The following is a 57671-nucleotide window of genomic DNA, read 5'->3' on the forward strand; positions in this document are numbered from 1 at the left end:
TGCGCCGGGAGCACGGTGATGCATCGGAGCCATACCGTTGAACAGGTGAGTGGCACTGAGCGGTGCATGCGCCGAGTGTGCGATCGAACGTGTCGCAATCGGGTTGGACGCATCGGTGTGTCCGATACTCACGACGGCACCGTGACGCTCCAGCAATGAGGCAAGTTCGTCGAAGTGTGCTGTCTCCGGAGCGATCGTCATCGAGCGAATGTGCCCACGGCCGGCTTCGAGCAGCGACTCGAGCAGAGCCGGGTCGCCGTCGAGAATGCTGTCGGGATCCTGGGCGCCACAACGAAGTACCGAAAGGAATGGACCTTCCAGGTGAATTCCGGCCAGCGTGCCCTCGTCCACCAGTCCTGCCAGGAGCTCGATGCGACTGCGCAGGATCTGCGGCGGCGCGGAGACGAGCGAGCCGATCACCGAGGTCGTGCCGTTCGTCCGATGGTGATCGGCAGCCACGGTTGATCCGAACTCGTCTGCCTCGGGGAAACCGAATCCGCCGGCGCCGTGGCAGTGAACGTCCACCAAACCCGGAATGATCGTTGTTCCCGCAGCTGCCCGTTCGGGTAACGGGTCGGTTCGCTGCGACGCGGGTCCGGCCCACACCACACGATCACCGGCGATCTCGACAACCCCGTCCGACAGCAATCGACCACCGGTCACCAATTGTCCACGCAGAATTTGTCCACGAAGTATCACGACATCACCTGCGGTACAACGGGAACTTCGGTATCCGCGATCGACAACTCACGGAGCACGGCGTCCGCGAGCACGTAGTGCCCTTGTTCGTTCGGATGGAACGCGTCAGCCAGGAGAGCCGGCGGTGGGCCCTCGGGAGAATGGGCCGTCCACTGAGCGTAGTGGTCGACGAACACCACACGCGTCGAGGCGGCAACCTGTCGCACGACCTCGACGTACTGAAGCAATCCCGCTCTGGTGGGCGCATTCTCGACGTCGATCGGTGGCGGCGTCTGCAGGATCGGCACCGCACCGATCGCTCGCGTCCGGAAAATCATGTCCGAGAGGTCGTCTCGAAACCGCTCCAGTCCTTCTTCGCCATTCAATGCGTCATTCGTACCGAGCATGATCAACACCACCGAGGGTTCGAACACTTCGATGCGGTGTGCGAAACCTGCACGCACATCGGAGGATCGATTGCCGCTCACCCCGGTGTTGACAAGGACGTGGTTGAACAAGGAAAGTTCACCACGGACGCGCTCGGCGCAGTGTTCGACGTAACTTCGATGACCGTCGGTGTGCGTCAATCCCTGAGTGATGCTGTCGCCGGTGAAGACCCACCGGATCGGCGTCGACGAGTCTACGAGCAAAGTCTCCAGTCGAATCCGTTCAGCAGTCTTGGACTTCAAAGCCTTCGACGTCGGGGTCACACCCTCTGCCTTTCGGCGCCCGATACTGCGGCTGCAAATTTCGACGTGATGAACGCCGGATCCGTGATTGCGGTTCCCACAACCACCGAGTCCGCACCCAGGGCGATGGCGCGTGCCGCATCCTCCGGGCTGTGGTATCGCCCCTCGGCGATGAGGACTACATCTGGAAGTGCCTGCCGCAGTTCCGAGATCAGCTCCAGGTCCGGACCTGCCAGATGTCGGCTGCTCTCCGTATATCCCGCCAGTGTGCTGGAGATGATGTCGGCGCCCGCCGCGGCGGCAGCGATGCCGTCCTCGAGGGTTCCGCAGTCGGCCATGACGAGGCCGCCGCGATCATGGACCGCGTCGACGGTGTCGGCAAAGGTCAACCCGTCCGGACGAGGTCGCAGCGTGGCGTCGACAGCCACGATCTGCGCACCCGAATCCACGACTTCGAGGGCTGATTCCCTTGTCGGCGTGATGAACACGCCCTCCGAGCCGATCTTCGTCAAACCGATCACCGGTACCTTCACTGCCGACACGACTGCGGCGACATCCGGGGTTCCGCCCACACCGCCGCAGCGGATCGCCACTGCACCGCCGTCGACCGCGGCGCGGGCCATCCTCTCGATGGTCCCGGTGTCGCGCAAGGCATGGCCGTGTCCGGCCTGACAGGACACGATCAGCTTCCCGCTGATGATCGTGAGCAGTTCTTCGACAGTCACGGTGTTACCTCGATTCGTGTTGCGGCGGCCAGGAGCGCAGCTCCGACGAGCGGCGCATCGGTGCCCAAACGGGCAGGAAGAATGGCGGTTTCGGCAATGGGACCCATCGCTTCCACCCGGAAAGCGGACGTCAGCGGCGACAAGAGGTCGGCTCCGATCTGGGCTGCGCCGCCGCCGATGACGATCACCTCGGGATCGAATGCGGTGGCGACGCCGGCCAGGACTCGGCCGAGCAGAGTACCGGCGTCGGTGACCACGGCACGGGCGATCGGGTCGCCGGAGCGCATGAGTGCCACCACCTTCTGCAACGGTTGAGTGGGCACACCCGCCCGCGCTGCGTACTCGGCCGCCATCGCCGGGCCAGAGGCGACTGCCTCGAGGTGATCGGTTCTACCGCAACCGCAACCTATCGCCCCGGAGACCGGAACCAGCAGATGCGCGAGCTCGCCGGCTGTTCCGTGGGCGCCGTGATACAGCTGTCCGCCCACGGTCAACGCGCCACCGATTCCAGTACCGATCGAGACGAACAGTGCAGAGCTTCGACCGCGACCGGCGCCGATCATGTTCTCGCCGTGGGCCATCGCGCGCACGTCGTTGTCCACCGTCACCGGTAGACCCGAGTGCGCCTCGAGTTCCCCGCGAACCTCGGCGCCACTCCATCCGGACAGAATGTCGGAGGCGAAGACGACGCGGCCACGCACCCGATCGATGATTCCCGGTGCACCGACTCCGATTCCGGCTACCGTGTGATCCGCCCTCAAACGGTCGACCAACGCGGTGGCGGTCTCGAGAACAGCCTCCCTACCGGCCGTCGGTGTTGCCGCACGAACGGTGTCGATCACGTCTCCGTCGGACGTCACCACCGCGGCAGCCACTTTGGTGCCGCCGATGTCGATGCCGATCCATCGCTTCTGCCCAGATGTCATGTCAGAGGAGCCCGGCCTGTTCCAGAACGACCTTGATCGTTGCGGTCTCGGACTCGTCGAGCGAGAGCATCGGGGCGCACATCGTGTTGCCGGTGATGACGCCGCGCAGGGCCAGAGCCGTCTTGAATGCGCCCAGACCCGCGGCACCGGCACTGACGCGACCCGGTGTCGGTGCCTCGACGATGGAGAACAGATCGGTGAGTCGATCCTGCTCGGCCTTCGCCGCCGCCCAGTCTCCTGCCTGCGCAGCGCGCCACAGTCGCACGTAACCGTGGGGGTCCACGTTGGCCAGGCCGGGCACAGCGCCCGAAGCACCCATCAGCAGGCATCCGTCGACGACTACCTCGTGCCCGGTGAAGACGGCGAAGTTTTCGAGCCCGGCCGACTGACGGAGCAACATACGGAAACTGACGTCGTCGCCGCTCGAATCCTTCACGCCGGCGATGACTCCCTCGCGACCGAGCTCGACCAGCATTGCCGCGCTGAGCTTGCTGTGGACACGAACCGGGACGTCGTAGGCGAACAACGGAAGATCCACTGCAGCGTGGATGGAGCGGAAATGCGTTGCCGTCTCGGCTGCGTCGGTGATCGCGTAGAACGGCGCCGTCGCGACGATGGCATCCGCACCCGCTTCGCGCGCCTGCTCGGCGACGGCGATGACCCGGTTGGTGGTCATGTCGTTCACTCCGACGAGGACCGGTACCTGGCCGCCGACGTGACCGATGGCCGTCTGCACCACCTGGGCGCGCTGAGCGTCGGTGAGGTAACCGACCTCACCCGAGGAACCGAGGACGAACAAGCCGTCGACTCCGGCTTCGATCTGCAGTGAGAGCAGGCGTTCGAGCGACGTGGTGTCGACCTCGCCCTCGAGCGTCAGTGGTGTGACGATCGGCGGGACGATTCCGCTGAAGGTGGTGGTTTCCGTGCTCATGAGGTCTCCATATGTTGGTTGTCGGATTGAGTTGTGGGTGCGGCTGTCAGGGAGAGACGGAGACCGGCTGACCGCTCGAGGCGGACAGATAGGCAGCATCGATCACGCGCATCGACGCGCGGGCGTCTGCCACGGTGTAGTCGGGTTCGGTCCGTGTGGGAAGTCGATCGAGCACGTGAGAGAGAAAGCTCGACACCGCGTTGTCCGAACCGAAGCCGCCGATGGGTAGTGCGGTCACGTCTCCCGAGGATGCGAAGTGGGTCACCGCGGGTTTGTCGTCGTCGGAACTCGCGTATCCGTGGGAGCCGAGGACCCGAACCGTCGCGGTATTCGCGCCGAAACCCGGTGCTGCGGGGATTCTTCCGACGGTCACCGTCGCGGTGACGCCGTTTTCCAGGGCGAGCGAGATCAACGCCGTGTCTTCGACTCCGAACTGCTGGTGGGCCCCGCCGTAGAGTGTGCTCGTCTCGGCGTACACCTCGGTGACGTCCAGGCCGGTGAGGTATCTGAGGTAGTCGGCGGCGTAACCGGCGAAGTTCACTACTTCTCCCCCGCCGGACAACGCGGGATCCACCACCAGTTCGGGACGCTCGACGGACGTCGCGAAATGTGTTCCGCTTGCCAGGAACTCGATGTCCACGTGGCGCGGCAGTCCGAGGTTTCCGGCATCGATCCAGCGGCGCAGTCGCCGGAGCGCAGGTGAATGAGTGCGGTTCACCACCGTACAGATTCGCCCGTTCGACCGTGCCGCTTCCTCGACCGCCGCGGCCTCCGACTCGTCGATACCCACCGGCTTGTCCACCAGGACGTCGAGTCCCGCGTTCAGTGCGGCAATCGCAAGCCGTGCATGCCTGGTCGGCTCACTGCAGATGATCGCCAGGTCTATCCGTTCGGGGTCGAGCATCTCGCCGAGTTCGTCGATCCACTCGATGTCTGCGGCCTTTGCCATCGCGATTCCGTCCTCACGAATCCAATCGGGGACCGAGGATTCGTCGGAGGCCCCGACCAAGCTCACTCGAGGATCGGAGCGCAACAGGTCCGCATAGGAGCCGGCATGCCTTACGCCGCTGACAAATCCGACGCGGATCGAACCGGTGCCGGTCATTGGTGTTCTCCGATCGAAATCGCGCGGCCGGTGTCGAGTGACTGTTGTGCAGCGATGGCAGTCGCGAGAGCTGCACGTACCTGCCAGTTCTCGACTATCGGGGTCGCGGAACCGTCGAGAGTGGCGATCCAGTGGCGCATCTGATGCGCCATCGCATCTTCGATCGACGACGGCGGCGCGTTTGTCGTATCCGTCATCAGGCCCGGGTCGTCGCCGGTGTCGTGCGCGAGCGTGCCGGATGTCCCCGACACCACGATCCGGCGTACCATCTTTCCCGATTGTGGTAGAGCGTAAGCCAATTCGATGAGCGCCAGCGATCCGTCCTCGAAGCGAACGGTCAGATGGAAGCTGTCGTGCACGGGCATCCCCGCCGCGAAGGTGGGGAAACTACGAGCGAACACACGGATCGGACGACGACCGATCAGCCACGTCACCAGATCGAGAGCGTGGGTTCCGTTGTGAACGGGGTGACCACCCGAGCGTTCCTTGTCGTGTTGCCAGCCTCGCCAGCCCCCTGGCCAGACGTGGCCGGTGTACCAACTGAGGTGGATCAACCGGGGGTCGCCGATGACGCCTTGTGCAACCGAGTTTCCGATCGAGGAGATCGACGGCTGGAATCGTACGGTCTGTCCGACCATCAGTGAGGCGCCGCCACCTTCGGTGGCCTCGACCATCGCGTCGAAGTCCGCGACTGTCAGCGCGGCCGGCTTCTCCACGTGCACATGCTTTCCCGCGCGGCCTGCGGCTATCGTCACGGGCGCGTGGTCCGGAGTGGCCCCGACGACGTTGACCGCGTGCACGCTCGGGTCTGCGAGAATCTTCGCCAGATCGGTACTGGCCTTCGCGCCCGGCGCCAATGCCGCAACCGATGCGGCCCGGTCCAAGTCACTGCCGAATACGTAGGCGACTTCGACCGACGGGATGCGCGCCAAGGCGCTGACGTGGTCCCGCGCGATTGCGCCGCTGCCGATGACGGCTACACGCACGGTCACTTCGCACTTACCGACAGCGCTGCCGGTTCCGCGCCACCGAGTCGCACCTGTTCGGCGACGACGAGTGCGCGTTCACGTGCGTATGTCAACGGTGAGCCGGAGTCAGCCTTGCCGTCGAGAACTGCTGCCATCTCGTCGATTTCGTGGCGAATCGCAGCCTGCATCCACAGCGGGGATCCTCCGTTACCCGAGTTGTACTTCTGCGTCCTGCTCGCAGAGTCGATCAACGATTGATTCTCGGCGTCGACGTCGAAGATCGGCCACGACTCTTCGACCCGTCCCCCGCGCAGTCGGCTGACCCGGCCGGTGTGGAAGTCCGCGTGGACCGAGCCTTCGGCGGCATCGACCGTCAGCTCCCACGAAGAAGTGTGTGAACGCGTCGAGATGGTGTGTCTGCCGATCGCGCCGCCGGCGAACGACACCACTGTGTTGCGGAAGCCGTCGTCCGCGGTGGCGATGCTCGACACGGCAGTCACCTCGCCGCCGAGCCAGCACATCAGGTCCAGTTCGTGAATCTCGTGAGTCAGTTCTCCACCCGTTCGGCTCTTGTCGAGCTTCCACCACTGTGGATCTGCGCCGTCGGTGTCGATCCAGCGCGAGCGAGACGTTTCGATCGCAGCGACCTCGCCGAGCTCCCCCGACGTCAGCAGGTCCGCCAGACGTCGTACACCCGGCATCATCCGCATGATGTGCCCGACCATCAACGGCGAACCGCTCGCGTCGGCGCTCGCGATCATGTTCTGCGCATCGACCAGTTCGACGGCAAGTGGCTTCTCGACAAAAACTGCCTTGCCGTGTTCGAGTGCCGCGATGGCAGGTTCGGCGTGCGCGTGATTGGGCGTCGCGACGACAACGAGGGCCAACTCCGGGTCAGCGGCCACCGCGTCGTGATCGTCTGTCGGGGTTGCCGAGAACTCTGCGGCGACATCCTTGGCCCGCTCGAAGTCACGGTCGCACAGCATCGCCAGTTCGAAACGTGGATGGGCAGCCAGCTCGCGAGCGAGGGAACTACCGAAGAATCCGCAACCGACCACACCGACTTTGTATCGGGTCATGAAGTCTCCAAAGATTGGATGAGGGATGTCCTATGTTATACGGCCAGCGTCATCGGTCGTCAATTCGACGTCGGTAACGCAGTCTTCATCTATGCAGGTGAGCGCACTATTTTTGGTTCAAAACCGGCGAAACGTCCAAGTTCAGCGCCGCCAGTTCCGAAGATTCTCTAGACGCTTTCTGATCCACAATGTAAGTTACGCAACATCGGACGTCGAACATAGGACATCCCCTATCCACTCCCTTGATGTCCCGCTCCCCGCCTTGGAGGCCGCCTTGAAGAACGAACGACCGCTGAGCTCCGCGTTCACACGCCGAGACCTGTTCCGGTACACCGGGCTACTGGGAGCTGCAGCAGGTATCACCGCGACTCTCGCGGCCTGTGGCGGCGGCCCGTCGTCGACCTCGGTTGTCGGCGGTTCCCCGAGCACCGGCGATCTGACCACCGCCATCGGATACGGCAACGACCAGAGCTTCGACCCGATGCAGACTGCATCCGGTTTCCTCATGGCAGCGGTCAACCACGTCTACGAGGGACTGCTCGAAAACGATCCAGGCACCGGTGAGACGTATGCGGCGCTCGCACAGGCCGTCCCGACCGACGCCACCGCCTCGAGCTGGACCATGAAAATCCGCGAGGGCGCAACCTGGCACGACGGCACTCCGGTCACCTCGGACGACGTCGTCTTCACCTTCGATCGCATCCTCGATCCACAGCAGAACGTACTGATCCGCTCCTTCTTCTCCTCCTGGTTGCAGTCCGTCACCAAGGTCGACGACCAAACGGTGACCCTGAACTTCAACTACCCGTTCAGCGCTGCCGCACAGCGTCTCTCGATCGCCAAGATCATGCCCAAGCACGTCTTCGACGGCCACTGGGACGAGGCCAAGTCCGGAACGCTGGTCGTCGGTTCCGGTCCGTACAAGCTCAAGAGCCACACCCCCAAGAGCAACACAGCTTTCGAGGCGTTCGAGGCGTACAACGGGCCGCGTCCGGCCAACTTCGCGACCATGAACTGGCTCTCCATCGTCGACACCTCCTCACGCATCGCGCGCGTCTCGGGCAACAATGCCGGTGCACAACTCGCCGACAACATCCCCGTCGCCAACGTCCCTACCCTCACCTCCGGTGGGCGCACCGTCGAGGGCAACCCGGGCATGAACCTCATGTACCTGCTCTTCGACACCACTCAGGCACCGTTCGACGACGTTCGTGTTCGCCAGGCGATGTTCTATGCGATCAACACCCCGAAGATGATCGAGATCGCCCTCGGCGGCAAGGCAGCACCGGCCACGAGCTACCTGTACGAGCGCAACCCCGACTACGCGCGAGCGTCCACCGTCTACTCGTACGATCCGGACAAGGCCCGCTCGCTTCTCGCTGCCGCCGGTGTAAGTGGCCTCGACCTGACGCTGCTCTCCACCAACGTCAGCTGGTTGGCCGACTGCTTGCCGACCATCAAAGAGTCTTGGGATGCAGTCGGATTCAACACGACGCTCGAACCGCAGGACACCAGCGCCATGGTGAGCAAGCTCAACAGCGGCCAGAAGTTCCAGATCGCTGCGGGTACGTCCAACCCACAGGCGTTCGGCAGCGACGTCGACCTCCTCGTGCGCTACACGTACAGCAAGGGCGGCCTGTGGACGAAGACCTACGCCAAGTGGGACGACACCCCCGAGGCACAGAAGATCTACGCCACCATGGACGAGGCCACCCGCGAGACAGACCCGGCAAAGCGCAGCACCCTTGTGCAGTCGTACCTGAACCAGATCGCCGAAAACGCTGTCTACTATCCGGTTCTCCATCAGGAACTCCTGACTGCGTGGGATCCGAAGAAGATCGCCGACGTCACTCCGCTGCCGTACCCCGGCGTCAACCTGCTTCAGGCGAAGCCGGCCTGATACCCGCCCGCTCGGCCGTTTCCCACAACTGAGAGATTCCCCGATGGCAAGAGTCCTCCCCATGCTGATCAGGCGATTACTGATACTGATCCCCCTGATCCTCGGCATCATCGCGTTCGTCTTCATCGTGATGCAGTTCGCGCCCACCGATCCCGCAACGGCGGCGTTCAACGGCGGCAACCCGACTGCGGAACAGTTGCAGCAGTTCAAGGAAGAGAACGGACTGCTCGATCCGCTTCCGCTGCAATACGTTCACTTCGTGACCGATCTGGTCAGCGGCAATATGGGTGACAGTCTGATTTCCGGTACCCCGGTGTTGGACTCGATCTCCACCGCTCTGCCACTGACCATTCAGCTCACGGTTCTCGGACTGGTGATCGCCATCGTGCTCTCGCTGATCTTCGGTGTCACCAGCGCACTGTTCCGCGATCGTTGGCCGGATCAGGTCATCCGAGTGATCTCCCTCGGTGGTGTGGCAGCACCGTCATTCTGGTTGGCACTGCTGATGATTCAGTATCTGGCCGTCCAACTCGGATGGTTCCCCACCGGTGGCTACGTCAATCCGAGCGACTCCGTCACCGACTGGCTCTGGTACATGGCGCTCCCGGCGCTGTCCCTGTCACTGCCCGTCGCGGCACAACTCACGCGCATCATCCGCACGTCGATGGTCGAGGAGTTGGACAAGGACTACGTCCGTACCGCGATCGGCAGCGGCCTGCCCTATCACGTGGTGATCGGGCGAAATGTCTTGCGTAACGCACTGATCAACCCGCTCACCGTCCTGGGTCTACGGGTCGGATACCTCCTCGGTGGCGCTGTGGTCATCGAGCAGATCTTCGGTCTTCCCGGAATGGGTCAGCTCATGATCAACGGCGTCACCAACGGTGACCCCGCAGTAGTTCAGGGTGTTGTCATCGTCATCGCGGTCGGCTTCGTCGTCGTCAACCTCGCCGTCGACATCCTCTACCTGCTCGTCAATCCACGACTTCGGAGCGCAGCATGATGAGAAGAAAACTCACCGAGAAGCTTTCGCGACCCGGCATCACCTTTTCTCGCTTCCCTCTCTCGGCCTGGCTGTCGATGGCGGTTCTCGCGATCATCGTGCTCGCCTGCCTCTTCGCGCCACTGATCACGCAGTACACCCCGCTCGAACAGGCGGTGGGTACCGCGGGCCCCAGCGCCGATCACTGGTTCGGTCAGGACAGTCTCGGCCGAGATCTGTTCAGCCGCTTGCTCTACGGCGGACGTTGGTCGTTGACCATCGGTCTCGGGTCCACCTTCCTCGCATTGTGCGCCGGTGCTCTCATCGGGTCGGTCGCCGCAACGAGCCGAAAAGGCGTCGACGAGACCATCATGCGAGTGCTCGACGTGGTCATGGCGTTCCCGGGCATCGCGCTCGCTGCCGTACTCGTCGCAGCCTTCGGTGGTTCGATTCCGGTTCTGATCGTCACTATCGCGTTCCTCTACACACCGATGGTGGCCCGCGTCGTTCGCGCGAACGTTCTCGCTCAGTACGGTGAGGACTACGTCGCGGCCGAAAAGGTCATCGGCGCAAGAACTTCACACATCGTCGTCAAGCACGTCGTAGCCAACTGTGCTGCGCCGGTTCTCGTCTTCTGCACTGTCATGGTCGCGGACGCCATCGTGCTGGAGGCCAGCCTGTCGTTCATCGGAGCAGGTGTCCGTCCCCCGGATCCGTCGTGGGGATCGGTGATCGCCGACGGCAAGAACATGGTCCTTCTCGGTGGTTGGTGGGCAACGGTGTTCCCCGGTCTGCTGATTCTTCTGACGGTGCTCTCCCTCAACGTGCTCGCCGAGGGCCTGACGGACGCGATGGCCGATCCGAGTCTGAAGAAAACCAAGAAGACGCCCTCCGCACTGGAAGCAGCGCAGACTGCCGCAGCGGAGGAGACCTCCAACGAGCTCATTCTGGAGGACGAAGCCGCATCGGTCGCCAACACTCCGGAGTTGATCGACGACTTCGCCGACCCGAGCGTCGTGAAAGATGTCCTGAAGCCGGCGGCCGAGCCGACTCCTCTCGAAACTCACCTGAAGATCCTGGCGGAAACCGAGCGGTCTCGGTCCGATCGTCTTGTGTACGAGGGCGATGCAGCGCCCCTCCTCGAGGTCCGCAATCTCACGATCCGGTTCCCCGAACGCTACGGAGACACGGCGATCGTCGACAACGTGAGCTTCACCGTCCGCCCGAACGAGACGATGGCACTGGTCGGCGAGTCCGGTTGCGGAAAGTCGCTCACTTCGCTGGCGATCATGGGTCTACTGCCCAAGACAGCAGTGGTGACCGGCGAGATCCTGTTCGACGGCGTCAATGTCCTCGAACTGAACAACCGGGAGCGAAACAAGCTGCGCGGACACGACATGGCGATGATCTACCAGGATGCGCTGAGTTCTTTGAACCCGGCGATGCTGATCCGCGCGCAGTTCAAGCAGCTCACCAAGCGCGGCGGTACCCGCACAGCCGAGGAACTGCTCGAACTCGTCGGACTCGATCCGGTGCGCACTCTCTCCAGCTACCCACACGAGCTTTCCGGTGGTCAGCGTCAGCGCGTTCTGATCGCCATGTCGCTCACCCGCAGTCCGCGGTTGATCGTCGCGGACGAGCCCACCACCGCTCTCGACGTCACCGTCCAGGCGCAGGTCGTGGACTTGCTCAACGATCTTCGGGAAAAGCTCGGCTTTGCCATGGTTTTCGTGAGCCACGATCTTGCACTCGTTGCTTCACTCGCTCACAAGATCACGGTGATGTACGCCGGTCAGGTCGTCGAGTCTGCGCCCACCAGCGATCTACTCGTCGATCCGCGTCACGAATACACTCAGGGCCTCCTCGGCGCCGTTCTCTCCATCGAGGACGAGGCTCCGCGGCTCCACCAGATCCAGGGAACCGTACCGTCGCCCGGCAGCTTCGCCACCGGTGACCGTTTTGCCGAACGTTCCCTGCGTCCGGATTCCGATCCAAACCGAAAGCCCGAGATGGTTCGGATCGGCGAGACCGAGCATTTCTTCGCGAACCAGTCCGCGACTCCCGCACACGCAGAATCGGAATTGGAGAGCGTGCGATGACTACAGCTGAAGCACCCATCCTGGAACTGAAGAACATTCACGTCGTCCACAAGACCCGTTCGGGATCACTGTTCAAACCCGGCACGGTTCACGCGGTCAACGATGTCAGTATCGTCGTACGACGAGGGGCGACGATCGGCATCGTGGGCGAGTCGGGTTGCGGCAAGTCCACTCTGGCCAAAGTCATGGTCGGATTGCAGAAACCGACGTCGGGCGACGTGGTATTTCGCGGCCGAAGCGCTCTGACCCGGTCGGCGGGCGTGCGCAAGGAGTTCGGGCGGGCGATCTCGATCGTCTTCCAGGACCCGGCTACCGCGCTCAATCCGCGAATGACGGTGGCCGACATCCTCACCGATCCGCTCGACGTCCACGGCATCGGCAACCGCGCGAGCCGAACCGCCCGAGTTCGCGAGCTGGTCGGTTTGGTCGGACTCCCCCAATCTGCGCTCGAAGTCATCCCGAGCCAGATCTCCGGCGGTCAGCGTCAACGTGTCGCGATCGCGCGTGCGCTCGCGCTCGAGCCTGACGTCATCGTGGCCGACGAACCGACGTCGGCTCTCGATGTCTCGGTGCGAGCGCAGATCCTGAACCTGCTCAGCGACATCAAGGCTCGGTTGGGGCTCGGCATGGTGTTCATCTCGCACGACATCCAGACGGTGCGGTACGTCTCCGACACGATCGTCGTCATGAACGCCGGGCGGATCGTCGAGCAGGGGACGGCCCAGGAAGTATTCGACAACCCGTCGGATGCGTACACGGCCAAACTGCTGGGCGCGGCGCCCAGTCTCCTGCAACGCACCGTTGACGTGGGTTGACCAATGGAGCGGATGACCGGACATAGGATGAAGGACGTTCGTATCAGAAAAGGGGAATCGATGTCTGTCCGGAGTGGCACACAGGGCGCTCGTTTCAGCGCGCAAAACCGCATGCGCGCACTTCAGACGGACATCATGAACTTGATCCTCGAACGCAGACTCTCCCCCGGCGACCCGATGCCCACCGAGGCCGAACTGTCCGAGGAATTGGGTATCGGCCGGAACACCCTCCGCGAGGCACTCAAGGTTCTGCAGGCCTTGGGCGTCGTCGAGATCCGTCACGGTTTCGGAATGTTCGTCGCCCCGAGCAACTTCGACGCTCTCGCCGACGGCCTGACCTTCCGTGGCCGGTTGTCGTTGCAGGGCACCGGGCACGAGGCGATGGAACTGGTCGACATTCGTCAGGCACTCGAGACCGGACTGATCGGTGCGGCGATGGCCGAGATGACGTCGGCCGACCACGCCGACCTCGACGAACTCGTCACCGGCATGGAGGTCCGTGCCGCCGCCGGGAAGAACTTCTCCGACATCGACGCGACCTTCCATTCCCGCCTGTACTCCCCGCTCGACAACCAGGTCCTCGCTCAGTTGATGGACGTCTTCTGGCAGGTGTACAGCGAGATCCAGCAGGCTATCGGGCATTCGGATACACCACTGATCGACATCGCGTCGAAGCATCGTGCGATTCTCGACGCGATCCGTACGGGTGATGCCGTCGAGGCGGCGCACACTCTCGATGTGCACTTCGGTGGCCTGCGCGAGCGGATCGCCGGCCTTCATGCTTCCGAAGCGCAGTAGTTTCGAAACGCGTGATTTTGCTCCGCTGTCTCACCATCGCGCCCGTTCTTCCGGCAAAATTACGGGTATGAAGAACCCGAACCTGACGCCTTCGCGCGTTCTCGCAGTTGTCCTCGCTGCCGCCCTGGTCATTTTCGTGATCGCACGTCGCCGTGACGACGGCGCCCTCAGCCGCGGAGAATGGTTGTCGGACAGCGTCGGACCGGACGACCTCGCCGGCTGAAACGACGTATGCCCTCGGCCGAAACTCGGCCGAGGGCATACGTACGTGTCATCTACTACTTCATCGAATCCAGTCGGGTTCGCGCGTCCTCGAACCCCGACACCAGCTCTGCCATGACCTCGGCGACCGGTCGGATCTCGTTCATCCGTCCCACGATCTGACCGACGGGCATTGCCACAACTTCCGGGTTCTCCGATGCAGCGATTCTCTGATGAGCGTCGCTGACCAGTAGGTTCTGCAGCGGCATCGGCAAGGGCGCCGGTGCTCCCGGGTTCGACCAGGCTTCCGTCCACTTGGTCTTGAGCAACCGAGCGGGCTTACCCGAGTAGATGCGCGAACGTACGGTGTCGGCCGACGTCGCGCCCAACAGTGCACGCTGAATAGCGGACGGGCCTTCGCCCGACGCACTGCCGAGTTTGTATTCGGACGTGGTGAGCCAGTACGAGCCCATCCACACTCCGGACGCACCGAGTGCAAGTGCAGCAGCCACCTGACGGCCGCTGCCGATACCGCCGGCAGCCAGTACGGCCGCCGAATCGCCCAGTGCATCAACGATTTCCGGAACGAGAACCATCGACGCAATTTCGCCGGTGTGACCGCCGGCCTCGTAGCCCTGCGCGATCACGATGTCGACACCGTTCTCGACGTGACGACGTGCATGCTCGACGGCGCCGGCCAGTGCTGCTACCGGAACGCCTTTCTCGTGTGCCTGATCGATAACGTCCTTCGGCGGCGATCCCAGTGCATTCGCAATCAACGCGATCCGGTGTCCCAGAGCAACATCGACGTGAGACCGCGCTACCGAGTGAAGCCATCCCAGTACGCCGGTCGCATGCTCGACGTCGTCGGAAAGCGGCGGCACACCGAGCTCGTCGAGCGTGCGGTTGACGAAGGCGCGGTGTTCCTCCGGAATCAGCTTGTCGAGATCGACGGCGCCGCCCTCGGTCGGCACCTTTGCCGGCATGACGATGTCGACGCCGTACGGCTTACCGTCTGTGTTCTCGTCCATCCACGTCAGTGCGGCTTCGAGCTCTTCCGGATCGTTGAACCGGACACAACCGAGCACGCCCAGACCGCCCGCGCGGCTGATCGCGGCCGCGACGTGCTCGGAAGGAGTGAATCCGAAGATCGGGTATTCGATGCCGAACTTGTCGGCGAGATCCGAACGCATCAGGCTTCCACGCTTTCGTTTGCGGACGCCACAGGAGCGCCGTTTCCGTTGTGATCGTCAGCCTCGCGCGATTCCGTTTCGGCCTTCGCCCAGCGGTAGTCGGGCTTGCCGGCCGGATTGCGCTTGATCTGGTCGACGAACCACACACTGCGCGGAACCTTGTATCCGGCAATCTCTTTGCGCGCTGCGGTGGCGATGTCGTGCAACGTCGGCGACGTGCCTTCACGTACCTGAACCACTGCGGCAACCCGCTGACCGAAGCGCTCGTCGGGGATACCGACCACCAGCACGTCGAAGATGTCCGGGTGCGCCTTCAACGCGCCCTCGACCTCTTCCGGGTAAACCTTCTCGCCGCCGCTGTTGATGGACACCGAACCGCGGCCGAGCATCGTGACCGTGCCGTCGGCTTCGACCTGCGCATAGTCGCCGGGGATCGAGTAGCGAACGCCATTGATGGTGCGGAAGGTTTCGGCCGTCTTGACCTCGTCCTTGTAGTAGCCGAGCGGGATGTTGCCCTTGCGCGCGAGCATGCCGCGCTTGCCCGATCCGGGTTCGACCTCGTTGCCGTCGTCGTCGAGAACCGTTGTGGAGGCGTCGATCTTGACCGTCGGACCGCCAGTGTGCTTCTGACCCTTGCTCAGCACGGCCAGTCCGCCGAAGCCGGTCTCGGATGCTCCGATGGAGTCGGTCAACAGGCGGTTGGGCAACAGTTCGAGGAACTGCTCCTGGATGCTCGGCGAGAAGAGCGCAGCACTGCTGGCCATCACGTAGAGCGTCGAAAGATCGTACGGCTCACCCGTCTTCGGATTGCCGGCGATCAGTGCGTCGAGCATCGGACGGCCCATCGCGTCACCCGTGATGAAGATCAGGTTGACCTTGTGCTTGTCGATGTTCTGCCACACCTCGTGGGCGTCGAATTCCGGGTGCATCAAACAGGTTCCGCCGCCGAAGAGGCTGTGGAACACCGCAGACTGCGAACCACCGTGAATCATCGGGGGAATCGGGTAGCGGATCATGCTCGGGTTGGCTGCGCCGACCTTCGCCATCTCGTACTCGTCCTCGACCGGAACTCCGGTGACGAAGTTGATGCCGCCGCCGAGAACACGCCACCAGTCCTCGTGGCGCCACATGACGCCCTTGGGACTTCCGGTGGTGCCGCCGGTATAGAGCATGAAGATGTCGTCGTTGCTGCGCTCTTCGAAATCACGCTCACCCGAACTCTGCGCGAGTGCGTCCTCGTAGCCGATGCCGAAAGCACTGAAGTCCAGATCGGTGCCGTCCTCGACCACGATGACGGACTTGACCTTGGGAGTGTTCGGCAGGACGTTCGCGACCTTGTCCGAGTAGCGGCGCTCGTGAATGAGCGCAACCATGTCGGAGTTGTCGAAGATGTACTGCAACTCGTTCTCGACGTACCGGTAGTTGATGTTGACCATCACGGCCCGGATTTTGAAAACGGCGACCATGGCCTCGATCGCCTCGATGACGTTCCGGCAGTAGATGCCGACCTTGTCACCCGGCTGAACGCCATGTTCACGCAGGTAGTGACCGAGGCGGTTTGCTCGGTCCTCCAACTGCGCATAAGTCATCTCGCGGTTGTCCGAGACCAGCGCAACGCGGTCCGGAACGAGGTCGATTGCGTGCTCTACGAAGTCTGCGATGTTAAGGGCCACGAGTTCAAAGTAGAACGTGTTACCGTTTCTGGCAAGACCCAATTTGAGAGCCAGCTCACAGACCCGCCAGGAGCCATCAGTGTCCACTTCGACGACCGAAAAATCAGACATTTCGGAAACCGCGCCGCATTGCCTCGTGGAGAAGCGTGGCCACGTTCTCATCGTGACCATGAATCGCCCCGAGCGTAAGAACGCCATCACCGGCGAAATGATGGCGATCATGGTCGACGCCTGGGATCAGGTCGACAACGACCCCGAAATCCGCGTCGCGATCCTCACCGGAGCTGGCGGCGACTTCTGCGCCGGCGCCGACCTCAAGAACATGTCCGCCAAGCCTCCGGGAGATTCCTTCGCGGGCGGCGGCGTCGACATGTCCAAGATCGAAGGTCTACTCAAGGGTCGCCGGTTGACCAAGCCGCTGATCGCTGCGGTCGAGGGTGCAGCCATCGCCGGCGGAACCGAAATCCTGCAGGGCACCGACATCCGCGTCGCGGGCGAGAGCGCCAAGTTCGGCGTCTCCGAAGCCAAGTGGGGGCTCTTCCCGCTCGGCGGTTCCGCGGTGCGTCTCGTTCGACAGATTCCGTACACGATCGCAGCCGACATCCTGCTCACCGGTCGTCACATCAAGGCTCCGGAGGCCAAGGAGATCGGGCTCATCGGCCACGTCGTCCCGGACGGTCAGGCCCTCGACAAGGCGCTGGAGCTCGCGGACCTGATCAGTGCAAACGGCCCCCTCGCTGTGCAGGCGATTCTCAAGACCATCCGCGACACCGAGGGCATGCACGAGGAAGAGGCCTTCCAGATCGACGCGCAGCTGGGCATGAAGGTGTTCATGAGCGCGGACGCCAAGGAGGGCCCGCGAGCCTTCGGTGAGAAGCGGGCGCCCCAGTTCAAGGGTGTCTGAGTCAGGGTTGCCTGTCCCCACCCCTGCCTGAGCCACCCCCCTTCCCGTCCCCTCTCGGTCCCACCCACCCCCTTTTCGAGCGAACGTGCCTTTCGGCGCCTTCAGTGCGCCGAAAGGTACGTTCGCTCAGCCTGTTTCGTCCATTTTCACCCACCTCGACCTCGCGAACACCTGTGGCCGGGGACGTGACTGCGCCAATCTGTAGTGCGCACGCAGGTCCTCGATCACACGATCAGGGTCCGTTCGCAGTGCACTGGGCACCGTCGGCAACACGATGATTCCCGCATTCTGCATTCGCGTCCGGCGTTCCACCGTGCGCTTGTAGTCCGTCGGCGCGGCATGCCATTCCAAGGAGTCGATGTCCCACGCGAAGGCAACCGAATCGATCCATCCGTCCGGAATTGCGATGAAGTCTCCGTCGGCATCCCGGATCTCATGGTTGAACAACATTTCCGGCAGCCCGCTCCGCTGCCACAGTTTTCGCGCGTGAACCTCCGGAACCGAGTGGACGTTCGCGTTCACTTCGCGCAACACGACCCGAGGTAGCGCGGACCCCCGACTGCTGCCCGCCTCGAGTTCCTTCGCAAGTTCGCGCACCGAGACGTCGCCACGCTGAACGACCTCGGCAATGAGTGCCCGTGTGGGATCGAGGGCCCTGCACCGCCTCGCAGCGTCGAGTAGTGCCCTCGGCAGCGGCGCACAGCGCAGACCGTTGCGAATCTCCGGCTCAGGCAGTCGAACAGTGCGCTCCACCGTGACGAACCCAACCGATTGAACACGACGGTCGATGGGGATGAGCACCTGCACATCCCCAGAATGCATCCGATATCCGAACTCCGACATGGCAGATCGACCGGTCAGTAGAGACTCGTCACCGCTCAACATGAGCGCAGCGATCGATCGTTGACGTGGCGTCGGTTGACCATTTCGGAGCAGGATCACTCCTGGCAATATGCGCTGCCAGGGTCCACCCACTCGACACCGGGTGTGCACGGCGGAGTTGGAGACGCCCAATCGCGCCAACTCGGCCGTTCGGATCACTCCGCTTCGACTGACGCGGTAGATCGCGTCCAGATCATCGCCCCACATTCCACGCCGCATGGTCGCAGCATGACTCGAGTAGCACCGCGGGCCCCGGCGGCGACCTGGGGTTTTGGCGGCCCTGTGGATAACTTTCGGCGAGCGAAAGGCGCGTTGAGCGCCTCAGATGCGCTGAACGTGCCGTTCGCTCGGAAAAAGGGGGGTCCCGCTCGAAAAAAGGGGGGTGCCCCGCTCAACCACCCACCGCGGCCGCGAGCTCTCGCACATGGTCGGCGTCGCGGCAGGTCACCAGCAGCATCGTGACTCCGGCTTCCTCCCAACGCTTCACGTCCGCGCGCACCTCGTCGACGTTGCCGATGATCATGGTCTCGGTGACCATCTCGTCGGGGACGACGGCAGCAGCTTCGTCCTTGCGGCCCGACATGAAGAGGCGACCGATCTCGTCGACCTCCTTCTCGTAGCCCATCCGCTTGTAGACCTGTGCGTGAAAGTTCAACTCCGGGGCGCCCATTCCGCCGACGTAGAGGGCGGTCATCGGCTTGAGAGCGGCGATGGCCGCGGCACGATCGTCGGTCACGATGACCTGGCACGTGGCGGCCACCTCGAAGTCTTCGCGGCTACGACGGGCCCCGGCGCGAGCGAAGCCTTCGTCGAGCCACTTGTTGTACATCGGCGCCAGGCGCGGGGTGTAGTAGATCGCCAGCCACCCGTCGGCGATTTCACCGGCGAGCGCGACGTTCTTCGGCCCTTCGGCGCCGAGCCAGATCGGGATGTCCGCACGCAGCGGGTGCGTAATGGGCTTGAGCGGCTTGCCAAGTCCCGAACTGCCCGGTCCCGCATACGGCAGAGGGTAGTGGGGGCCGGGGCTGGTGACGGGCGCTTCACGGGCGAGGACCTGGCGCACGATCGAGACGTATTCGCGGGTGCGCGCGAGCGGCTTCTCGAATGGCTGGCCGTACCAACCTTCGACGACCTGCGGTCCGGATACGCCGAGCCCGAGGATCGTTCGCCCACCGTTGAGGTGATCGAGAGTGAGCGCGTGCATGGCACAGCTGGTCGGTGTTCGCGCCGAAATCTGTACGACGGACGTGCCGAGACGGACGTTCTCGGTCCGAGATCCCCACCAGGCGAGCGGGGTGAATGCGTCCGAGCCCCACGACTCTGCCGCGAAGACCGCGTCGAATCCCGCGCCTTCCGCGGCCTCGATCAGTTCCGGGGCGTTTGCCGGCGGCTGTGCGCCCCAGTATCCGAGTTGCAACCCAAGCTTCATCGCAGGCCTCCACATTGCCGGTGATCAGAAGTGACTCTTGCCACAATCTCTAGAACCTGTTCTACTCGATCTTGTGACCATCGGAAAGAGCGGGGTGGCCGACAAGCCCCTGAGCGCACCATTGAATCTCCATTTCGACTACACCAGATCGACGGGACCGACCATCGGCGCGTTCGTGACTGCCCTGCGTGATCGCAAGGTGATCGGCGCACGTGGGTCGAACGGTCGTGTCTTCGTGCCGCCACCGGAATTCGATCCGGATACGGCCGAACCACTGACCGACTTCGTCGGAGTCTCCGACGGCGGAACGGTCGTGAGTTGGACGTGGATGCCCGAACCCATCGAGGGTCAACCCCTGACGAAGCCTTTCGCGTGGGCCCTGATCAAGCTCGACGGCGCGGACACGTCCATGCTCCACGCGGTCGACGTCGACTCCCCCGACGACATCAGCACCGGCCTGCGGGTTCGTGCTCGCTGGGCGTCGGAGCGGATCGGGCAGATCAAGGACATCGAGTGCTTCGAACCAGGTGAGAGCGAAAATGGAATCGCGACAGTCGATTCCAGCGCCGATCCTGTCACCATGATCACGACGCCTGTCGACCTGCACTTCATGCATTCCGCTTCGGCCGAGGAGAGCTTCTACCTCCGCGGTCTCGCAGAAGGCAAACTGATCGGTGGTCGCAGCGGACCCGAAGACAAGATCTACATCCCACCGCGCGGCGCGAATCCCACCAACGGGAAGCCGACGAGCGAGCAGATCGAACTGCCCGACAAGGGAATTGTCACCACCTTCTGCATCGTCAACGTCCCGTTCCTCGGGCAGCGAATCAAACCGCCCTACGTGGCCGCCTACGTGCTTCTCGACGGAGCCGACATTCCGTTCCTGCACTTGATCCTCGAATGTGATGCCGCGGACGTACGCATGGGCATGCGCGTCGAAGCCAAGTGGAAGCCTCGCGAAGAGTGGGGTTACACCCTCGAGAACATCGAATACTTCCGGCCGACAGGTGAACCCGACGCCGAGTACTCCACCTTCCAACACCACCTGTGAGGCTCCTGAAATGACTTCTGCAGACATCGCAGTCGTGGGCTTTGCTCAGGCACCCCACGTCCGCGAAACCAACGGCACCACCAACGGCGTCGAGATGCTCGTCCCGTGCTTCCAGCAGCTCTACAGCGATCTGGGAATTACCAAGTCCGACATCGGCTTCTGGTGCTCCGGATCTTCCGATTACCTGGCCGGACGAGCGTTCTCCTTCATCTCGGCCATCGACTCCATCGGAGCGGTCCCGCCGATCAACGAATCTCACGTCGAGATGGATGCTGCGTGGGCCTTCTACGAAGCGTGGATCAAGATCTTGACCGGCGAGGTCGAGACCGCGCTGGTGTACGGCTTCGGCAAATCCTCCGCCGGGCACCTGCGCAAGATCCTGTCCATGCAGCTCGATCCGTACCTCGTCACTCCGCTGTGGCCGGACTCCGTCTCGATCGCCGGACTTCAAGCCCGACTCGGACTCGACGCGGGTAAGTGGACGCAAGAGGACATGGCGGAGGTTGCCGCTCGCAGCCGTCGTCACGCGCTGAGTAATCCGAAGGCTCAGCTCGCAGGCGAGGTCGACATCGAGGCACTACTCGCCAGCCCGTTCCTCGCAGATCCGTTGCGCGCACACGATTGTGCGCCCATCACCGATGGTGCGGCAGCAATCGTCCTGGCCTCGGGTAACCGCGCCCGCGATCTCTGCGAGCGGCCGGCGTGGATCACCGGACTCGAGCATCGCATCGACTCCCCCAACCTGGGTGCACGTGACCTGACCACCTCGCCGTCCACAACGTCGGCAGCCAAGGCGGCAACGGGCGGCGAGGTCGGCAACATCGACGTCGCCGAACTGCACGCGCCGTTCACTCACCAGGAATTGATCTTGAAGGAAGCGATCGGCCTGACCGACGCCACCACGATCAATCCGTCCGGCGGTCCGCTCAGCGGCAACCCACTGTTCGCCGGTGGTCTGGAACGAATCGGCCACGCCGCCAAGGCAATCTTCGACGGCCAGGCGAATCGCGCTCTGGCCCATGCAACAAGCGGCCCTGTGCTGCAGCAGAACCTGGTAGCAGTCTTGGAGGGACGGAACTGATGGCCGGAACGCCTCAACTCGCGGCCGTGCTCGGCACCGGCCAAACTCACTACGTCGCAAAGCGTCATGATGTCTCGATGGCGGGCTTGGTTCGTGAAGCCATCGACGCCGCGATGCTCGACGCCAACGTCGGCTGGGACGACATCGACGCCGTCGTCATCGGAAAGGCCCCCGACCTGTTCGAGGGTTCGATGATGCCCGAACTCGCCATGTCGGATGCTCTTGGCGCCAACGGAAAGCCGTTGCTGCGTGTTCACACTGCCGGCTCGGTGGGTGGTTCGACGGCTATCGTCGCCTCCAGCCTGGTCAAATCCGGTGTCCACAAGCGCGTTCTGACGGTTTCCTGGGAGAAGCAGTCCGAGTCGAACGCGATGTGGGCGTTGTCCACACCGGTTCCGTTCAACATGCCTGTCGGCGCCGGCGCCGGTGGATACTTCGCCCCGCACGTCCGTTCGTACATTCGTCGATCGGGCGCACCGGAGCACATCGGCTACCTCGTCGCGGTGAAGGATCGGCTCAACGGCAGCCTCAATCCGTATGCGCACCTGCGGCAGCCGGACATCACCTTCGAATCGGTGCAGGCATCTCAGATGCTCTGGGATCCGATCCGCTACGACGAGACCTGCCCGTCCTCGGACGGCGCGTGCGCTCTGGTGATCGGCAACGAGGAAGCGGCCGCACAGGTCGAGGCCGAGGGTCGTTCGGTCGCGTGGATCCACGCGACGGCCATGCGCACCGAGCCGACCTTCTATGCCGGACGCGATCAGGTCAATCCGCAGGCCGGCCGTGACGCCGCGGCCGCGCTGTGGAAGTCCGCGGGAATCACCGATCCGCTCAACGAAATCGACTGCGCCGAAATCTATGTCCCGTTCTCGTGGTTCGAGCCGATGTGGCTCGAGAACCTCGGTTTCGCGGAGGAAGGCCAGGGCTGGAAGCTGACCGAGGCCGGCGAAACCGCGATCGGCGGCAAGCTCCCGGTCAATGCCTCGGGCGGTGTTCTCTCTTCCAACCCGATCGGCGCCTCGGGCATGATCCGTTTTGCCGAGTCGGCGATGCAGGTCATGCACCGCGCCGGCGATCACCAGGTGGCCGACGCGCGCAAGGCTCTCGGCCATGCCTACGGCGGTGGCTCGCAGTACTTCTCGATGTGGGTCGTCGGCTCCGAACGTCCCACCACGTAACAGCAGCACACACGCCGATCAGGAAGAGGCCGAAGATGAAGTACACCGTCGGGGTTGCCATGAACCCCTTGGACCAGTTAGCCGGTATCGCCAAAACGGCCGAGGAATGCGGCTTTTCGTCGATCGCTCTCCCCGATTCACTGTTCTTCATGGAAACGCAGGCGGCGGATTACCCGTACACCCCGGACGGGTCTCGGATGTGGAATGCCGAGACCCCCTGGGTCGATCCGCTGATCGCCGCAGCTGCAATGGGCGCGGTGACCGAGAAGATCGAGTTCTACACCCAGGTGCTCAAGCTGGGTAGCCGCAATCCGGTCCTGCTCGCGCGGCAGGTCGGATCTGTAGCGGCATTGACGAACAACCGTTTCGGCTTCGGCGTCGGAATCGGTTGGGCTCCCGAAGAGTTCGAGTGGTGCGGCGCTCCGTACAAGCGTCGCGGCGCCCGAGTGGACGAGATGATCGACGTTCTCAAACTTATTCTCGGCGGCGGGATGGTCGAGTATCACGGCGAGTTCTTCGATTTCGATCGCCTGCAGATGAGTCCAGCTCCCACCAAGCCGGTTCCGTTCTACGTCGGCGGCCACACCGAGGTGGCACTCAAGCGTGCTGCGCGAGTCGGCGACGGTTGGACCTCGGCGATGATCAAGTTCGACGACCTGGTGGGTGTGATCGCACGACTACGCGAACTGCGCGCCGAGTACGGCCGCGAGAACGAGCCGTTCGAAATCCAGACGGTGTGCATCGACCGTTTCGGCAAGGACGGTTACGCAGAACTCGAAGATGCCGGCGTCACGGACATCATCACCGTACCTTGGGTTTTCGACGGAATCGGCTTCGATGCCCCGCTGGAGGCAAAGCAGGATTCGATGCGTAAGTTCGCCGAACAGTACATCAACTGAGGAGTCGCGATGACTGACGAACACCCCGCCCGCGTCGCGGGTAACGCTTCGCGCGCCGCAGCGAGTGGCAAGAACAAGGAAGCCTGGCTGGACCTCTTCGCCGAGGACGGTTGGGTGGAGGATCCGGTCGGGCCGTCGGGATTCGATCCCGAAGGCAAAGGCCATCACGGACGCGAAGCGATCTCCAAGTTCTACGACATGACGATCGCGACCGCGGACAAGCTCGAGTTTCTGATCGACGATTCACTGGTGTGCGGCAACGAGAACGTCAACATCGGCAAGATCCGGACCACCATCGGCGGCTCGATCATCGACGCCGAGGGCGTGTTCGTCTATCGCGTGAACGACGCAGGCAAGATCGCGTCGCTTCGAGCATTCTGGGAAGTGGACCGTGCGATGAAGACGGCACGCAAAGCCTGAGAACCCACAGTACGAGAGCGGCCCCGGTCATCGACCGGGGCCGCTCTCGTCGTATTCGAATCAGCCTGTCGTACTTGCACCGAGAACCCTGAAATGGTTTCCTGGTTGCCAACGTCGCGTGTCGATGACGGACTGCGTCAGGCATGGAGGCGTCGTACTGCAAGGGGTCACTCATGACCATTTCGTTCAACCACACCATCATCGCCGCAAAAGACCGACAAGAGTCTGCGTGGTTCTTCACTCACATGTTCGGTCTGCCAGGCCCGGTCGAGGCCGGCTACTTTCTCGGCGTCGAACTCGAGCACGGGGTGACACTGGACTTCGCACAGGTGGAAGAGGGCGCCGAGGTTGCGTCTCAGCACTACGCTTTCCTCGTCTCCGAAGATGACTTCGACGGCATCTACCAGCGGATACAGGCGTTGAAACTTGATCACTGGGCCGATCCGCGCCAGTCGAGTACCGGCTTCAACACCAACGACGGTGGGCGTGGGGTCTACTTCCTCGACCCGTCGGGACATTTCCTGGAAGCGATCACCAAGCCATACGGCGGCTGAATTAGAGATTGAACTACAAACGGCGGCGCCTACGGGAGATGAGGGATCCCGCAGACGCCGCCGCAGTTCCAGGTTGCCAACTAGTGGCCCCCCGGAACGTCTACTGTAGTTCTGCGTGTTCGAGAGTGCAGAGGCAACTCCCGAAAACCTACACAGAACCTACTCGCCGGTTACCAGGTCAGTATATGTCCGGATCAGTGTTTGACCGGGCAGCCCGATGTCTTGTAATCAACCTGAAACTCTTTGATGCCGTTGAGCCAGCCCGAGCGCAGGCGACGGGGATCGCCGAGCCTGGTGATGTCGGGTAGGTGATCGGCGATCGCGTTGAAGATCAGATCGATTTCGAGACGAGCCAAGTTGGCGCCGATGCAGAAGTGCGCACCCGTGCCGCCGAATCCGAGGTGCGGATTGGGGTCACGCATGATGTCGAACTTCGTGGGGTTCTCGAAGACGTCTTCGTCGAAGTTGGCCGACGCGTACATCATCACGACGCGATCGCCCTTCTTGATCTTCTGCCCCCCGAGTTCGGTGTCTTCGAGCGCGGTCCGCTGGAAAGAGGTCACCGGGGTGGCCCAACGAACGATCTCGTCGGCCGCAGTCTTCGGGCGTTCCTTCTTGTACAGCTCCCACTGGTCGGGATTGTCGAGGAAGGCAACCATGCCGTGTGTGATGGCATTGCGAGTGGTCTCGTTACCCGCGACCGCAAGCAGAATCACGAAGAAGCCGAATTCCTCTGGGGAGAGCTCATTTCCGTCGATGTCAGCTTCGATGAGCTTGGTGACGATGTCATCGGCGGGACACTTCTTGCGCTGATCCGCCATCTGGTACGCGTATCCCAGAATCTCCATCGACGCTGCCTGCGGGTCGATGTCGAACTCAGGATCGTCGTAGGACGTCATCTGGTTGGACCAGTCGAAGAGCTTCATTCGATCTTCCTGCGGCACACCGAGAAGCTCGGCGATTGCCTGCAGCGGAAGTTCGGACGCGACCTGAACCACGAAGTCTCCGGCACCACCGGCAGCCGCAGTCTTGACGATCTTTTCGGCGCGCTCGGTCAGTTCTTCGCGCAGGCTGTTGATGGCTCGCGGGGTGAATCCACGCGAAACCAGCTTGCGAAGCTTGGTGTGCTCCGGAGCGTCCTTGTTGATGAGGATGAATCGCTGCATCTCGACGTTCTCGCGCGGGATGTCGTCGGCGAAGCGAGGAATCGCAGTGTTCTCGTGGGTCGAGAAGATGTCGCTTCGCTGCGAGACTTCCTTGACCTCTTCATGACGGGTGACCACCCAGAAGCCCTCGTCCTGGAATCCACCGATTTCCGGGGGCTGCGGATTCCACCACACGGGGGCCGTCTTCCGGAGTTCGGCGAACTCCTCGAACGGCATGCGTTCCGCGTAGATGTCGGGGTCCGTGAAGTCGATTCCCTCGGGGAATGCGGGCTGTGCCACTGATGTCTCCTGCCCTAAGCCTTTTCATCACAGGGGTGATGGGGATCCGTGATGTGTAACACGTTCTACTCTCATTGAAACACAAGCCTGCTTACTAGGAAAGGAAACGTCGACAGGTCTTGCTTCCCGCAGAGAACCTGTTCTACTTTTTCATTACAAGGAAAGGAGCCCGCTGTGGGCACACCAGTAATCGTCGAGGCTGTCCGTACACCGATCGGCAAGCGCGGAGGTTGGCTCGCCGGTCTGCACGCCGCCGAGATCCTCGGAGCGGCGCAAAAGGGCGTTCTCGACCGGTCGGGAATCGACCCGTTGCTGATCGAGCAGGTGATCGGCGGCTGCGTCACCCAGGCCGGCGCTCAGTCCAACAACATCACGCGCACGGCCTGGCTGCACGCCGGACTTCCGTGGCAGACCGGCGCAACCACCGTGGACTGCCAGTGTGGTTCGGCCCAGCAGGCGAACCATCTGATTGCCGGACTGATTGCCACCGGCGCGATCGACGCCGGCATCGCCTGCGGCATCGAAGCCATGAGCCAGGTTCCCCTCGGCGCAAACGTCGGCGATCAGGCCGGACCGCGTCGGCCGGCGACGTGGGACATCGACATGCCCAACCAGTTCGAAGCTGCGGAACGCATCGCGCGTCGACGCGGACTGACCCGCGACGACATCGAAGCCCTCGGCGTCCGCTCGCAGGCGCTGGCCAAGCAGGCATGGGAGGAAGGGCGTTTCGACCGCGAGGTTCTCGAACTTTCGGCGCCCCAGGTCGACAAGGAAGGAAACCTCACGGGCGAGACGAAGCTCGTCAATCGCGATCAGGGCCTGCGCGATACGACGGCCGAGTCCCTAGCGCGCTTGAAGCCCGTCCTCGAAGGCGGGATTCACACGGCCGGAACGTCTTCCCAGATATCCGACGGCGCGGCCGCAGTCCTGCTCATGGACGAGGACAAGGCCCGCGCACTCGGCTTGAAGCCGCGAGCCCGCATCATCGCCCAGGCACTGGTCGGCTCGGAACCGGAATTCCACCTCGACGGACCGGTGCAGGCAACCAGCCGTGTCCTGGAGAAGAGCGGAATGAAGATCGGCGACCTCGATCTGTTCGAGATCAACGAAGCATTCGCATCCGTCGCACTGTCCTGGGCTCAGGTTCACGAACCTGACTTCGACAACGTCAATGTCAACGGCGGCGCGCTCGCTCTCGGCCATCCGGTCGGCAGCACGGGCTCTCGACTGATCACCACCGCACTGCACGAATTGGAGCGTCGCAACGGCTCGACGGCTCTGATCACGATGTGCGCCGGCGGCGCGCTGGCCACCGGAACCATCATCGAGCGTATCTGAGATGACTACTCCCCCAGCTAAACCCAAGGGACTCGACGCTCCGGCGACGGTCAAGATCATCAAGTGGATGTCGAAGGCAAACGTCGCCATGTATCGCGCCACCGACGGGCGGCTGGGTAGCAAGTGGCGGGTCGGCAGCGCGTTCCCACGCGGGCTGCCGATCTGCCTGCTCACCACCACCGGTCGCAAATCCGGCGAGGAGCGGATCAGTCCGTTGCTGTTCCTCGAGGACGGCGAGAACGTGATTCTGGTGGCGTCGCAAGGTGGTCTTCCGAAGAACCCGATGTGGTACCTCAACATCAAGGCGGACCCGGTGGTGACGGTGCAGATCAAGTCTCGGATCCGATCGATGAAAGCCCGCGTCTCCACCGAGGACGAGCGCGCTCGGCTGTGGCCGATGTTGACGGCGATGTATCCGGATTTCGACAACTATCAGGCCTGGACCGACCGGGTCATTCCCGTCATCGTGTGCGAGCCGCTGAAGAAATAAACGGACTGTTTACAACAAAACGTTTACATCGGCCCGGGTGCGTGCCAGCCTGGGTTCATGACCGATGACCAGTTCAGACCGATCGATTCCGGCCGCGAACGCGCACATCGCGAGTACGCCGGACTCTTTCGGATCAGCGAGCGCCACGGCGCGACCCAAAGCCAGCGCGCGCGGCAATCTCATCCGGAGATGCTCGAGCCCTACGGCGCGGTGCGCGTCGTGGCTCGTCTTGCCGGCGGCACCGACACACCGCAGCCGAACGAACCCGAGGTCGACGACGCCGATGTCATGGCTGCGTTGACTCTGATTCCCAAGGCCCGAGCCGAAATGGAACAGCTGGAAGCACTGTTCCTCGGAATTGCCCGCGAACGGGGCATGACCTGGCAAGATATTGCCTTCGGACTCGGGCTCGGCAGCACTCAAGCTGCCCGCCAGCGCTACGAACGGCTCGTTCGCCGCACCGGAGGCTGAACACGTGCCATAACGAGCGAGTTGGAGCACTATTGACTCGTACGGTCCGCACGGCGTTTCGACAGAGCCTCGAACACAGCAAGGAGTCGCATATATGACGACGCATATTCAAGATCAAATCCTGGACCGACGCGAGATCACCTCAGCCCTCGTGCGTGCGCTGGAGCGTCGCCACGAGGTGCTGGACGCAGTGGTCGACAGCAAGGACCACCAGGAGGCACTGACCACCGTCGCGGAACTCCTCGGCACGTCGGAAGCAAATGCCGAAGCAGTTCTGAGCCTCAAGTTCAGTGCGCTCACCAAGGCTGCGCGTGATCGCATCCAGGGCGAGCTGGAGAATCTCGACGCCACTCTCGAATGGACGACGCTCGATCGTCCCGCGAGCAGCGGGCAGAACTTCACCCTGCGTCCGTTCAGCGACAGCGCAGAAGACAAGTCGCTGTTCACGATTCGTTCGGGCGAGCAGCTCGGCGAAGACGGCAAGCCGTGGAGCGAGGATCGGATCGAAGCTGAGCGCGTCGGTGGCCTCGGCCGGATCGACGACGAGACCGCTGCCTGGTTCGTCGCCGAGGACGTCTCCGGTGACGGCTCGAAGAGCGTCGGCCTGGTATTCGGCGAACTCGACGGCCAAGAGGTCAACGTGGCGATCTGGATCGCGCCGGAATCTCGCAAGAAGGGCTACGGCACAGCCTGCGTGAAGCATTCGCGTCGCGAGCTCGCCGCAGAGTTCCCCGGCACCGTGTTGGTGGTTCGGGCGCCTGCGTAGGCGGCACACCACCTGTGAGTGGTTAGGGAGTCCCTGCACTCCTTAACCACTCACGGGGCCGGAGGCCCTACGCCCCGTACACCGGCGTCGGAATCTCCGCCTTCTCCAACAGCGTTGCCACGACGGGCCCGATCTCCTTCGGGTCCCAACGGTCACCCTTGTCCTCGCTCGGGCCGTGACGCCAGCCCTCCGCGACGGTGATCTTTCCGCCCTCGACCTCGAACACCCGCCCCGTGACGTCCTTGGACTCGGCGCTACCGAGCCAGACGACCAGCGGCGAGATGTTCTCGGGCGCCATGGCATCGAAGCCCTCTTCGGGAGCTGCCATCGACTCGGCCATCGCCCCACCCGCGCCGACGGTCATGCGCGTGCGCGCAGCAGGCGCGATCGCGTTGACACTGACGCCGTAATTCTTGAGCTCGGCTGCGGCCTGGATGGTCATCTCGGCGATACCGGCCTTCGCCGCAGCGTAGTTACCCTGGCCGATCGAACCTTGCAGTCCTGCACCCGAACTGGTGTTGATGATGCGTGCGTCGACGGTCTTGCCCGCCTTGGCCTCAGCGCGCCAGTAGGCAGCAGCGTGACGCAGCGGCGCGAAGTGCCCCTTGAGGTGCACGCGAATCACCGCGTCCCACTCGCCTTCGCTCATGCCGACCAGCATGCGGTCCCGCAGGAAGCCCGCGTTGTTCACGAGTACGTCCAGGCCACCGAAGGTGTCGATCGCGGTCTTGATCAGATTCTCGGCGCCCGCCCAGTCGGCGACGTCGTCTCCGTTGACCACTGCTTGGCCACCGGCGGCGATGATCTCCGCGACAACTTGCTCGGCCGGACTCTCACCGGTCTCGGAACCGTCGGCACCCGCACCGATGTCGTTGACGACGACCTTGGCGCCCTCGGCAGCAAACGCCAAGGCATGCGCACGTCCGATCCCGCGACCAGCCCCGGTGATGATGACTACGCGTCCGTCGACCAATCCACTCATATTTGTCTCCTAATGCACTCTGCTCGGGCTTGTCGGCTCCGCTTATGTGCTAACTTACCAAGCAATCGCTTGGTTTGGTACACAGACGTAAGGAATCCCGATATGGGCATCAGCACCTCCTCCGACGGAACCGGCATCACCACGGTCACCATCGACTACGCGCCGGTCAATGCAATCCCGTCCAAGGGATGGTTCGAGCTTGCCGACGCCATCCTCGACGCGGGCAAGGATCTCAACACTCACGTGGTGATCCTGCGAGCCGAGGGACGCGGATTCAACGCGGGCGTCGACATCAAGGAGATGCAGGCGACCGAGGGATTCGACGCACTGGTCGCCGCCAACCGCGGTTGCGCCGCGGCCTTCGCAGCCGTCTACGACTGCGCTGTACCCGTCGTCGTGGCCGTCAACGGATTCTGTGTCGGCGGTGGCATCGGACTGGTCGGCAACGCGGACGTGATCGTCGCTTCCGACGACGCGATCTTCTCCCTCCCCGAGGTCGACCGCGGTGCACTCGGCGCTGCCACGCACCTCTCACGGCTGGTGCCGCAGCACATGATGCGCACGCTCTACTACACCGCACAGAGCGTCGACGCCCACACACTCAAACAGTTCGGCAGCGTCTACGACGTGGTCCCGCGCGAGAAGCTCGACGAGTGCGCTCGCGAGATCGCCGCAAAGATCGCCGCGAAGGACACCCGCATCATCCGGTGCGCCAAGGAAGCCATCAACGGCATCGACCCGGTCGACGTCAAGGGCAGCTACCGCCTCGAGCAGGGCTACACCTTCGAACTCAACCTCCTCGGTGTGTCCGACGAACACCGCGACGAATTCGTCGCCACCGGCAAGCCGCGCGAGAACGCAACCCAGAAGGAAGGCTGAGACAAACATGGCTAGCAAGCGTGACAAGACGAAGTCGCTCGACGAGGTAGTCGGCGAGCTCCGCAGCGGAATGACGATCGGCTTGGGCGGCTGGGGATCTCGCCGCAAGCCGATGGCCTTCGTGCGTGCGATTCTGCGTTCGGACATCAAGGACCTGACCGTGGTCACTTACGGCGGACCGGATCTCGGGCTGCTGTGCTCGGCCGGCAAGGTCAAGAAGGCGTACTACGGTTTCGTGTCCCTGGACTCCGCACCGTTCTACGATCCGTGGTTTGCCAAGGCGCGCACCGCCGGTGAGATCGAAGTCCGCGAGATGGACGAGGGAATGGTCAAGTGCGGCCTCGAAGCCGCTGCCGCTCGCCTCCCCTTCCTCCCGATCCGCGCAGGCCTGGGTTCGGACGTCCGCAACTTCTGGGGCGACGAACTCAAGACCGTCACCTCCCCGTACCCCGAGGCCGACGGCCGCTCCGAGACCTTGATCGCGATGCCTGCACTCAACCTAGATGCGTCGTTCGTTCACCTCAATCTCGGTGACAAGCACGGCAATGCCGCGTACAACGGTGTCGACCCGTACTTCGACGACCTGTACTGCATGGCCGCCGAAAAGCGTTACGTCTCCGTCGAACGCATCGTCGAGACCGAGGAACTGGTCAAATCCGTTCCACTGCAGAATCTTCTGCTCAACCGCATGATGGTCGACGCCGTCGTCGAGGCCCCGAACGGTGCCCACTTCACGTTGGCCGGCGAAAGCTACGGCCGCGACGAGAAGTTCCAGCGTCACTACGCCGAGGCCGCCAAGACCCCCGAGTCGTGGCAGACGTTCGTCGACACCTTCCTCTCCGGCAGCGAAGAGGACTACCAAGCCGCAGTAAAGAAGTTTGCCGATTCATCAAAGGCAGGGGAGCAGGCAAAATGAGCGAATCCACCGTCACCCGCGCAGAGTACGTTGTTCTCGCGTGCGCTGAAATCTTCTCCGGTGCAGGCGAAATCATGGCCAGCCCGATGTCGACGTCGTCCACCATCGGCGCTCGCCTGGCTCGACTCACCACCGAACCCGACCTGCTGATCACCGATGGTGAAGCCCTCATCCTCGAGGACACCCCGGCAGTCGGAACGAAGGGCCCCATCGAAGGATGGATGCCTTTCCGCAAGGTGTTCGACGTCGTCGCTTCGGGCCGTCGCCACGTAGTCATGGGCGCCAATCAGCTCGATCGCCACGGCAACCAGAACCTCTCCGCCTTCGGCCCGCTTCAGCAGCCGACGCGTCAGATGTTCGGTGTGCGCGGCGCCCCGGGTAACACCATCAACCACGCGACGAGCTACTTCGTCCCCAAGCACTCCAAGCGAGTGTTCGTCGACAAGGTCGACGTGGTGTGCGGTGTCGGCTACGACCAGATCGATCCCGAGAACCCGGCGTACAAGTACCTGAACATCCCCCGCGTTGTCACCAACCTCGGTGTCTTCGACTTCGGCGGACCGGGAAACACCTTCCGCGCGTTGAGCCTCCATCCCGGCGTCACCGCCGAAGAGGTAGCCGAGAACACCTCGTTCGAGGTAGCCGGACTCGCCGAGGCCGGTATCACCCGTGACCCCACCGCCGAAGAGCTCCACCTCATTCGCGAGACCCTCGATCCGCGCAACCTCCGGGACCGTGAGGTCTCGGCATGACCCCCACTCTGAAGACAGCACTGACCGAACTGGTCGGTGTCGAGTACCCGATCGTGCAGACGGGCATGGGCTGGGTTTCCGGGCCCGCGCTGACGTCGGCGACGGCCAACGCGGGCGGTCTCGGCATCCTGGCTTCGGCCACGATGACCTACGACGAGCTCGAGCACGCGATCAAGAAGACGAAACAGCTCACGGACAAGCCGTTCGGCGTCAACATGCGTGCCGACGCCACCGACGCGCCGCAGCGCGCGGACCTGCTGATCCGTGAGGGCGTCAAGGTCGCGTCGTTTGCCTTGGCTCCCAAGAAGGAACTGATCGCCAAGCTCAAGGACCACGGCATCGTCGTCGTACCGTCGATCGGTGCCGCGAAGCATGCGGTCAAGGTTGCATCTTGGGGCGCGGACGCCGTCATCGTCCAGGGCGGCGAAGGTGGTGGTCACACCGGCGGTGTGGCAACGACATTGCTTCTTCCCTCGGTTCTCGACGCGGTCGATATTCCGGTCATCGCCGGTGGCGGATTCTTCGACGGCCGCGGGCTGGCCGCAGCGTTGGCGTACGGCGCTGCCGGTGTCGCCATGGGGACGCGTTTCTTGCTCACCAGTGACTCTTCGGTGCCGGACTCCGTCAAGCAGGAATACCTCAAGCGAGGACTGACGGATACGACGGTCTCACGCAAGGTCGACGGCATGCCTCATCGTGTGCTCAACACCGACCTGGTCAACAGCCTCGAAGGTTCCAGCTATGCAACCGGTTTGATCGCTGCTGCAAAGAACGCCACCAAGTTCAAGGCAATGACAGGTATGAAGTGGTCGACGCTCGCCAAGGACGGCCTCGCGATGAAGCGCTCGGGTGACCGCACGCTGATGCAAATCATCATGGCGGCGAATACCCCGATGTTGCTCAAGGCCGGTCTGGTCGAGGGCAATACGGAAGCCGGCGTGCTTGCCTCGGGTCAGGTTGTCGGAATGATCAACGATCTGCCCAGCTGCAAGGAACTGATCGAGAACATCATGGAGGACGCGGCCAAGCGTATCGACGCGCTTGCGGCTCTTCGCTGACGCAGATTCATCCGAGTGCGTCTCCCCCACTGCGCTTTACGCGGAGTTGGAGGAGGCGCACTCTGCGCATTGCCGAGCTAACCGGTCTGCTGGTGACGACCACCCGGCACCTCGAAATACTGGGAGATTGCCACCGCGGCCATCTGTACCGGTGCAACGTGTCGATCGTCGATCTTGCCTCGAACGAGTGGGCCGCTGATCGACAGACCGACTTCCGCTTCGCCCAGCGCACCCACCCTCACACCGATGCAGCCGAGACCCGAAGTACACGTACCGAATACGACGCCGTACCGATGGTTGGCTATTGCGGAATGTTGCGCGACCGTCGAACGGCGGCCCGCTGCCAAGAGTGCCTTGCCGATTGCCGAGGATCGCGCCGGGATGCGAGAGCCGACGCCTGTCTGGAGGTCAGGTATCGCCTGGCTGCCGATCTTCTGAAGGTATCGCACGTTGCTTCCCTCGAGGACCCCGAGATGTACGGCCTGATTGGTGACGAGGTGCAGGTTGTACAACAACGGCACCACCACCCTCTCGAACTTGTTTCGATACAACGAGATTGCCCCAAGATCGCCGAGTTTGTCGCCGATTTCGTACTCGAGGCCTTCTCTGCGAAGCCAATCCATCCTCACTAGCTTCAGAAGCATCCTGTGCACGGACGATCGCGGAATCCCGGTTCGACGGGCCACCTCGCCCAGCGTCAACCGCGGCGTGTCACGAAAGCAATCCACTACCATCGCCAACCTGTCGAGGGTTGACATAGGGATGGGCTCTTCTGTGATCGGTCCGACCGACATGGCGTCTCCGTTTCGGTGATCCGCCCGTCGAGAGGACAGCGCTGGGCGTGCTCTGCTGACTGCAAATCTGGGCCTTCACCGGACGAACCGCCAGGGCGTTTCCCACCGTGCGGGAGACAAACCTGCCTGGCCACTCCACCTGCAGCTATACCGATCACCGGTTACCCCCGTTGAACCTGGACCAACTCCTCACCACAGTGGCCAACACAGATCACTGAACAAAGGACGACGTTTTGACCACAGACGTGACGACCACAACGGACCTCGGCGAAGTCGACGAGATCCGCATGATCGACGAGGGCGCTGCTCCCGAACGTTTTGCCCGCGGATGGCACTGCCTCGGACTTGCAACGGATTTCCACGACGGGAACCCACATCCGATCGAGGCCTTCGGCACCAAGCTTGTCGTATTTGCCGACAGCCAGGGCGAATTGAAGGTCCTCGATGCCTACTGCCGTCACATGGGCGGCGACCTCAGTCAGGGCACGGTCAAGGGCGATTCAGTCGCCTGCCCCTTCCACGACTGGCGTTGGGGCGGCAACGGCAAATGCACCGCGATCCCCTATGCACGCCGCGTTCCACCGCTTGCCAAAACCCGCGCCTGGACCACCCTCGAACAAGACGGACTGCTCTTCGTCTGGCATGACCCCGAAGGCAATCCGCCTCCGGCCGAAGTCGCCATACCGATAATCAAGACTCCGGACCACGAATGGACCGATTGGGTATGGAAGTCAATCGTCATCGACACCAACTGTCGAGAAATCGTCGACAACGTCGTGGACATGGCGCACTTCTTCTACGTGCACTTTTCGTTTCCCACTTACTTCAAGAACGTCTTCGAGGGGCATGTCGCCATCCAGGAGCAGAGCGGTATCAACCGCGACGACATCGTGACCTGGACGGATCCCGACGTGCCGAAGTTGGTCTCGAACTTCTCGGTGGCCGCCTATCACGGACCGTCGTTCATGATCGATGATCTGGTGTACCAGTACGAAACGTTCAAGGTGGATTCGGTTTTGATCAACTGCCACTATCCGGTCAGCCCGAACAAGTTTGTCCTGATGTACGGCATCACCGTCAAGAAGACCGAGGAACTTCCCGCCGGGATAGCGGACCAAACCGTTGACGCGATGATCGGTTACATCGGCGTCGGATTCGAGCAGGACATCGAGATCTGGAAGAACAAGACCCGCATCGACAACCCACTACTCTGCACCGAGGACGGTCCGGTCTACCAACTGAGGCGGTGGTACGAACAGTTCTACGTCGACGTCGCCGACGTCACGCCCGAGATGATCGATCGCTTCGAATTCGAGATGGATACAAGCAAACCCATCGAGGTGTGGAAACAGGAGGTTGCAGACAACCTCGCACGCCGTGCAGGAGCAGCGCAGTGACCATGGAACCAGTGGACTGCGAGAGGTGTGGAACATATGTCCTCGTCGAGAAGAACAGCTGGCAACATACCTCGACTCAATGGCGATCGGATCCGCACAACGTGTGTTCGGAGTATCGCGAAGACAAGGCGTCGCCGAAAATTCGCACCGGAACTTGTTCGGCATTAAGAGATTCCATCAACCGAGCTGCAGTCGACGGGAGACTCACCGTTCCAGATTGACCTAGCGCGCGCCCACCGCATCCACCTCGTCGCCGGCCATCACAGCGGCCAGCTCTGATGCCAATGTTCCATTGTTCTCCACGACTACGGTGTCGCAGCCTTGCCACATTGCGGTTCTACGAAGGAGCTCAGCCAGACGCGGTGCAGTGTCGGCATCGGCGGTGGGCTCGGCCCAAGCAGCGCGCACGAGTAGCCGACGGTTCTGTCGGTCGTTCTTGAGATCGACTCGCGCGCAGATATTGTCGTCGATCAACACGGGGAGCACATAGTAGCCGTGAACCCGCTTGTGTGCGGGAGTATAGATCTCGATCCGGTAGTGAAAGTCGAAGAGCCGCAACGCTCGATCGCGCGCCCACACTACCGGATCGAAGGGCGACAACAGAGCCTCGGTTCGGATCGACCTTGGACGCTTTGCCTGTGGATCAATCCATACCTCGCGAGGCTTGCCACGACGCTCCCAGCCCTCGACGGAAACACTGCGTACATTGCCGGCGTCTTCGAGCTCACGCAAGGCAATTCGTGCCTCAGCGCTCGGCAGCCGAAAGTAGTCGGCGATATCGTCGAGCGTACCGAGTCCGTGGGCCTTCACACCACGCAGCACCAGCTCACGGATCGCGTCCGATCGATCGATCCTCGCATCGAGGATCTCGGGCGCGAGCATGTGTTCGGCAAGGCCGTATCGACGTTCGAATCCTGCGCGACCCGCGGATACCACTTCGCCCCACCGGAACAGAGTCTCCAGCCCGACTTTCACGTCCGACCACCCCCACCACGGGCCGCGGCGTGTATTCGCTTCATGCTCGACTTCGCTCGCCGCCATCGGACCGTTTTCACGCAGTTCGTTGCGCAACCAGTCGAGGAAGTCCCGCCGATCAGACGCCCATCCGTTCTTGTCGCTCAAACCTTTGTCACGAAACTGGTCCATGCGCCAACGAAAGAGTGGCCACATGTCCACCGGCAGGAACGTCGCTTCGTGTCCCCAGTATTCGAGGTACCCCGACTCCGGGGAGAAGGTCAGCTGATCAAGCCTGGACTTGTCGTAGGCGCCCAGTCGCGCATAAACGGGCAGGTAGTGACTGCGTTCGAAAACGTTGACCGAGTCGATCTGCAAGACCTGCAGCCGGTCCATCACGCTGACCAGATTGCGCCGCGTCACCGTTGCCGGGTGTGATTTGCCGAACCCTTGAGCGGCGAGCGCTATTCGGCGGGCAGCTGCCAGAGACACGACTTCGCTCATAGCCGACCACACTACGCACGCCGTCCGACAAGTTTCAGGGCGGCGAGAAGTTCAGGGCGGCGAGAAGTTCAGGGCGGCGAGAAGTTCAGGGCGGCGGAGCCGGGCAGCCGAAGAGAACTGCTGACATGAACGTCTGAAGTGTGGAGGCGTTTTCTGCTGCAACATCGAACTTCATCAAGCGTCCGATGTCGGGGACCAGGTTCAAAGCAGCGTGAACCAGGAACTTCGCCTCTATCGCCGAAAGGTCGGGGCGAATTTCGCGAAGTATCCGCGCCCACTCGACCACGTACAGCTTCTGCCGATTCTTCAGATCGCTTCGATGTCCCGGCAGAAGGTTGTTCATCTCGGAAAAATAGACCGACATCAATTCATGTTGTGCAAACGACAACTCCACGTACATCGCCGACAGTGCGCGCAGCGCTTCCTCCGGCGACGTCGCAGACTCGAATACTGCTGCCGTCGCAAGGTCCAGACGGTCTGCCGCTCGATAGAAGACCGCCCCGAGAAGTTCCGCTTTGCTCGGAAAGTAGCGGTACATCCCGGAAGCGTTCAAACCCGCAGCGGCTGCGATCTCTTCGATACTGACGTCGTGGTAACCGCGAGAATCGAAGAGCCGCACGGCTTCCTGTAGCAGACGTTCACGCTTGTTCGTCGTCACCGGTCGCGTCGACACAGTTTGCTCCGACCGCCGCGATGTAATTGCACTCCCACCGTGTTCGATCGACAGACAAGCGTCGAGAAGAACTTGCTCCATCCGACGTTGGGGCAGTATCAGATTGTGAGCGGTGATGCTGCCGATCACGCTGAACATCGCTGAGGTGAGGATGGTTTCGGCACGAGTACTCGCCGGCGGTTCGGAGCGTGAAAGATGCAGTGCAACTCGGCGATTGACAGCAGCTGCCTGAGCTCGGACCGATTTCCGATCGGCAGCGTCGAGAAACCGACTCTCCCACCGGTAGATCCCGGCTGTGCGCCGATTACGCACCGTCGTTCGGATCACAGCGAGCAAATCCTCGCGTAGGCACTCCCGGTCAGTTGCATCGGCGGCGGCGGAGACCGCATCGAGTGCACTCTCGAGCGCGTCGGTCAATTCCAGTGCCGCGTGGCGGAACATCGCATACTTGTTCGGAAAATGCCGATAGAGTGCCGAACCCGAAATACCAACGGACGACGCGATGTCCTCGACGCCTACGGCAGGATATCCCCGTTCGCTGAACGCAATTGCAGCCGCAGCGGCGATCTTCGCCTTGCGGTCCTTCGGACGTCGCTTGACCGACGCCGATCCCGCCGCTCGAAGGATTACACGCGAGGTCTGTTCGTCAACTGTCTGCGCATCGACAGACTGCTGTCTCGGGCTCACTCGCACACCCCCTCTCTCAGCCCCATCAGACACCAAACCGATCCTTTTGCGAATGAGCATAATCATAATCGCTGCGCGCCATCGGAAACTTTCGAGATTTCCACTGTATCCACGTTCCATATACGCTGCTAGCTGCCCTAACTCCAGGTTGCCATCAACTGCATCGCCCCGATCATCGATGCTGAAACTCGAGAGAATTCTCGTTAACAACTCCTTGCCCTGTGGCCGAAACTAGGGGTAGGGTCACCGCTCGAAGCGGCCCCTCCCTCCCCGATCGGGACATCGGACGATGGCTTCCGGAATTTCGATGAACTTAAGCCGAGGACACCACCCGACAGAACTCATATTGCCACGTCAACGCGCTGACCGTCGCAGCTACACCGAAAACTCCCCTGAGAATTTTCGTTCACATAATGCTTGCCACGTCACATATATGTGTGAGATGCTTCACAAGCAGTTCGCTCGACCGCCAGCGTCCGAACAGTTCGACTTTCGTGCTGAACCATGTTGATCTGCAAAGGAATTCAATTAGATGACGTACGAGCTACCAGCCCCGAAAGGCCCGGTACGAGACGTAGCGTTGCAGGGGGGCTATCTGATCGGATTCTCGGTGCAGGCACTGTTCGGTCTGTTCACGGCAATCCTCCGCAGGCGACTCTCGTTGCACGAGACGATCACTCAGACGCTCTTCATCGGTCGCGTCAGCACTGGTCCGTCGCTGCTCCTCATGATTCCGATCGGTGTCTTCATCGCGGTGTCGGTCGGCGAACTGGCCGGCCGCATCGGTGCCGGTGGCTACTCGGGCGCCGTCGTGGCATTCATCATCGTCGGACAGGCCGCAGCACTGGTGTGCGCGTTGATGATGGCCGGTGTTGCCGGGTCGGCGATCTGCACCGATCTTGGTTCGCGAAAGATTCGCGAAGAGATCGATGCCATGGAAGTGATGGGCATCGATGTGATCGAACGCCTGGTAGCTCCGAGATTGGTTGCGGCAGTGATCGTCTCCCTCGCACTGTGCTCGATGGTGACCTTCGGCGGAGTGATCGCATGCTATCTGTACCACATCTACGTGCAGCATCTTCCGGCCGGAACGTTCATGGCAACGTTCAGCCAATACGGTCGATCGTCCGACTTCGTCATGGCTTTGGTGAAAGCCGCGATCTTCGGCCTCGCTTCGACTTTGGTGGCCACTTTCAAAGGTCTCCATGCAAAAGGCGGCCCTCGCGGCGTTGCCGACGCAGTCAACGAGGCCGTCGTCATTGCGTTCGCGCTCGTCTTCATCGTGAACACAGTGTTGTCCGCGTTGTACACCGTAATCGTCCCGGCAGTCGGTGAATTCTGATGTCGCTCGTCGATCTCCGTGTTCGAGCCCGTCAAGCGAGCAGACCCCTGCGAACCGCCGGCGACGGCCTCGTCTCCCTCGGTCAGCACGTCACTTTCTACGTCCGCACCATCGCATCGATCCCTTTTGCGCTCACCAAGTACCGCAAGCACGTACTCGGTCAGATCAGCGAGGTCAGCTTCGGCACGAACTCCTTGCTGTCCGGCGGCGGCACCATCGGGATCGTCTTCGCGATGTCGCTCGCCGCGGCAATGATGTTGGGCGTCGAGACTCACCGGGGCCTCGAACTCGTCGGGATGACCTCGCTCTCGGGCATGCTGTCTGCGGTCGCGAACACCCGTGAGCTTGCCCCTGTTGTCGTCGCTATCGCGTTGGCTGCCAAGGTCGGAACGGGTTTCACTGCCCAGATCGGGGCTATGCGCATCTCGGACGAGATCGACGCCCTCGACTCGATGGCGATCAGATCCATCCCCTTCCTCGCGGGTACGCGGGTGATCGCTGCCATGATCTGCGTCATCCCGATCTACATGATCGGACTGCTCGCCAGCTACCTGTCGACCCGACTGGTCGTCGTGTTCTTCAACGGTGCATCGGCCGGTACTTACGACTACTTCTTCCATCTGGCGATCTCGCCGCAGGATCTCCTGTACTCGGGCCTCAAGGCCGTGGTGTTCGCCGCTGTTGTCGCGCTGGTTCACTGCGCGTACGGCTACTATGCCTCCGGTGGTCCGGCCGGCGTCGGGCAGGCTGCCGGGCGCGCGCTTCGGACTGCGATCCTCGCGATCGGAATCCTCGACGTACTGATGACTTTCGCGCTGTGGGGCCTCGTGCCCCAGATCCCGGGAATGGGGGTCTGAGCCGTGGACAGACTCACTACACACACAAAGATCGTGTACGCCCTTCGCGGCGCGATCGCCGTAGTGGTAGCCGTCGCCGCCGCTGTGACAATGGTTCTACGCGGTTCGGGAAACCTCGAGCAGAGCACCGACATCTTCGTCTCTGTTCCAGCCACAGCCGGTCTCATCAGCGGTGAAGCTCCGGTTCGGTACCACGGCGTCAACGTCGGCCGAATCGGCGAAATCGAATCAGGCACCGCCGAATCCGTTGTGCAGTTGCAGATTCAGACCGATGACGCGTCGAAGATTCCCGCCGACGTGGTAGCCCGCGTCGTTCCGCGCACGTTCTTCGGCGACATCTACATGCAGCTCGTGGACAGTCCGAATGGGCAGGGCCAGACGACTCTGTCGGACGGAGACGAGATCCACATGGACGACGGTCCCGAAGCCGTTGCGCTCTACGACGTGTACACCAAATTGGTGGGAGTCCTCACGGCGATGCAGCCCGAGAAGTTGCAGACAGCCCTGACTGCGCTGGGCCAGGCACTCGACGGAAACGGAGCCGAGATCGGTACCACGATAGACAATCTCAGTGCCGCGTCCGGCGTACTGACACCCGCCGCACACCAATTCCTCGAATCGACACCCGAATTCAAGTCGGTCGTCGACGCGTTGGACCGCGCGACCCCCGACATTCTCGATACCTTGGCAGCCGCCACAACCGTCTCGAACAACATGGTCGCCAACAGAGCGAATCTCGAGTCCTCGATCGGCGCGGCCGCAGTCTTCGCCGCTACCGTCGACGATTTTGTCGTGGAGAACAACCGAAACATCATCACTGTGATCGATTCCGCCGGAAAGATACTCGCAACCACCGCGGCCAATCCCGGAGGACTGCGTTCCACCCTCGCCAATGCCAGTACGTTCGGCGCCGCGGGCGCGCGGGTCTTCGCCACCGGTAAGTTCGACATCACAGCAGTTGCCACGTTCGCCGAACCGCTCCCATACACCGGCGATGATTGCCCGCAGTACGGGGACTCGCGCGGCGCGCAGTGTTCAGGCTCCAACCTGACGCCTGCACAACCCGTCAGTGCCCCGGTCGTGGGCGGCGAAGCCGAAGCGGCCACGCTGCGCTACCTCGAAGATCAGCTACTGGGCGGATCGCCGGAACGCTCGGACACCCCCAACCCGGCAACAACACTGATGTTGGGGCCGATGGTCAGAGGCAATGAGGTGACCGTCCCGTGAAGGTCCGTCCTGGCCAGGTAATTCGGTTGTCACTCTTCTGTCTCACCGGCGTCGCTTGTGCGTCGTTCGTGGCGAACACGTTGTCGGTCCCGGTACGCGGAAGCACCGATTCGTATTCGTTCGAGTTCACCGATGTCGAAGGCCTCAACCCGGGTAACCCGGTCACGATGTCCGGTGTGCGTATCGGCCGCGTGGACTCAGTTGCGTTTGCCGACAACGGCGGCGGCACGAGCAAGGCGATCGTCGACGTCGAAATCGAGTCGCAATATTCCCTCGAGTCGGATGTCCGTGCCGCCGTGCGCTACGGCGACATGCTCGGTGCTCGATATCTGGCACTGACGCAGGACGACAGCGCGACAACGGTATCCGCACGACAGCTCGAACCAGGTGACACGATACCGCTGGCGCAGACAACACCGCCGATCAACTTGACGGCACTGATGAACGGGTTCAAACCGTTGTTCGCCGCGCTGCAGCCCGAGCAGGTGAACACGCTCACGCGAAGTTTTGTCGAAACCTTCAACGGCCAGGGCCAGGCGATGACCACCCTCCTCGACCAGATCGCGACCATGAGCTCCGGCCTTGTCGACCGTCAGGACGTCTTCGCACAACTACTCACGAACATGAACACTCTTCTCACCTCCGTCGACGAACGCCAACCCGAATTGGTCGGTCTGCTGGACGGTTTGAACGATCTGAGTACTTCCGTCGTCGGGCAGAACGATCAACTGGTCTCGCTCTTGGATCAGGGAAACCGAACTGTCTCGTCGTTGGCTCAGATCATGGCCGGGTCGAACGGCGCATTCGGTCAGACCGTGCAACAACTCGAAAGTGTCACCGGGAGTTGGATTGCGAGCACCGACGAGTTCAACAGACTTCTCGCCAACCTTCCCCAGTTCGCCGACGCCGCCAACCGGATCGGAAGTTACGGAAGTTTCATCAGCCTGTATCTGTGCAATTTCACTCTGAAGGCAGGCGACATGGAAGCCAACATCTTCGGTCCGACACATTCGCCGGTGTGCTCATGATGTTCCTGGTCAAGCTGATCGACGTGTTCGTCGGCATCATGCTCTTCCTGTTCAAAGGGGATCGCCGTCGCAGCGGTAGCGGCACCGCTCTCGCCCTGGGTAGTCTCGGAATCTTCGTTCTGGTGGTGGGACTCGGCGCCGCCTTGGGCATTCCGAAGCTCTGGTACAACGTACGCACGTCGGCATACACAGCGGAGTTGGCCAATGCCAGCGGGCTTTCCGACACCGATCCGGTTTACGTGGCCGGGGTTCCCGCGGGCCGAGTGGATTCGATCGACCTTGCCGGCGACCACGTCGTCGTCAACTTCCGCTTGGACAAGGACCAGCCTTTGGGAAACCAGAGCACGGCGACTGTCAGGCTCAAGACGGTCCTTGGCAAGCGCTACCTGGAGATCGTGCCGGCCGGAGTCGTCGACGACTCCGATGCGCGGGTCATCCCGCTCTCCCGCACAACCGTGCCGTACAGCCTCGACGACGTCAGCAGTGATGCCACCACTGCGGCCACCGGCGTCGACCTACAGGCGATGGAGTCCATGATGAACACCCTTTCGCAGGTGATTCCAACTGATTCCGATCAGGTGGGCCGGGCTCTGGCCGGAATCAGCGGCGCCTCGGCGGCTTTCGCGCAGAACAGTGAACAGATCGACCAGATTCTCATCATGTCCCGCGAGCTGTCGGACATGGCTGCGGCACAAACCGATTCGATAGTCGGTACTGCGGCCAATGCTCAGACGATCGTTCGTACTCTTGCGATGCGCAAGGACGCACTGACTCAGCTGGTCGACAACCTGACAATCATCATCTCGAAGCTCTCCACCACTTTCGTCGATCGTCAGGACGAGTTCGGCGCCATGACCGACAACCTCGTCGAGGTCACCACCACGCTGAAGAACAACGCAGATCAGATCGACCTGCTGTTGACTCGTCTTCCTTCCGCGCTGCGTTCGGTCACCGATTCCACCGGCACCGGCAATTGGACCGACGTCAACGCGCCGGCCGCCGTGATCCCGGACAATCTGCTCTGCGCGCTCGGCATCATGGAGGGCTGCAAGTGAATACACGAAAAGCCGTCACGGCCATGCTGGTCGTGACCCTGGCGATTGCACTCCCCGGTTGGTACATCTTCGGACGAACAGATCAGTCCAAGACCGTCTACGCCGATTTCAGCTACGTCGGCGGAATCTACGAGGGAAGCAAGGTCACCGTCCTCGGAGTCGGCGTCGGGACGGTCACGTCGGTGGAACCTCGCGGAACTTCTGTTCGAGTGGCGATGTCGATGCCCAACTCCGTGGACCTGCCCGCCGACGCCTCGGCCTATGTCCTCAATCCATCGGTGATCAGCGATCGCCACATCGAACTCGGCCCGGCTTACACCGGCGGAGAGACGCTGAAAGACGGCGACCAGATTCCGATCGAACGTGCCCACTCCCCCATAGATTTCGACGGCTTGATGGGAAGCGTCAGCACTTTGGCCGACGCATTTGCCGGGGATGGGGGCAATCTCGGCGATCTCGTGAGCCGCGGCGCTGCCGGGTGGCAGGGCCAGGGCGATCAATTCAACACCGCAATTCGCAACCTCAGCACGGCAACCGGAGTTGTCGGCGCTCGGTCGGAAGACATCGGTGCCCTTGTCGACAATCTCAACACCTTGATGAATGCTCTGGACGCACGGCAGGTCAGCCTCGACGAACTTGTCGGTGACCTCGGCACATTGGGCGATCAGTGGGCGAACCAGAACATGGACATCTCACAGCCTCTGCAGGATCTGCAGGTGGTCTTCGACCAGTTGAACAGTTTCATGACAACTCACGGCGATGATGTCGGTGCCATAGCCGACAACGTGCGAGTTCTCGGTGACACTCTGGCTGCCAAAGAACCCGGCCTCGCAGAGTTCATGGACCTGGTGCCGTTGATGATGCAGAACCTTTCCCAAACAATCGGTCCTGATCAGCGCGGGCGCATTCGGCTCAACGTCTCGACTGCATTGACTCAGTTCGCGGTTGCGAAACCGCTGTGCGACACCTACAAGTTGCCGATCTGTACCGGAGCCGGGTTCACGAATCCGATTTCCTTCCCCCTCAGCACTTCTGATCCGCTCGGAATCGCCTCCGCGATTTCCGGCGGAGCCGTCCCCGGAGGTGGCAATTGACGCGGCAATCGGTTCGAATAGTCGCCGGTATCGTGATCATCGGTGTGGGTTCTGTGGCCGTGTTCGCCTTCGGCGGCTGTAGCGCAGGCATTCAAGACCTACCCCTGGGTCGTTCGGCCGACGGTGATGCGTACAACGTGGCGCTGCAGCTGGCCGGCGCCGACGGCCTGGTGTTGGGGGCAGACGTCCGCAGCGGCCAGAAAGTCATCGGTCGAGTATCCGCGCTGTCCGCCGACGTCGTCGGAGCCGATGTGACGCTGAGTCTGGACGCCGCGACGCCGTTGCCGAACAACGTCGAAGCATCCGTCGAACTCCCGTCCGCACTGGGCAACCCGTTCATCAGACTATTGGTGCCGGAGGTTCCGTCCGGCTCGATGCTCAGCGACGGCGACACAATTCCGGAGTCTCGCACCGAGATCGGTCCGCAGGTCGAAAGTGCGCTTGCCACGCTCGGTACGGTTCTGACCGGAAGCGGCATCGATCAACTCGATACCGTGGTGCGCGAGCTGAACACCGCGTTTTCCGGGCGCTCCGGTGAAGTTCGTTCTCTGACCGACACCCTGACCTCGCTCATGGCAGAGGCAAGCAGTCACCGCAGCGAGTTCGACGAGGCCGTCGACCTCGCTGCCCGGGTCTCCTCCCAACTGGCCGGCCAACGCGTAGTTGTCGACAACTACCTCGATTCCGTTCCACAGGTGGTGTCGATTCTCGTGGGACAGAAGGATCAGATTGCAAGCCTGTTGAACTCGACCGTTCAGCTCGCCACCAACGCAAACACCATCCTCGACTCGTCACCCGACGGCCTCGACGCGATGCTGCACGATGCGTCGACCGTTGTCGGGACTCTGGATTCGTTCAACTCGGAGATCGGTCAGACACTGGCGAATATGAACGGACTGCTCGAGAACTTCACCAGTGCAGTCCAAGGTGACTACCTCGTTTTCGACGGCGCCCTGGATATTCCGGGAACGATCGACAAGCTCTGGAGCGGCGGGATGGCCGGTCAATCGATCGCACCGGCGGGAACTCTCACCGATCTACTTCAAGGAGGTCTGCGTTGAGTCGCCTTGCGCTTGTTCAACTTGTCCTGTTCGCTCTGATCGCTGCTGTGGTAATCCCTTTCGGAATCGTCTACGTGGTCGGCCCTCAGGGTTTCGGTGGCCAAATCCGGCTGCACGCCAACATGTCCGACGCCTTCGGGCTGACCAAGGGCACGGTCGTCACGTATCGCGGCGTACAGGTGGGGAAAGTGAGTGAAGTCGAACTCGACGCAGGCACCCGCTCGGCTCGGGTGGAACTCTCACTCAACGACAACACCGAGATACCTACCGACAGCGTCGCCAAGGTGACGATGGGGACCGCAGCCGGAATTCAGAATGTCGACATCTATCCCAACACAGACCACGGCCCGTATCTTCGGGACGGCGACGAAATCGCCATGCCCGCGGATCAGCAACCGGTCCAGATGAGCCAGTTGATGCTTCAGGCGTCCGGTGTCCTGGAAGGGATTGATCCGCAAGCGATCAGCGACATCGGGACCGAACTGGGGAATTCGTTCAACGGGCTCGGCCCGAGCTTGGCGACGATGATCGACAACGGTGGGACCATGTCCGCGCAGTTGAACGACCAGTCGACCGAACTCGCCGCGCTGCTGTCGCGAACCTCCACGTTGGTGGACTCCATGGCGACACAATCGGATTCGTTCGTCCGAGGAATGGCGGCTGCCAAGAACTTCACCGAACAACTCGAATCCAACGCTCCGGTGCTGATCTACCTCACCGATCATTCGCCCGCCGCCCTGAACAGCGCTCAACAGTTGTTCGACAAGTACCACAACACTTTCGGAGCGGTCCTGGCCAATCTCGTCACTGTCGCACCGATCATCTCCGACCGCACAGACGCCCTCGAAACCGGGCTTGTCACGATTCCTGAAGGTCTCGCCAAACTGGCATCCATCGTCAAAGGCGATCGCGCCGACTTTGCCTTGGTTGCGACACAGGGGCCGGTCTGTAACTACGACACCCCTAGGCGTGAGGTCGGCGATCTGTCTCCCACCAGTCCAAGTCTGGCGATGTACTGTCCCCCCGCCGACGACCTCGTCCAACGCGGAGCACAGAATGCTCCGCGCCCGAACGACCTCGGATTGCAGAACTCGACGGTCCCCGGTACGCCGATCGGACCGCCCGTCGTCGCAGATCCGATTCTCGTCCCCACCGGAGTCGACGCCCTGAACTACTGGAGATTGATGTTGGAAGGACTGGGAAATGGCACACGGTGACAACGCACTACTCGACGAGGCTGAAGCCGAGGTGGCCGAACATCCGACTTCTCCGTCGCTACTTCGCCGCCTCAAGGAGCCACGCATTGCACTGATCTCACTCATAGCGGTAGCGCTGGTCGCAGCATTGGTGGTGCTCGGATTCCAGATGTACTCGGCGAATCAGGAAGACACGCTGCGGCAGGAGGCTTTGGACACCGCGCGGGATTACTCGACCATCATGTCCTCCTTCGACTATCAGAACCTCGATGCCAACAAAGACAGCATCGCCTCGATGTCGACCGACGAGTTTGCCGGCACCTACCGAACGATGGTCGATTCACTGCGCGAAGTCGTCGCCGGGGGGCAAGGCCAGGCGAGCGCAACGGCGACAGACGTCGGCATCGAATCGCTGGACAATTCGTCGGCCAAGGTGCTCGTGTTCGTCGACCAACAAGCGAAGAATGTCGCAGCGCCAGAGGGAAACACACAGAAGTACCGCATGGTCGTGTCCCTGGTCCGCTCGGACGACCGGTGGCTCGTGAGCAACGTCGAGACCAAGTAACTCACCACGCGCGGAGGAAGATCCATGCCCACTCACTACCTGGATTCGGAAAAGTCCGAGTCGTCTCTTCGGACCGATCAGACACGCATCACCATCACGGCGGAGCGTAGGCGGTGGGCACGTAAACCCGCACACATCACCGACGCACTCGATTTCTGGTCGTTCGCCGGAGCCGCTGCCAACGTCATCCTGCAACTCGGTTGGCCCGAGGTGGCGTACGGCGTCATGGAGAGCAAGGTCGAATCTGGTGCTCTGACAGCGCATCCGTGGAAGCGCGCACGAACCACAACGCAGTACCTGACGGTCGCGATCCTGGGCAACGTGGAAGAGCGAAAGGCCTACCGCGAGGCCGTGAATTCTGTACACCGACATGTGAAGTCGGATGCGAACAGCCCGGTCAAGTACAACGCCTTCAATCGCGAACTCCAATTATGGGTTGCTGCTTGCCTGTTCATCGGTTTCGAAGACAGTCATCAGTTGTTGCACGGCAAGATGTCGGAAGAACAGGCGGAGTCGTTCTATCAGTCCGCATCAACTTTGGGAACGACACTGCAGGTCACCGAAAAGATGTGGCCGGCCACACGCGCAGATTTCGAGCGCTACTGGAACCTCGGTTGCGAACGCGTCGTGATCGACGAACGCACCAAGCAGTATCTGATCGACCTGGTCAATCTACAGATGATCGCTTGGCCGATACGCCTGGTGTTCCGAAACTTGTTGCGGTTCCTGACGGTCGGATTCCTTCCACCGATCTACCGCGACCAACTCGACCTCGAGTGGACCGAAGACGACCGCCGCCGGTTCGAACACCTCTTCATTTTCGTGTCGTTCGTCAACAGGTTCATTCCACGCTCCGTTCGTCAGGCCGGCAACACCATTCAGATGCGCGACATCCGTCGTCGGATCAAGGCGAGCAGGAATCTCGTCTGAGCCAGCAGCGCGTAATTCGTTTTCAATTCTGCTGCCCCACAGGTAAATCGGGGCGGTCGGTCGACAACAGATCGCGGTTCGACACAGCCTCCTGTGTGACCAGAACTGGGGCCGGAAAATCGACAAAACCGGCCGATCGAGCGCCACATACCGACGCCATCAAGACGCTTTTCCAGTGACTTGCATCACACTTTATCTCGATTATGTAACGCCGAGCGAGGTGGCATATCGCCACGCGACCTGGGAAAACACTCTTTGATGCATTTCTGTTGCACAAACATGCGTCGACACGCCGACCCGTGACCAATCCGTAATCATCTCTTATGGTTGGTGACAGCCCGATCAACCGGGCATTACCGAATCGCCACCGCCCGTCCCACCCCGCGGTTCGGACTCGACAACATTCCTAGTGGTGGGAGCGGAGCTGAGACGGTCACCGTCCTCCGTCGGCGGGACTCGAGAGGATTTTTCAAAAATGACCAAGACCACCGTTACCCGTGCCCTTGCCTCTGTCGCCGCAGCCGGAGCCCTCGCAGCCGGAGCCCTCGGACTGAGCGCCGGCACCGCGTCCGCAGCCACCCACGACTGGTCGGGTGTCGCAGAATGCGAATCTTCGGGCAACTGGGCCGCGAACACCGGAAACGGCTACTACGGCGGGCTCCAGTTCAGCCAGAGCACGTGGGAAGCCTACGGCGGAGCCGGCAGTGCCGCCAACGCCAGCCAGGCAGAACAGGTCCGCGTCGCGGAAAACGTCCTTGCCGGTCAGGGTGCCGGCGCATGGCCGGTTTGCGGACAGTACCTCCGCTGAGCCCAGCCCAAGTAGTGCGTCACTGCCCGGTGTTCGTCGAGAATTCGACGGACCCCGGGCAGCGTCGTACTAGCGACCTTCATGCCCCGCCCGATCCAGCCCCTCCGCCGCTGCTGTTGAAAGACATTACGGCGGTACGTGATCCGTCGGGATGACGCGGTGCGAGCGAGGTGTACTGACTCGCCTTCCGATCACGCATCAGCCCTCGGAGAGCCATCCACAATTTTTGGGCCGTCCCTGCCAACCGGTTGTGAGAACTGACCGGCGCAGCCGTAGACGCGTACGGGATGGGCTCCTTGCGCACGTAGTGCTCCATAACCCCAGCGTAGCCGTGTTTCGATGCCGAAATGTTCGATTTCAATCACTACCTCGCATCCCTCACGGCGACCGAACAAATCGATCCGGCGCACTCGACGGCCCATCCTTGACCAGGCGTACAAACCGGTCGGGTAAATCGCGTGGCCCGAACACTTCTCGACCATTGTGTGACAGAAGGCGGTCAACGCTCCACCACTCGAAGTGCTCGACCAGCTCGGCGGCCAGCGCTTCGCGCCCCAACGACCCACAGGGCTCGAATGCGGCCGCCACCGGCACGAGGAAGTAGTCGTTGATCGCACCGTCCCAACCCGGCAATATCGTCGGATCATGGATCTCCTCATGCCACACATGGGTGGCGGCCCCGTAGTCACGCAAGCCGATCTCCTCGTCCAATTCGCGCGCGAGCGCCTCGGGCGGGGTTTCGTCTCCTTCCAAGCCTCCGCCCGGAGGACACCAGACCGTCAGCCCGCCCCCGGGTGCGATGAATCGGTAGAGCAGAAGACGGGACTGGCCGTCAACGACCAATCCCCTGGCCGAGTGCCTCAGGCGCATGAGTGCCACTGTAAGTCAGCAGGTCAGGCCACAACGGCCAACTCCGGCAGTCCGGCAACCACAACCGCGAGGTTGTAACCCGACATCCGCAGTTCGCCGTTGTCCCCGGTTCTCGCGTACTCCGCATGACCGAAAGCCCGCTCGTGCTTGACACCGTCCGGGGTGATCCCCTCGGCCGTGGACAATCGGTGGAACTCGGTGCGTGTCGGATCGCCACCGAAACGGCCGAACCCCGCGATACTGTCGCCTTCCGCTTTCATGACGTAGACGTGGCGGTCGGCGATACCGAGGTCCGACTCCACCTTGGCCCGCACGCCGGGAGAACCGTAGAACACCACGTCGTCGACCGCTGCGCTTGCCCCGCGTTGCAGCGCAAGAGAAGTCGCAAGCGATCCGTAGGAGTGACCCAACGCGGTGATATGGACTCGGTCGTTGACCGACGCAGCACGAAGACCGTGAAAGAAGCTACCCAACGCGTCGGCGGCTATGCCTGCCTTGGACGATCGACTTACGTCGAAGCTGGCCCGACCGATGTCGAACTTTCCCGGCCCGATCACCTGTGGCGCGTCGTATCCGATCCAGGCGATGGTGGCCACGCTCTCCTTTCGGCCGGCCAGCTCGAGTTGGCGCATCGCCTCGGCTCGTAATCGTGTTGCCTCGCCGACCATTCCGCGCATCGAGTCCTTGACGTTGGTGTTCAATCCGGGAATCGTCACGGAGATGTGATCCGCTGTGTCCGGATCACCGATCGCGATTGCCGCGAAGCCGCGTTCACCCGAGCGCATGTCCATGAGCAGTAACCGTCGACAAGGTTCGGCGCGAAACAACTCGTCGAGCGCGTCCAGATCCTCGAGTTTGCGTTCGGCGTACCACTGGCCCGCCCCTGTGTTGCTCAGCCTGCCGCCGAAGAACTCGCGGTGGAGTTCTTGCGAGATTCGGACTGAATCATCTTGCAGCCGTGCTCGTTCCGATTGAATTCGATCGAGATTGGCCGGACTGCGAACCGCAGAAGGAATTCCGTCGAGGTTGGCGATCAGGCCGGGTGCATGACGCAACATCTGACGCTGCCGATCAGGGCTGAACGCTCGCCACTCCTCCCCCACACGCACAGCTTTGTCACGGAGGTCGGTGCCGACCTGAGACCGCAGAGACAACGCATGATGAAGATCCGCGCTGACCAGCAGTGCCTCACCGATCAGTTCTCGCACCGCGACCTCGAGCAACTGGGCATGCACGTGGAGCGGGTGGCCGTCGGCGATGGGCGCAACGGCAGAGACCGTTCCGTCCTGACGAATATGCAAGTCGTCGGCGACGGCCTCTTTGCGCAGCGTATCCAGCCGTCGCCGGATGTCGCGGACACGATGAGCGACCAGAACGCCCTCCAGCCCAGCTGACAGCTGATCCAACGGTTCGACGTCCCATACGTCGATATCTGTGAGATCCACTCGGGTCAGGACGAACGAGCAGCGATCCGCGCCTGTACTTCCGGACGACGCAACGGCGGGACGGTCTGAGGTGGCTGTCTGCGAGGCGGCAATGCGCTGAGCAGGCGCGTCGTCGTTTCGGTCACCTCACGCACCGCCTGTTCGAAGGCGTCTCGGTTCGCGTCGGACACCTTGGCTATTCCACTCACCTTACGTACGTATTGGCGAGAGGCGGCCTCGATCTCCTCGGGCGTAGCAGCGGGCTCGAGTCCACGAAGTTCAGTGATGTTTCGGCACATAATTCGACGATAACCCTGCTCACCGACGCCGTCACGGTTCGATACACCAATGTATCCAAACTGCCACGCAGATCCGGGCATCACGGTAGTTTCAGTGAAATTCCCCCAGTGACTGGAAGTAGCCACTAACTCATGGACTCTGCACTCACCTCCGTCGGCCTACCCGCCGCACTCGCCATCATCATGTTCGGCCTCGGGCTTTCCCTGACGGTCGGAGATTTCGCCCGCGTGGCAAAAGCGCCGAAGGCCGTTTCGATCGCCCTGATCTGTCAGTTGTTGTTGCTCCCGGCCGCGGCCTTCGGATTGGTCACGTTGTTCGACCTCGACCCACTGCTCGCGGTCGGCATGATGCTCCTCGCCGCATCACCGGGCGGCACGACGGCAAACCTGTTCAGCCATCTGTTCCGCGGCGACGTTGCTCTCAATGTGACGCTGACAGCGGTCAATTCGGTGATAGCGGTGGTCACTCTCCCCCTGATCACCAACTTCGCGTTGGGTTACTTCGAACCCGAGGACGCGGACGGCACTCTCGGGCTTCAGTTCACGAAGGTGCTTCAGGTCTTTGCCGTCGTATTGATTCCTGTCGCCCTCGGAATGTGGGTTCGGTTGCGCTCGAGCGCCTTTGCCGAGCGGATGGACAAGCCCGTCCGCATCGGATCCGCGGTGGTTCTGGCACTGGTGATCGTCGGAACGGTTGTTTCCGAGCGCGAGAACATCGCGGACTATCTCGTCGACATCGGCGTCGTCGCTGCCTTGTTCTGCCTACTGAGCCTCTCGATCGGTTACGTCGTTCCCCGGATATTCGGCATCGAGGATCGTCAGGCAATCGCCAGTTCCATGGAAATCGGCATCCACAACAGCACGTTGGCGATCACCATCGCCGTCAGTCTCCTCGGCAACGTGCAATTGGCAGTGCCGGCTGCGGTGTACGGCGTTCTCATGTTTCCGCTCGCCGCTGCCTTCGGCGCAACGATCACCCGCAAGTCACGGACAATGGCCGAAATCGACTAATATCAGGCGGTTTTCGATATAGGTGATCTGGTATCGCCGACCCTACGATCGATACGGACTCAGACCGAAGGGTATCGAAAAATGCTGACCACCACACCTACCGTGCTGGACGAACGCGCCTGGCAAGAGCTAGTCGACGCACTGACCCGTCGCCAATTCTGCATCGGAGCCGGGATGGCAGCAGTAGCAACAATTCTGTCGTCCTGCAGTTCCAGTGACGGTTCGGGTACATCTGACGACACTCAAATGCGCACCGTCACCACACCGTTGGGAACTTACGACATACCGACCAACCCCAAGCGGGTCTTGGCCGTCGACGCCCGCACCGACCTCGAGCTCGCCATTGCCCTGGAACTACCGGTCTTCGGATACAACATCTCGCCCGCCACCGAGTGGGTCCCCGTCGACGGCTCGGCCGAATACCTCAGCGACAAGCCCAATCTGGAGCAGATCCTCGGACTCGCACCCGATCTCATCATCTGCGTCAACGCCGACAACGAGTACTGGCCCGCTGCAAAACTCCAAGCCATCGCTCCTGTCCTGACAACCGAATCGAAGCAGACGTGGCGAGAAAATCTCACGCGACTCTCCGATTGGTTGGGCCGAACCACCACCATGGATCGCCTGATCACCGACTATGACGCTCTGATCACCGACATCCGCTCTCGACACGCTTCGGCGATCGCGGGAAAGACCGTCGCGAGTTTGTCCTACAGTCCGGACAAGGCCACGATCTACATCGACAGCCTGCCTGTGTCGGAGGAAACCGGTAAGAAGAATCGCCAGCCCACCGACATGACGCTCGCCGACATCGGTGGAAGAACATTGAACACAACCGGTTTCGACAATCAGGGGCGACTGAGCATCGAGGAGATGGATCGCCTTCGCGATTGCGACGCGTTCATGGTTTCCGTCACCGACAGCAGCGACACCACCTTCGATCAGCTCTCGGACAACAAGTTGTGGCAACGACTTCCGGCTGTGCAGGCCGGGAACGTCACCGTTCTGCGCGGCAGTACGTACTACGGATCCATCTACACCAACATGTACGTAGCCAAGGGCTGGGACGATCTCTATTCGACGCTCGACTGATCAGACTTGTCCGTGGAAATGCCGGCCGCTCCCACGCGGTCGGCATTTCACGTTTCGAGGTCGATGCCCAACGCTCCGGAGAGGGTCCGCAGACAAATCACTCTCAACTCTTCCTGCGGTATGGAAGGTTGATCGAGCCAGTCGAGGCAGACAGCTCGGACGAATGCGATCCATCCCCGAACTGCGACGGCAGCGATCTGTCTTCTTTCACCCTCGAATTCCAGTGCGTCGAGGATTCGAATCTGCTGCTGTTCGAGTTCCCGTTCGACGATCGCTCGGATACCGGCCTCGGCGGAGAGCGTCCCCACGTTGATGGCGCGTACTCCCCTGCTGTGCGACTTCACGTACGCGAAGTAGGCGTCCAACCCGGCTGCCACCTGTTCGCGCACCGGTAGCGTCGCGTCCGGTGCGGTCACCTCGAGCAGGTGCTGCGATTCGCGCTCGACGATTGCGGCGAAGAAGTCTCGCTTGGTCGGAAAGTAGTGGTACATCAACCCGCGCGAGACGCCCGCAATCTCGGCGACCTCTTCGATCCAGACGTCCTCGTACGAACGATCGGCAAAAAGTTGCGCGCCGATGTCGAGCAACTGCGTGCGCCGCTGCTCTCGGTCCAGGCGTTTTCGTGGTGCGACCATAGACAAGTCAGATTACTACTTGACACCGATTCAGTAAGGCGTACTTTGCGTACTAGACACCAATTCAGTAAGCGATCTCACCCGGGGGACACACCATGAGCGTCGACACCACTCCAGAGGCGACGACCGATGCTCGGATCCCGCATCCGGCATGGCGCCTGCCAGTCCTCGGGGACGTCCTCGGGATCAATATCCGGACGCCGCTGCAGAACTCCGTGAGCATCGGGCGCGAACTCGGCCCGATCTTCGAGAGAAATGTCCTGGGAAATCGCTTCGTCTTCGCCTCGGGCGCGGACATGGTGGCAGAACTGTCCGACGAGTCCCGGTTCGCGAAGCACCTTGCGCCTGGAGTCAAAGCACTCCGCGGAATCGGCGGCGACGGACTGTTCACTGCGTACAACCACGAACCCAACTGGGGCAAGGCGCACAATCTCCTGGCCCCGGCGTTCAGCCAGACTGCGATGCGCTCGTACCACCGCACCATGCTCGACGTGGCCGGAGAGCTGGTCGACCATTGGGACAGTCGTGACAGCGACTCCCCCGTCGACATCTCCGCAGACATGACCAAGCTGACGTTGGAGACCATCGGACGCACTGGATTCAGCTACTCGTTCGACTCTTTCGAGCGTGAAGAGCAGCACCCGTTCGTCAAGGCGATGGTCGGCGCTCTCTCCCATTCACAACGCACGACGTTCTTGAAGTCGACGGCCCTGGGGCGAGTCCTCGCACGTCGGGCCGATCAACGTGACGAGGTCCGCAAGGCGTACATGGCCGAGGTTGTGGACGAGGTGATCCGTGCCCGGCGGACAAGTACCGAACCGGGGCCCGAAGATCTTCTCGAACTGATGCTACGGGCGGCACGCGAAAACGATCCCAACCGTATCGACGAACTGAACATCCGCCATCAGGTCGTGACCTTCCTCGTCGCGGGACACGAAACCACCTCCGGCGCGTTGTCGTTCGCGCTGTACTACCTGTCACGAAACCCTGACGTGCTGGCCAAGGCGCAAGCCGAGGTCGACAAGGTCTGGGAGGGCGAAGAGCCCGCCTTCGAGAAGATCGCGAAACTTCGATACGTACGACGCGTCCTCGACGAATCATTGCGTCTGTGGCCGACCGCTCCCGCCTACGGCCGTGCGGCGCTCGAAGACACCACGCTCGTCGGCAAGTATCCGATGAAGAAGGGCGATTGGATGCTCGTGCTCATCCCGTCACTTCATCGCGATCCCGTGTGGGGCAACGATCCCGAGGCTTTTGATCCGGATCGTTTCCTACCTGCCAACATCAAGGCCAGGCCGGCGCACGTGTACAAGCCGTTCGGAACAGGTGAACGCGCCTGCATCGGAAGACAATTCGCCATTCACGAAGCGGTCCTCGTGTTGGGCACCATCTTGCAGAAATATACGATCGAGGCCGATCCGGACTACGAGTTGAAGGTGGCCGAACGGCTCACCCTGATGCCCGAAGGCTTCAACTTGACGGTCCGCCGACGCTGAGCTCGGCAAACGGCGTCGAGTAAGTCGGTTGAACAGTCCCGAATGCGGTAATCCCTGGGGTGGCAGCAGCGAGCACCGGCGCACCCTGGGAGTTCACATGACAAAGAGGCCTGCAGTTGGAATCGTCTTGCTCTCGGCGGCATTGGCCACGGGAGCTTGCTCGGCAAGCGTCGGGACGCCGCAAGTGGACAAGTCCGAAGTCGCAAGTCAGATCTCCACTCAACTCGCCGAGAAGATCGGCGAGCCACCTGACGACGTGACGTGTCCGGAGAACCTCGACGCAGAAGTCGGCGCATCGATCACGTGCATCCTGACCGAGCAGGGCACCGAATACGACGTCACAGCTACCGTGACCAGCGTTGACGGTGAAAGTGCGAACTTCGACATCAAGGTTGCGGATGCGCCGAACAAC

At 62.0% G+C, this 57671-nt stretch carries 57 protein-coding genes and 1 pseudogene (2 of these 58 running past the window's edge); 37 read left to right on the plus strand and 21 right to left on the minus strand.

The genetic code is table 11. From position 1 onward, the window contains the following. The 8 genes in view from QM596_RS16975 to QM596_RS17010 are tightly spaced (at most 46 nt apart) and all read right to left on the minus strand, a layout consistent with a single transcriptional unit that may run on beyond the window. Positions 1-699 carry the 5' portion of an N-acetylglucosamine-6-phosphate deacetylase gene (locus QM596_RS16975; RefSeq protein WP_283309507.1) on the minus strand. The gene continues 486 nt to the left of window position 1, outside the view, so 699 of the gene's 1185 nt are visible here — the first part of the coding sequence; it begins with the start codon at positions 697-699; its stop codon lies off the left edge, out of view. Next, a complete protein-coding gene (locus tag QM596_RS16980; RefSeq protein WP_020968499.1) occupies positions 696-1388 on the minus strand; it encodes an SGNH/GDSL hydrolase family protein in 693 nt (230 codons plus the stop codon). The genes QM596_RS16975 and QM596_RS16980 overlap by 4 nt, the downstream gene beginning before the upstream one ends. Next, complete coding sequence (locus QM596_RS16985; RefSeq protein ID WP_283309509.1) at positions 1385-2092, minus strand: N-acetylmannosamine-6-phosphate 2-epimerase; 708 nt, start codon at positions 2090-2092, stop codon at positions 1385-1387. Before QM596_RS16985 ends, QM596_RS16980 begins: the two co-directional genes overlap by 4 nt. Then, entirely contained in the window at positions 2089-3018 is a 930-nt protein-coding gene (locus QM596_RS16990) for an ROK family protein (protein ID WP_279217661.1), read from the minus strand. Before QM596_RS16990 ends, QM596_RS16985 begins: the two co-directional genes overlap by 4 nt. Position 3019: 1 nt before the next feature. After that, entirely contained in the window at positions 3020-3949 is a 930-nt protein-coding gene (locus tag QM596_RS16995) for a dihydrodipicolinate synthase family protein (protein ID WP_283309513.1), read from the minus strand. Positions 3950-3995: 46 nt separating this feature from the next. Continuing rightward, a complete protein-coding gene (locus QM596_RS17000; protein WP_153212628.1) occupies positions 3996-5054 on the minus strand; it encodes a Gfo/Idh/MocA family protein in 1059 nt (352 codons plus the stop codon). Next, on the minus strand, positions 5051-6046 hold the full coding sequence (locus QM596_RS17005) for a Gfo/Idh/MocA family protein (RefSeq protein ID WP_283309516.1): 996 nt from the start codon (positions 6044-6046) through the stop codon (positions 5051-5053). Before QM596_RS17005 ends, QM596_RS17000 begins: the two co-directional genes overlap by 4 nt. Further along, positions 6043-7101 carry a Gfo/Idh/MocA family protein gene (locus QM596_RS17010; protein ID WP_283309518.1) on the minus strand — a complete coding sequence of 353 codons (1059 nt, stop codon included), beginning with the start codon at positions 7099-7101 and terminating at the stop codon, positions 6043-6045. Before QM596_RS17010 ends, QM596_RS17005 begins: the two co-directional genes overlap by 4 nt. A gap of 274 nt (positions 7102-7375) precedes the next feature. Between QM596_RS17010 and QM596_RS17015 the strand changes: the two genes are divergently transcribed. The 6 genes from QM596_RS17015 to QM596_RS17040 all read left to right on the plus strand — a co-directional run bounded on the left by QM596_RS17015 (position 7376) and on the right by QM596_RS17040 (position 13918). Continuing rightward, entirely contained in the window at positions 7376-9001 is a 1626-nt protein-coding gene (locus QM596_RS17015) for an ABC transporter substrate-binding protein (RefSeq protein WP_283309520.1), read from the plus strand. A 43-nt stretch (positions 9002-9044) separates the two neighbouring features. After that, complete coding sequence (locus tag QM596_RS17020; RefSeq protein WP_020906304.1) at positions 9045-10004, plus strand: ABC transporter permease; 960 nt, start codon at positions 9045-9047, stop codon at positions 10002-10004. Continuing rightward, on the plus strand, positions 10004-12082 hold the full coding sequence (locus tag QM596_RS17025; protein ID WP_283309652.1) for a dipeptide/oligopeptide/nickel ABC transporter permease/ATP-binding protein: 2079 nt from the start codon (positions 10004-10006) through the stop codon (positions 12080-12082). Before QM596_RS17020 ends, QM596_RS17025 begins: the two co-directional genes overlap by 1 nt. Then, positions 12079-12897 (plus strand): ABC transporter ATP-binding protein, encoded by an 819-nt coding sequence (locus QM596_RS17030; protein WP_283309522.1) that lies wholly within the window; start codon positions 12079-12081, stop codon positions 12895-12897. Before QM596_RS17025 ends, QM596_RS17030 begins: the two co-directional genes overlap by 4 nt. 60 nt (positions 12898-12957) lie before the next feature. Continuing rightward, positions 12958-13695, plus strand: a complete 738-nt coding sequence (locus QM596_RS17035) for a FadR/GntR family transcriptional regulator (RefSeq protein ID WP_024487763.1) — start codon at positions 12958-12960, stop codon at positions 13693-13695. Positions 13696-13762: 67 nt separating this feature from the next. Continuing rightward, positions 13763-13918, plus strand: a complete 156-nt coding sequence (locus QM596_RS17040; RefSeq protein WP_019746984.1) for a hypothetical protein — start codon at positions 13763-13765, stop codon at positions 13916-13918. Positions 13919-13973: 55 nt separating this feature from the next. Here QM596_RS17040 and QM596_RS17045 read toward each other — a convergent pair whose 3' ends face one another. Next, on the minus strand, positions 13974-15089 hold the full coding sequence (locus QM596_RS17045; RefSeq protein ID WP_003945863.1) for an NAD(P)H-dependent flavin oxidoreductase: 1116 nt from the start codon (positions 15087-15089) through the stop codon (positions 13974-13976). After that, the gene (locus QM596_RS17050) at positions 15089-16762 is read right to left on the minus strand and encodes an acyl-CoA synthetase (protein ID WP_029537562.1); all 1674 of its coding nucleotides are present in this window, start codon (positions 16760-16762) and stop codon (positions 15089-15091) included. The genes QM596_RS17045 and QM596_RS17050 overlap by 1 nt, the downstream gene beginning before the upstream one ends. 79 nt (positions 16763-16841) lie before the next feature. On the opposite strand from QM596_RS17050, the gene QM596_RS17055 reads away from it, so the two are divergent. After that, positions 16842-17666, plus strand: a complete 825-nt coding sequence (locus QM596_RS17055; protein WP_007734275.1) for a crotonase/enoyl-CoA hydratase family protein — start codon at positions 16842-16844, stop codon at positions 17664-17666. A gap of 126 nt (positions 17667-17792) precedes the next feature. On the opposite strand, the gene QM596_RS17060 is transcribed toward QM596_RS17055, so the two are convergent. Then, positions 17793-18767 (minus strand): hypothetical protein, encoded by a 975-nt coding sequence (locus QM596_RS17060; protein ID WP_283309525.1) that lies wholly within the window; start codon positions 18765-18767, stop codon positions 17793-17795. 172 nt (positions 18768-18939) lie between these two features. Beyond that, positions 18940-19977: an LLM class F420-dependent oxidoreductase gene (locus QM596_RS17065; protein WP_019746980.1), complete on the minus strand. Its 1038-nt coding sequence runs from the start codon at positions 19975-19977 to the stop codon at positions 18940-18942. A gap of 73 nt (positions 19978-20050) precedes the next feature. Between QM596_RS17065 and QM596_RS17070 the strand changes: the two genes are divergently transcribed. The 6 genes from QM596_RS17070 (at position 20051) to QM596_RS17095 (ending at position 25163) form a co-directional block, all read left to right on the plus strand. Then, complete coding sequence (locus QM596_RS17070; protein WP_019746979.1) at positions 20051-21028, plus strand: Zn-ribbon domain-containing OB-fold protein; 978 nt, start codon at positions 20051-20053, stop codon at positions 21026-21028. Positions 21029-21038: 10 nt separating this feature from the next. Beyond that, a complete protein-coding gene (locus tag QM596_RS17075; protein WP_003945801.1) occupies positions 21039-22109 on the plus strand; it encodes a thiolase family protein in 1071 nt (356 codons plus the stop codon). Continuing rightward, a complete protein-coding gene (locus QM596_RS17080; protein ID WP_003945946.1) occupies positions 22109-23290 on the plus strand; it encodes a thiolase family protein in 1182 nt (393 codons plus the stop codon). Before QM596_RS17075 ends, QM596_RS17080 begins: the two co-directional genes overlap by 1 nt. Before the next feature lie 35 nt (positions 23291-23325). Further along, positions 23326-24189, plus strand: a complete 864-nt coding sequence (locus QM596_RS17085) for a TIGR03619 family F420-dependent LLM class oxidoreductase (protein WP_019746978.1) — start codon at positions 23326-23328, stop codon at positions 24187-24189. A 9-nt stretch (positions 24190-24198) separates the two neighbouring features. Further along, positions 24199-24609: a nuclear transport factor 2 family protein gene (locus QM596_RS17090; RefSeq protein WP_019746977.1), complete on the plus strand. Its 411-nt coding sequence runs from the start codon at positions 24199-24201 to the stop codon at positions 24607-24609. A 173-nt stretch (positions 24610-24782) separates the two neighbouring features. Continuing rightward, positions 24783-25163, plus strand: a complete 381-nt coding sequence (locus tag QM596_RS17095) for a VOC family protein (RefSeq protein WP_020906296.1) — start codon at positions 24783-24785, stop codon at positions 25161-25163. 194 nt (positions 25164-25357) lie between these two features. Here QM596_RS17095 and QM596_RS17100 read toward each other — a convergent pair whose 3' ends face one another. Further along, positions 25358-26608, minus strand: a complete 1251-nt coding sequence (locus QM596_RS17100) for a cytochrome P450 (RefSeq protein WP_003945573.1) — start codon at positions 26606-26608, stop codon at positions 25358-25360. 174 nt (positions 26609-26782) lie between these two features. On the opposite strand from QM596_RS17100, the gene QM596_RS17105 reads away from it, so the two are divergent. From QM596_RS17105 to QM596_RS17120, 4 genes are all read left to right on the plus strand, one after another. Then, the gene (locus QM596_RS17105) at positions 26783-27946 is read left to right on the plus strand and encodes a steroid 3-ketoacyl-CoA thiolase (RefSeq protein WP_019746975.1); all 1164 of its coding nucleotides are present in this window, start codon (positions 26783-26785) and stop codon (positions 27944-27946) included. A gap of 1 nt (position 27947) precedes the next feature. Next, on the plus strand, positions 27948-28436 hold the full coding sequence (locus QM596_RS17110; RefSeq protein ID WP_030534715.1) for a nitroreductase family deazaflavin-dependent oxidoreductase: 489 nt from the start codon (positions 27948-27950) through the stop codon (positions 28434-28436). A 57-nt stretch (positions 28437-28493) separates the two neighbouring features. Then, on the plus strand, positions 28494-28907 hold the full coding sequence (locus QM596_RS17115) for a hypothetical protein (protein WP_021342917.1): 414 nt from the start codon (positions 28494-28496) through the stop codon (positions 28905-28907). 94 nt (positions 28908-29001) lie between these two features. Next, the gene (locus QM596_RS17120) at positions 29002-29673 is read left to right on the plus strand and encodes a GNAT family N-acetyltransferase (RefSeq protein WP_019746972.1); all 672 of its coding nucleotides are present in this window, start codon (positions 29002-29004) and stop codon (positions 29671-29673) included. Between the two features lie 67 nt (positions 29674-29740). Here the strand turns inward: QM596_RS17120 and QM596_RS17125 are convergent, their stop codons facing one another. Next, the gene (locus tag QM596_RS17125; protein WP_020906294.1) at positions 29741-30655 is read right to left on the minus strand and encodes an SDR family oxidoreductase; all 915 of its coding nucleotides are present in this window, start codon (positions 30653-30655) and stop codon (positions 29741-29743) included. A 102-nt stretch (positions 30656-30757) separates the two neighbouring features. Here QM596_RS17125 and echA20 point away from each other — a divergent pair, with 102 nt between their 5' ends. The 4 genes from echA20 to QM596_RS17145 are packed head-to-tail and all read left to right on the plus strand — an operon-like array spanning position 30758 to position 34260. Then, the gene (gene echA20, locus QM596_RS17130; protein WP_003945611.1) at positions 30758-31534 is read left to right on the plus strand and encodes a (7aS)-7a-methyl-1,5-dioxo-2,3,5,6,7,7a-hexahydro-1H-indene-carboxyl-CoA hydrolase; all 777 of its coding nucleotides are present in this window, start codon (positions 30758-30760) and stop codon (positions 31532-31534) included. Between the two features lie 7 nt (positions 31535-31541). After that, positions 31542-32450 (plus strand): cholesterol ring-cleaving hydrolase subunit IpdA, encoded by a 909-nt coding sequence (gene ipdA / locus QM596_RS17135; protein WP_019746969.1) that lies wholly within the window; start codon positions 31542-31544, stop codon positions 32448-32450. Then, positions 32447-33202, plus strand: coding sequence for a CoA-transferase subunit beta (locus tag QM596_RS17140; protein ID WP_019746968.1), 756 nt, complete (start codon positions 32447-32449; stop codon positions 33200-33202). The genes ipdA and QM596_RS17140 overlap by 4 nt, the downstream gene beginning before the upstream one ends. After that, a complete protein-coding gene (locus QM596_RS17145) occupies positions 33199-34260 on the plus strand; it encodes an NAD(P)H-dependent flavin oxidoreductase (RefSeq protein WP_019746967.1) in 1062 nt (353 codons plus the stop codon). Before QM596_RS17140 ends, QM596_RS17145 begins: the two co-directional genes overlap by 4 nt. A 77-nt stretch (positions 34261-34337) precedes the next feature. Here QM596_RS17145 and QM596_RS17150 read toward each other — a convergent pair whose 3' ends face one another. Continuing rightward, positions 34338-35054, minus strand: coding sequence for an IclR family transcriptional regulator (locus tag QM596_RS17150; RefSeq protein ID WP_003945819.1), 717 nt, complete (start codon positions 35052-35054; stop codon positions 34338-34340). Positions 35055-35341: 287 nt separating this feature from the next. Between QM596_RS17150 and QM596_RS17155 the strand changes: the two genes are divergently transcribed. Beyond that, positions 35342-36451 carry a 3-ketosteroid-9-alpha-monooxygenase, oxygenase component gene (locus QM596_RS17155; protein WP_047889546.1) on the plus strand — a complete coding sequence of 370 codons (1110 nt, stop codon included), beginning with the start codon at positions 35342-35344 and terminating at the stop codon, positions 36449-36451. Positions 36452-36673: 222 nt separating this feature from the next. Here the strand turns inward: QM596_RS17155 and QM596_RS17160 are convergent, their stop codons facing one another. Together QM596_RS17160 and QM596_RS17165 are read right to left on the minus strand one after the other, a co-directional pair. After that, the gene (locus QM596_RS17160; protein WP_283309532.1) at positions 36674-37909 is read right to left on the minus strand and encodes a winged helix-turn-helix domain-containing protein; all 1236 of its coding nucleotides are present in this window, start codon (positions 37907-37909) and stop codon (positions 36674-36676) included. An 85-nt stretch (positions 37910-37994) separates the two neighbouring features. Continuing rightward, positions 37995-39269, minus strand: coding sequence for a TetR/AcrR family transcriptional regulator (locus QM596_RS17165; RefSeq protein WP_283309534.1), 1275 nt, complete (start codon positions 39267-39269; stop codon positions 37995-37997). Between the two features lie 532 nt (positions 39270-39801). Between QM596_RS17165 and QM596_RS17170 the strand changes: the two genes are divergently transcribed. The 11 genes and pseudogenes from QM596_RS17170 to QM596_RS17220 all read left to right on the plus strand — a co-directional run. Then, positions 39802-40611: an MlaE family ABC transporter permease gene (locus QM596_RS17170; protein ID WP_046377962.1), complete on the plus strand. Its 810-nt coding sequence runs from the start codon at positions 39802-39804 to the stop codon at positions 40609-40611. Further along, positions 40611-41468, plus strand: coding sequence for an MlaE family ABC transporter permease (locus QM596_RS17175; RefSeq protein WP_003945491.1), 858 nt, complete (start codon positions 40611-40613; stop codon positions 41466-41468). The genes QM596_RS17170 and QM596_RS17175 overlap by 1 nt, the downstream gene beginning before the upstream one ends. A gap of 33 nt (positions 41469-41501) precedes the next feature. Then, positions 41502-42695, plus strand: a complete 1194-nt coding sequence (locus tag QM596_RS17180; protein ID WP_283309535.1) for an MCE family protein — start codon at positions 41502-41504, stop codon at positions 42693-42695. Then, on the plus strand, positions 42692-43723 hold the full coding sequence (locus tag QM596_RS17185; RefSeq protein WP_020968483.1) for an MCE family protein: 1032 nt from the start codon (positions 42692-42694) through the stop codon (positions 43721-43723). The genes QM596_RS17180 and QM596_RS17185 overlap by 4 nt, the downstream gene beginning before the upstream one ends. Continuing rightward, entirely contained in the window at positions 43723-44778 is a 1056-nt protein-coding gene (locus QM596_RS17190; RefSeq protein WP_029537558.1) for an MCE family protein, read from the plus strand. Before QM596_RS17185 ends, QM596_RS17190 begins: the two co-directional genes overlap by 1 nt. Beyond that, a complete protein-coding gene (locus QM596_RS17195) occupies positions 44775-45872 on the plus strand; it encodes an MCE family protein (RefSeq protein ID WP_081329073.1) in 1098 nt (365 codons plus the stop codon). Before QM596_RS17190 ends, QM596_RS17195 begins: the two co-directional genes overlap by 4 nt. Next, on the plus strand, positions 45869-46933 hold the full coding sequence (locus tag QM596_RS17200) for an MCE family protein (protein ID WP_283309538.1): 1065 nt from the start codon (positions 45869-45871) through the stop codon (positions 46931-46933). Before QM596_RS17195 ends, QM596_RS17200 begins: the two co-directional genes overlap by 4 nt. After that, a complete protein-coding gene (locus QM596_RS17205) occupies positions 46930-48150 on the plus strand; it encodes an MlaD family protein (RefSeq protein WP_047890353.1) in 1221 nt (406 codons plus the stop codon). Before QM596_RS17200 ends, QM596_RS17205 begins: the two co-directional genes overlap by 4 nt. Then, positions 48137-48694: an Rv1363c family protein gene (locus QM596_RS17210; RefSeq protein ID WP_269577623.1), complete on the plus strand. Its 558-nt coding sequence runs from the start codon at positions 48137-48139 to the stop codon at positions 48692-48694. Before QM596_RS17205 ends, QM596_RS17210 begins: the two co-directional genes overlap by 14 nt. A gap of 24 nt (positions 48695-48718) precedes the next feature. After that, positions 48719-49624 (plus strand): oxygenase MpaB family protein, encoded by a 906-nt coding sequence (locus tag QM596_RS17215; RefSeq protein WP_283309540.1) that lies wholly within the window; start codon positions 48719-48721, stop codon positions 49622-49624. A gap of 475 nt (positions 49625-50099) precedes the next feature. Continuing rightward, positions 50100-50426, plus strand: a pseudogene (locus tag QM596_RS17220) (transglycosylase family protein); the annotation flags it as partial. A 384-nt stretch (positions 50427-50810) separates the two neighbouring features. Here the strand turns inward: QM596_RS17220 and QM596_RS17225 are convergent. From QM596_RS17225 to QM596_RS17235, 3 genes are read right to left on the minus strand one after another with little or no spacing between them, the layout of a single operon-like run. Then, the gene (locus QM596_RS17225) at positions 50811-51302 is read right to left on the minus strand and encodes an NUDIX domain-containing protein (RefSeq protein ID WP_283309542.1); all 492 of its coding nucleotides are present in this window, start codon (positions 51300-51302) and stop codon (positions 50811-50813) included. A gap of 23 nt (positions 51303-51325) precedes the next feature. After that, entirely contained in the window at positions 51326-52747 is a 1422-nt protein-coding gene (locus QM596_RS17230) for an alpha/beta hydrolase (RefSeq protein ID WP_029254493.1), read from the minus strand. A gap of 5 nt (positions 52748-52752) precedes the next feature. Then, entirely contained in the window at positions 52753-53025 is a 273-nt protein-coding gene (locus tag QM596_RS17235) for a DUF2277 domain-containing protein (protein ID WP_003945457.1), read from the minus strand. A 132-nt stretch (positions 53026-53157) separates the two neighbouring features. On the opposite strand from QM596_RS17235, the gene QM596_RS17240 reads away from it, so the two are divergent. Together QM596_RS17240 and QM596_RS17245 are read left to right on the plus strand one after the other, a co-directional pair. After that, on the plus strand, positions 53158-54036 hold the full coding sequence (locus tag QM596_RS17240; protein ID WP_029254492.1) for a bile acid:sodium symporter family protein: 879 nt from the start codon (positions 53158-53160) through the stop codon (positions 54034-54036). 81 nt (positions 54037-54117) lie between these two features. Beyond that, complete coding sequence (locus QM596_RS17245) at positions 54118-55128, plus strand: ABC transporter substrate-binding protein (protein ID WP_283309545.1); 1011 nt, start codon at positions 54118-54120, stop codon at positions 55126-55128. Positions 55129-55175: 47 nt separating this feature from the next. Here QM596_RS17245 and QM596_RS17250 read toward each other — a convergent pair whose 3' ends face one another. Further along, a complete protein-coding gene (locus QM596_RS17250) occupies positions 55176-55763 on the minus strand; it encodes a TetR/AcrR family transcriptional regulator (protein WP_020906279.1) in 588 nt (195 codons plus the stop codon). Positions 55764-55858: 95 nt separating this feature from the next. On the opposite strand from QM596_RS17250, the gene QM596_RS17255 reads away from it, so the two are divergent. Together QM596_RS17255 and QM596_RS17260 are read left to right on the plus strand one after the other, a co-directional pair. After that, positions 55859-57259 carry a cytochrome P450 gene (locus tag QM596_RS17255; protein ID WP_029254490.1) on the plus strand — a complete coding sequence of 467 codons (1401 nt, stop codon included), beginning with the start codon at positions 55859-55861 and terminating at the stop codon, positions 57257-57259. A 97-nt stretch (positions 57260-57356) separates the two neighbouring features. Beyond that, on the plus strand, positions 57357-57671 hold the 5' portion of the coding sequence (locus QM596_RS17260; protein ID WP_073512010.1) for a DUF4333 domain-containing protein. 3 nt of this gene lie beyond the right edge of the window; only the first 315 of its 318 coding nucleotides appear in the window; it begins with the start codon at positions 57357-57359; the stop codon falls past the right edge of the window.

This window comes from Rhodococcus sp. IEGM 1406, assembly GCF_030056745.1.
Taxonomy (GTDB): domain Bacteria; phylum Actinomycetota; class Actinomycetes; order Mycobacteriales; family Mycobacteriaceae; genus Rhodococcus_F; species Rhodococcus_F erythropolis.

Coding starts and splice junctions, on each gene's coding strand:
- QM596_RS17190 (WP_029537558.1), top strand. CDS start 43,723: ATGTTCCTGGTCAAGCTGATCGACGTGTTCGTCGGCATCATGCTCTTC.
- QM596_RS17210 (WP_269577623.1), top strand. CDS start 48,137: ATGGCACACGGTGACAACGCACTACTCGACGAGGCTGAAGCCGAGGTG.
- QM596_RS17020 (WP_020906304.1), top strand. CDS start 9,045: ATGGCAAGAGTCCTCCCCATGCTGATCAGGCGATTACTGATACTGATC.
- QM596_RS17085 (WP_019746978.1), top strand. CDS start 23,326: ATGAAGTACACCGTCGGGGTTGCCATGAACCCCTTGGACCAGTTAGCC.
- QM596_RS17115 (WP_021342917.1), top strand. CDS start 28,494: ATGACCGATGACCAGTTCAGACCGATCGATTCCGGCCGCGAACGCGCA.
- QM596_RS17095 (WP_020906296.1), top strand. CDS start 24,783: ATGACCATTTCGTTCAACCACACCATCATCGCCGCAAAAGACCGACAA.
- QM596_RS17025 (WP_283309652.1), top strand. CDS start 10,004: ATGAGAAGAAAACTCACCGAGAAGCTTTCGCGACCCGGCATCACCTTT.
- QM596_RS17065 (WP_019746980.1), bottom strand. CDS start 19,977: ATGAAGCTTGGGTTGCAACTCGGATACTGGGGCGCACAGCCGCCGGCA.
- QM596_RS17255 (WP_029254490.1), top strand. CDS start 55,859: ATGAGCGTCGACACCACTCCAGAGGCGACGACCGATGCTCGGATCCCG.
- QM596_RS17045 (WP_003945863.1), bottom strand. CDS start 15,089: ATGCGTTCGGATCTCGCCGACAAGTTCGGCATCGAATACCCGATCTTC.
- QM596_RS17175 (WP_003945491.1), top strand. CDS start 40,611: ATGTCGCTCGTCGATCTCCGTGTTCGAGCCCGTCAAGCGAGCAGACCC.
- QM596_RS17145 (WP_019746967.1), top strand. CDS start 33,199: ATGACCCCCACTCTGAAGACAGCACTGACCGAACTGGTCGGTGTCGAG.
- QM596_RS17150 (WP_003945819.1), bottom strand. CDS start 35,054: ATGTCGGTCGGACCGATCACAGAAGAGCCCATCCCTATGTCAACCCTC.
- QM596_RS16995 (WP_283309513.1), bottom strand. CDS start 3,949: ATGAGCACGGAAACCACCACCTTCAGCGGAATCGTCCCGCCGATCGTC.
- QM596_RS17170 (WP_046377962.1), top strand. CDS start 39,802: ATGACGTACGAGCTACCAGCCCCGAAAGGCCCGGTACGAGACGTAGCG.
- QM596_RS17080 (WP_003945946.1), top strand. CDS start 22,109: ATGGCCGGAACGCCTCAACTCGCGGCCGTGCTCGGCACCGGCCAAACT.
- echA20 (WP_003945611.1), top strand. CDS start 30,758: ATGGGCATCAGCACCTCCTCCGACGGAACCGGCATCACCACGGTCACC.
- QM596_RS17030 (WP_283309522.1), top strand. CDS start 12,079: ATGACTACAGCTGAAGCACCCATCCTGGAACTGAAGAACATTCACGTC.
- QM596_RS17225 (WP_283309542.1), bottom strand. CDS start 51,302: ATGCGCCTGAGGCACTCGGCCAGGGGATTGGTCGTTGACGGCCAGTCC.
- QM596_RS17090 (WP_019746977.1), top strand. CDS start 24,199: ATGACTGACGAACACCCCGCCCGCGTCGCGGGTAACGCTTCGCGCGCC.
- QM596_RS17155 (WP_047889546.1), top strand. CDS start 35,342: ATGATCGACGAGGGCGCTGCTCCCGAACGTTTTGCCCGCGGATGGCAC.
- QM596_RS17040 (WP_019746984.1), top strand. CDS start 13,763: ATGAAGAACCCGAACCTGACGCCTTCGCGCGTTCTCGCAGTTGTCCTC.
- QM596_RS17110 (WP_030534715.1), top strand. CDS start 27,948: ATGACTACTCCCCCAGCTAAACCCAAGGGACTCGACGCTCCGGCGACG.
- QM596_RS17120 (WP_019746972.1), top strand. CDS start 29,002: ATGACGACGCATATTCAAGATCAAATCCTGGACCGACGCGAGATCACC.
- QM596_RS17235 (WP_003945457.1), bottom strand. CDS start 53,025: ATGTGCCGAAACATCACTGAACTTCGTGGACTCGAGCCCGCTGCTACG.
- ipdA (WP_019746969.1), top strand. CDS start 31,542: ATGGCTAGCAAGCGTGACAAGACGAAGTCGCTCGACGAGGTAGTCGGC.
- QM596_RS17215 (WP_283309540.1), top strand. CDS start 48,719: ATGCCCACTCACTACCTGGATTCGGAAAAGTCCGAGTCGTCTCTTCGG.
- QM596_RS17125 (WP_020906294.1), bottom strand. CDS start 30,655: ATGAGTGGATTGGTCGACGGACGCGTAGTCATCATCACCGGGGCTGGT.
- QM596_RS17010 (WP_283309518.1), bottom strand. CDS start 7,101: ATGACCCGATACAAAGTCGGTGTGGTCGGTTGCGGATTCTTCGGTAGT.
- QM596_RS17240 (WP_029254492.1), top strand. CDS start 53,158: ATGGACTCTGCACTCACCTCCGTCGGCCTACCCGCCGCACTCGCCATC.
- QM596_RS17035 (WP_024487763.1), top strand. CDS start 12,958: ATGTCTGTCCGGAGTGGCACACAGGGCGCTCGTTTCAGCGCGCAAAAC.
- QM596_RS17140 (WP_019746968.1), top strand. CDS start 32,447: ATGAGCGAATCCACCGTCACCCGCGCAGAGTACGTTGTTCTCGCGTGC.
- QM596_RS16990 (WP_279217661.1), bottom strand. CDS start 3,018: ATGACATCTGGGCAGAAGCGATGGATCGGCATCGACATCGGCGGCACC.
- QM596_RS17245 (WP_283309545.1), top strand. CDS start 54,118: ATGCTGACCACCACACCTACCGTGCTGGACGAACGCGCCTGGCAAGAG.
- QM596_RS17160 (WP_283309532.1), bottom strand. CDS start 37,909: ATGAGCGAAGTCGTGTCTCTGGCAGCTGCCCGCCGAATAGCGCTCGCC.
- QM596_RS17000 (WP_153212628.1), bottom strand. CDS start 5,054: ATGACCGGCACCGGTTCGATCCGCGTCGGATTTGTCAGCGGCGTAAGG.
- QM596_RS17075 (WP_003945801.1), top strand. CDS start 21,039: ATGACTTCTGCAGACATCGCAGTCGTGGGCTTTGCTCAGGCACCCCAC.
- QM596_RS17250 (WP_020906279.1), bottom strand. CDS start 55,763: ATGGTCGCACCACGAAAACGCCTGGACCGAGAGCAGCGGCGCACGCAG.
- QM596_RS17060 (WP_283309525.1), bottom strand. CDS start 18,767: ATGCGGCGTGGAATGTGGGGCGATGATCTGGACGCGATCTACCGCGTC.